Here is a 55,373-nt window from a genome sequence, read left to right as displayed (position 1 = left end):
GACCAGCGCGTCACCCGTGAGGAGTTCGTGGGCGGGGCCGTGAAACGGCTGCGCGACAGCCCCGAGCGCTTCGCGGAGATCGCCCGCCCGTTCCTGCGCGCGGCGATCGCCGTGGCGGACAACGACGACGACGGCGCGGCCTCGGTGCCCGCCGTGGAGCGGGCGCTGAAGGTCCTGGGCGCGAGCGAGGAGTCGGCAGGACTGGCCGCGCGGAGCCTGGACACGGACCACGACGGCAGGATCGCCGAGGACGACGCGGTCGCCGCGTTCGCCGTCTATTTCACGGTGATCGAGCCGGACGCGTAACGACCTGGTGCACGAGAGGGACTGGATCAGGCCGTAGGCGCGCCGCCGACCGGGTGCGGCCTCCTCGCCGGGACCGCACCCCCCTCACAGGTCCGCGACCGCCTCGGCGAGGCGGGCGATGGGATCGCCGTCGACACGTTGCCCGGACCGCCCGGCGGGCCAGGTCGAGAACCCGTCGCCGGGCCAACGGGGCACGACGTGGACGTGCAGATGGGGGACGGACTGCTGCGAGCCCGGCCCGCTCGCGCTCAGGATGTTCACGCCCCCGGCGCCGAGCGCCGACCGCATCACCCCGGCCACCCGCTGTACCTGCGCCATCGTGTCCGCGAGCACATCCGCCGGGATGTCGAAGAGGTCCGTGTGGTGGGCGGTCGGGATGACGAGCGTATGCCCCGGAGCGAGGGCCTCCAGCGGGGCGAACGCGGAGACCACCGGACCGCGGAGGACCCACCGCGCCGAGTCCTCCCGTATCAGGGTGCAGAAAATGCAGTTCATGCGCCCGGACCCTGGCACGCGGTGAGAGACGGCGGCGACCCGTTTTCCGTCAGGAGAACTGCTCCCGCAGCCTGTACTTGAGCACCTTCCGCAACGTCTCGTTGCGTGGCAGCGCGTCCACCACCTCCAGCTGCTCCGGAAGCTTGTGCACCGCGAGCCCTTCCGTGCGCAGATACCCGGCCAGCTCCGCCAGCGTCAGCGCCCCCGCCCCGGCCGGCTGCTCGACGACCGCGCAGACGCGTTCCCCGCGCTCCTCGTCCGGCAGTCCGATCACGGCCGCGTCGGCCACCTCGGGGTGGCGGTGGAGCAGGTCCTCGATCTCCTTGGCGGAGATGTTCTCGCCCTTGCGGATGATGATGTCCTTGAGCCGCCCGGTGAGGACCAGATGGCCGCTCTCCAGGAGATGGCCGACGTCGCCGGTGACGAGGAAGCCGTCCGCGTCGAAGGCGTCCGGGGCCGCGTTCAGATAGCCCTGGCAGACGGCTTCCCCGCGGAGCCGCACCTCGCCGTCCGTCCCGTACGGCAGCGGCTTGCCGTCCTCGTCGGTGATCCGTATCTCCATGCCCTCGGGCGGACGCCCCTCCGTCTCGGCGAGGTGTTCCACCGTGTCGTCGGGGGCGCCCATGGTGATCATGGGGACCTCGGTCATGCCGTAGCCGTGGGTGAGCTGGATGCCCATCTCCCGTACGACCGCGTGGTAGATCTCCGGCGGTTTCGGCGCCCCGCCGCCCGCCAGCAGCCGCAGCGTGGGGACCACCTTGTGCGTCGGGTCCTTGCGTTGTTCGGTCAGGAACATGGAGTAGAACGCGGTCGAGCCGCCCGCGACCGTCACCCCGTGGCGCCGGTAGCCGTCCAGCGCCCCGGGCATCGCGAACTGCTCGAACAGGACCGCGGGGAATCCGTACAGCAGCAGCATCACGGTGTAGTCGGGCCCGGCGATGTGGGCGAACGGGAACGCCATCGAGCCGATGTCGTCGGCCGACAGATGCAGTGCGTGGGCCAGGCACGAGCCGCCCGCGATCAGGCTGCGGTCGGTGTGCAGGACTCCCTTGGGGTCGGAGGTGGTCCCCGACGTCCAGTAGATCCAGCGCACCGCCGTGCCGTCCGCGGGCGGGGGCGGGAGCACGGCGGGGTCGCCGTCCGGCAGCTCCTCGTACGCCTCGAGGACCTGCGGCGGTTCCTCGAGGTCCGCGGCGATCCGGTGCGCCATCGCGGTGTGGTCGAAGCCCCGCCAGGTGCCGGGCACGGCGAAGAAGGCTGCCTTCGACTCGCGCAGCGCGAACCCCACCTCGCGGTCCCGGTAGAACGGGATGACGGGCGACTGCACGGCTCCGAGCCGGGTGAGGGCGAAGGAGAGCAGCGCTGTCTCCAGGCGGGTCGGCAGCTGCCAGGCGACGACGCTGCCGGGGCGCACCCCCAGTCCGTACAGGCCGGCCGCGACCCGCTCGCAGCGGTCGCGCAGCTCGCCGAAGGTGAGGGTGCGGTCGTCCTGGATGAGGACGGGGCGGTCCGGGGTCAGCGCGGCGCGGCGCTCGATGAGTTCCCAGAAGGTGGCCGATGCGCCCAGGGCGTGTGCGGTCTCGTTCACTGCGTTCCCCGCTCCCTTATAACTGACGGGTAGTCAGATGATGCGCAGAGCGTAGAGCGCTGCGCCTTGTCGGTCCAGGGGTGCGGGGCTAGCCTGGGACCGAAGCAAATCTGACGGGGCATCAGATACGTGCCTTGTGCGCCGAAGGGGACATCATGACGGAACTGCCTCGGATCGTCAGCGTCGACGACCATGTGATCGAGCCGCCGCACCTCTTCTCGACCTGGCTGCCCGCCAAGTACCGCGACCGCGGCCCGCAGCCGCTCACCGCCGGGATCGGAGAGCTGGCGTACACGGGTGGCAAGTACGTCATCACCATGGATCCGGACGGGCCGCCGACCGACTGGTGGATCTACGAGGACCTGAAGTTCCCGTACAAGCGGAACATCGCCGCCGTCGGCTTCGACCGCGACGACATGACGCTGGAGGGCATCACCCGGGCCGAGATGCGGCGCGGCTGCTGGGACCCCGTCGAACGCCTCAAGGACATGGACCTCAACCATGTCGAGGCGTCGCTCTGTTTCCCCACCTTCCCGCGGTTCTGCGGCCAGACCTTCGCCGAGGCCGAGGACAAGGAGGTCGCGCTCGCCTGTGTCCGCGCCTACAACGACTGGATGGTGCAGGAGTGGTGCGGCGACAGCGGTGGCCGGCTGATCCCGCTCTGCATCATCCCGCTCTGGGACATCGACCTGGCGGTCGCCGAGATCAGGCGGAACGCCGCCCGCGGGGTGCGGGCCGTGACGTTCTCCGAGATCCCCACCCATCTCGGCCTGCCGTCGATCCACACCGGCTACTGGGATCCGTTCTTCGCCGTCTGCCAGGAGACCGGCACGGTCGTCAACATGCACATCGGGTCCAGCTCGCAGATGCCCGCCGCGTCGCCGGACGCCCCGCCCGCCGTCCAGGCCTCGCTCTCCTTCAACAACGCGATGGCCTCGATGATGGACTTCCTGTTCAGCGGAGTGCTGGTGAGGTTCCCGCAGCTGAAGCTGGCGTACAGCGAGGGCCAGATGGGCTGGATCCCGTACGCCCTGGAGCGCGCCGACGACGTGTGGGAGGAGCACCGGGCCTGGGGCGGGGTGCGCGATCTGATCCCCGAGCCGCCGTCGACGTACTACTACCGGCAGATGTTCTGCTGCTTCTTCCGTGACAAGCACGGGGTCGCGTCGCTCGACGTGGTCGGGCGGGACAACGCCACCTTCGAGACCGACTATCCGCACGTCGACTCGACCTTCCCGCACACGAAGGAGGTCGCGCTCGACCACGTCAAGGGACTGGACGACGAGACCGTCTACAAACTGATGCGCGGAAACGCGATCAGGATGCTGGACCTGGATCTCGACCGGGACCGGGGCCGGTAGTGGATCTCGCGGACACGGACGAGGAGCGGGAGTTCCGGGCGCGGCTGCGGGAGTGGCTCGCCGCTGTGCTGCCCGGGCTGCCCGCGAAGCCCGGTCCCGACGACTGGCCGGGACGGCGGGCCTACGACACCGCCTGGCAGCGCATGCTGTACGACGCCGGGTACGCGGGGCTGCACTGGCCCGTCGACGCGGGCGGGCGGGGGGCCACCCCCACCCAGCACCTGATCTTCCTGGAGGAGACGGAGCGGGCCGGGGCGCCGTACGTCGGCGCGAACTTCGTCGGGCTGCTGCACGCGGGTCCCACGATCGCGGCCGAGGGCACGGCCGGGCAGCGCGCCCGCTGGCTGCCGCCGGTGCTGCGCGGCGACGAGATCTGGTGCCAGGGGTTCAGCGAGCCGGATGCGGGCTCCGACCTGGCCTCGCTGCGGACCCGGGCGGTCCGGGACGGCGACCACTACGTCGTCACCGGCCAGAAGATCTGGACCTCGCACGCGGAGGTCGCCGACTGGTGCGAGCTGCTCGTGCGGACGGATCCGGCGGCGCCGAAGCACCGTGGGATCAGCTGGCTCGCGATGCGGATGGACGCCCCCGGCGTCACCGTCCGCCCGCTGCGCACGCTCGCCGGATCCACCGAGTTCGCCGAGATGTTCCTCGACGAGGTGCGGGTGCCGGTCTCCCACCGGGTCGGCGCCGAGAACGACGGCTGGCGGGTCACTATGGTCACCCTCTCCTTCGAACGCGGTACGGCGTTCGTCGGCGAAGTCGTCGCCTGCCGCCGCACCCTGAGCGCCCTGGCCGCCGAGGCGCGGCGCAGCGGCCGCTGGGACGACCCGGTGCTGCGCAGGACGCTCGGCAGGCTGAACGCGGAATTCCGGGCGCTGTGGCGGCTCACCCAGTGGAACGTCGGCGAGGCCCAGCGCAGCGGCGGCGTCCCCGGCACCGGCGGCTCGGTCTTCAAGCTGCGGTACTCGCAGGCCCGCCAGGAGCTGTACGACGCGGCCGCGGAGGTGCTCGGCGCCGACGGGGCCGATCTGGACCGGGAGTGGGTCCTGGACCGGCTGACCTCGCTCTCGTACACGATCGCCGCGGGCACCTCGCAGATCCAGCAGAACATCGTCGCCGAGCGGATCCTCGGCCTGCCGAAGGGGCGCTGAGCGGACTGTGGACTTCCAGCTTTCGGACGACCAGCGGGCCCTGCGGGCAGGGATACGGGAGCTGCTGACCGGCCGCTTCGGCAGGGACCGGATGCGGGCCGCGCTCGACGCGGGCGTGGCTGTCGACCGGGCGATGTGGGGGGAGCTGGGCGCGGCCGGGTTCTTCGCGCTGCGGCTGCCCGAGGCGGACGGCGGCGTGGGGCTCGGGCTGCCCGAGTCCGTGCTCCTGTTCGAGGAGGCGGGGCGGGTGTTGCTGCCCGGACCGCTGGCGGCCACGCATCTCGCCGCGGGCGCGGTGGGGGCGGTGAAGGGGGCTGCGGACGGCGGGGCGGTGGTCGCGGTGCTGGAAGAGGGGCGGCCGGTGGCCCATCTGGAAGCCGCGGACGCGCTGATCGCCCTGGGCCCTGTCCGGCCGGGAGGGGAGGCGCGGGTCCTGGAGGGGGACGCCTTGCGGGAGCTCGTACGGACGGCGCGTCCCGTACGGTCACTCGACCCGCTCACGCCGCTGCACCGTGTGACGGCGGGCGTCGGGGACGGGGCCCCGCTGCCCGGTGCGACGCCGCTGCGGCTCGAAGGCGCACTGCTGGCCGCCGCCGAACAGCTCGGCAGCGCCGCCCGGACCACCGAGATGGCCGTCCAACACGCCCGTGAGCGTGAGCAGTTCGGATCGCCGATCGGCGCCTTCCAGGCGGTCAAGCACCTGTGTGCCCAGATGCTGGTGCGCGCCGAGGTGGCCCGCGCGGCGGTGTACGCGGCAGCGGTGACCGCGGACCCGGCCGAGATCGCGGGCGCCAAGCTGCTCGCCGACGAGGCGGCCGTCCGCAACGCACGGGACTGCCTCCAGGTGCACGGCGGCATGGGCTTCACCTGGGAGGCGGACGTACATCTGCACCTCAAGCGGGCGTGGCTGCGGGCCGGGGAATGGCTGAGGACGGCAGAGGCCGAGGAGGCCCTTGCGGCAGATCTGTGCCGCGTGCACGCATGTGACGCGGGAGACCCCTGAGGCTCACGCTGCGGAGTTACCCAGTGCAGTCGGTAAGCGCCGATATCGGCTTGTGTCCTTTGCGTGATTCGTCACGGGCCGCAGTTGCCGTCCGCTCGGGTACGCTCCGTGGGATGCGAGTGGTTCTGGAACCGGGCGATCCGGGTGTTGCCCGTGCGGCGACTCCGGTCCGGACGCGGTGCCCGGCTCGCGTTCCACGCAGAGGCGCCGGACCTGCCCGGGGAGCGTTCCCCGCGGCTTCGGCGCGCTGCTGTTCGACTCCCCGCGACGCGCGTCGCACAGTATGCACCACGCGTACTCCTTCGCGCTGGAATATGCCCGAAGCGCTTGTTGCGGTGACTGTATGTCAACCATGCTGCCTCGTAAGGGAATCACGTTCCGTGACCCTGAGGAGGCGCGAGGCGATGTGTCCGCCGGTTCGGATGGTGTGAGCGGTGCAGGTGCTTCAGGTTCAGCTGGAGGTCGGTCCGGATCCCGCGGAGGTCGGGCGGGCCCGTAGGTGGGCGCGGTCGAGACTGGTCGGGTCCGGGATAAGAGACGACGAGCCGCTGGCCGAGACGCTCATCCTGCTGATCTCGGAGCTGGTCACCAACGCGGTCGTCCACACCGGCTGTCCGGCCGTGCTGCGCATGCTGTTCGGCGCGACGGGAGCGGCCGGGGCGGCCGGGACCGTACGGGTCGAGGTGGCCGACACCAGCTGCCGCCCGCCGCAGCAGCGACACGCGCAGGGTGAGGACACCGGCGGTCGCGGCCTGGAGCTGGTCGACGGCCTCGCCGACCGCTGGGGCTGGCAGCCGGAGGGCGCCGGAAAGCGGATCTGGTGCGAGGTGGACCGGGGCGCGCCGATCGTGCAGATGCAGGCCGGCACGCACGGTCCGGGCGTGCCGGGCATCGGCGCCCAGAGCACGGGACCGTACGAACCGTCGCGCGCCGTCACGCATCGCGCGTAGCAGCCGGAACGTCCTGGAACGTTCCTGGCGGTGGCCGGTCAGAGAAGGGCGACCGGGGCGACCGGCGTGCCGGTGGCGCCGACGAACGGTTCCGGCATCGCGGAGAGCAGGAACCCGTAGCGCCTCTCCTCCGCACAGGCTGTGGACAACGTCTCCAGGTTCCAGTTCTGGCCCTGCAGCATGCCCATCTCGACCAGATCGAGCGCGTGCACTCCCAGCCACAGGTCCTCGATCTCCGCGGGGAAGATCTCGAAGGTCAGCGTGTCGTTGGCGACCGCGGCGACATCGCGGGCATGGAACCACTCGGGCGTCCGGATCGACAGGCCGGGTGACGGATAGGCGTACGCGTGCTTGTCGCCGGCCAGATACACCTGGACCTGCCCGGTGCGTACGAGCACGATGTCCCCGGCCCGGACCCGGATCCCGGCGAACTCCTCCGCCGCGTCGAGGTCTTCCGGGGTGACGGCGTGGTCGCCGGGCAGCCGGTCGACACCGTGCGCGCGTGCCACGTCCAGCAGGACGCCGCGCGAGACGAGGTGCAAGGGCTTGTCGATCCCGCTGAACTCGGCGCCGCCGTGCGCGGTGACAGTGGTCGCGGGACGGCCGTTGTAGATCTTCCCCGAGTGCGAGGCGTGCGTGAGCGCGTCCCAGTGGGTGGCCGCCTGCAGGCCGAGTGTCACGACGTCGTCGCTGGTCGCGACCGTACCCGGGCCGAAGAGCTCCTGGTTGATCTGGACCATGGCGTGCAGCGGGTTGACCCGTCCCGGAATCAGTCCGCCCTGCACACCGTCCTGCTGGAGCGGGAGCGCGAGAGGGATCCGCTGCCCCGTGCGGACGGTGGCCGCCGCGTCCCGCACCACCGCGTCGGTGATCAGGTTGAGCGTCCCGATCTCGTCGTCCGCGCCCCAGCGCCCCCAGTTGTTCACGCGCTTCGCCATCTCGTGGAACTCGGCGGGCAGGGTCATGAGGGCCTCCTCGAATCGGTGGGGCGCCGGGTCTTGTGCTGACGGAGCCGACTGCCCATAAAATCTAACGGTCCGTCAGAAACCGCGGGAAGGGGCCGGGCATGGGGAACTTCTTGGCAGGCAAGGTGGTGGCCGTGACCGGTGCCGGCCGTGGCATCGGACGGGCCGTCGCGATGGCCGCGGCGGCGGAGGGGGCCAGGGTCGTCGTCAACGACTACGGCGTCTCCGTCGGGGGCGGTGAGCCGACCAGTGCGATAGCCGAGGCCGTCGTCAAGGAGATCGAGGCGGCGGGCGGCGAGGCGGTCGCGGTCGCCGACGACATCTCCACGATGGAGGGCGGCCGGCGCGTCGTGGACACGGCGCTGGCACGGTTCGGGCGGATCGACGGGGTCGTCTGCGTGGCCGGGATCCTCCGCGAACGGATGCTGTTCAACATGTCCGAGGAGGAGTGGGACCCGGTTGTCGCCACCCACCTCAAGGGCACCTTCACCGTCTTCCGCGCGGCCTCGGCGGTGATGCGGAAGCAGGAGGGGGGCGGCACACTGATCGGCTTCACCAGCGGCAACCACCAGGGCAGCGTCGCCCAGGCGAACTACAGCGCCGCGAAGGGCGGCATCATCTCCCTGGTCCGCAGCGCGGCGCTCGGCCTGCACAAGTACGGCGTCACGGCGAACGCGGTCGCCCCGGTGGCCCGGACCCGGATGTCCGCGAACGTCCCGATGGAACTCAAGGAGATCGGCGAGCCGGAGGACGTTGCCGCACTCGTCGTCTACCTGCTCAGCGAGCGGGCCCGCGAGGAGAAGATCACCGGCCAGGTGTACACGATCGCGGGCCCCAAGATCGCCGTCTGGGCCCAGCCGAGGGAGTTGCGGGCCGGGTACGCGGAGGGGGCGTGGACCCCGGAGAGAATCGCCGACTTCCTGCCGGGGACGGTGGGGGTGGACCCGATGCCGATGCTGGCGCAACTGGAGGCGATGGCGGCCGCCGCGGCGGCGAAGGCGAGGCCCAACGCGTGACCTCCCACCGGGGCTCCGCCCCGGACCCCGCTCCTCGATCGCGGGAGCGGCCGGACTTCCGTCCCCGGGCCGAGGAGCACGCCCGACGCGGGCGCCCCCGGCGTCGCCAAGCCGCTTCGGGGCGGCCGGCACCGGCGTCTCGGTGAGCTCGCCGTGGGCATCGGGGGCGCCGCCGGAGCCGGGTCCGGACGACTGGTCGCCCACCACCCCGTACGAACTCGACGAAGCGCAGCGCCTGTTCCTGTTCACCCGGTCCGACACCACCTACGGCGGCTCGGACGAGATCCAGCGGAACATCATCGCCGAGCGGGTGCTCGGCCTACCGAGGGAGCCGAGATGAGAGGCGTCGTCTTCGACGGCAAGCAGACCGAGGTCGTCGACGACCTGGAGATACGCGACCCGGGCCCGGGCGAGGTGCTGGTCGCGGTGACCGCCGCGGGCCTGTGCCACAGCGATCTGTCGGTCGTCGACGGAACCATTCCGTTCCCGCTGCCGGTGGTCCTCGGGCACGAGGGCGCGGGGGTGGTGGAGGCGGTCGGCGCGGGTGTCGTCCATGTCGTGCCCGGCGATCACGTCGCGCTCTCCACCCTGGCCAGCTGTGGCGCGTGCGCCCAGTGCGACCGGGGCCGGCCGACGATGTGCCGCAAGGCGATCGGGATGCCGGGGCAGCCGTTCTCCCGGGGCGGCAAGCCGCTGTACCAGTTCGCGTCCAACTCCGCGTTCGCCGAACGGACGCTGGTCAAGGCCGTGCAGGCGGTGAGGATTCCGGCGGACATCCCGCCGGCCTCCGCGGCCCTGATGGGCTGCGGCGTGGTGACGGGCGTCGGAGCCGTACTCAACCGGGCGAAGGTCGACCGCGGCGACACGGTCGTCGTGATCGGCACCGGTGGTATCGGGCTCAATGTGATCCAGGGCGCCCGGATCGCGGGCGCGCTGACGATCGTCGCGGTGGACACCAACCCGGCGAAGGAGGCGGTGGCGCGGCAGTTCGGCGCGACGCACTTCCTGACGTCGACGGAGGGCGTACGCGAGATCCTGCCCACCGGCGCCGACCACGCCTTCGAGTGCGTGGGCCGTACGGAACTGATCCGGCAGGCGATCGACCTGCTGGACCGGCGCGGCCAGGCGATCCTGCTGGGCGTCCCGGCGGCGACGGCGGAGGCGTCGTTCCTGGTCTCGTCGATGTACCTGGACAAGTCGATCCTCGGCTGCCGGTACGGTTCCTCGCGCCCGCAGCGCGACATCGCGCTCTACGCGGAGCTGTACCGGACCGGCCGCCTCATGCTCGACGAACTGGTCACGGAGACCTACCCGGTGGAGGACTTCGCGAAGGCGGCGGACGACGCGCACCACGGAAGGGTGGCGCGCGGGGTGCTGGTCTTCTAGTGCTGCGACCGGAAAGGTTTACCGGCCCCCGGCCGTCGCCCGGAACGTCCGCCGGTACGCCGTCGGCGACACCCCCAGCGCCGCCTGGATGTGCTGCCGCAGTGATGTCGCCGTGCCGAACCCCGCCGCGCGCGCCACCTGGTCGATCGACAGGTCCGTGGACTCCAGCAGCCCCCGCGCCCGCTCCACCCGCTGCTGGGTCAGCCACTGCCCGGGGCTGATCCCGACCTCCTCACGGAACCGGCGTGTGAACGTCCGTACGCTCATCGACTCCTGCTGCGCCATGTCGCGCAGCAGGATCGGCCGGTCCAGCCGGCCGAGCGCCCAGGCCCGCGCACCGGTCGTGGTCGCGGACTGTGCCTCGGGGACGGGGCGCCGGATGTACTGCGCCTGCCCGCCGTCGCGATGCGGTGGCACGACCGTGCGGCGGGCGACGTCGTTGGCGACGGCCGTGCCGTGGTCGCGGCGCACGATGTGCAGACACAGGTCGATGCCGGCGGCGACCCCGGCGGATGTGAGGACGTCCCCGTCGTCGATGAACAGGACGTCCGGGTCGACCTGGACCTGCGGGAACAGCCGCTGGAAGTGGTCGGCGGAGGACCAGTGCGTGGTGGCGGGGCGCCCGTCGAGGAACCCGGCGGCGGCGAGGACGTAACTGCCGGTGCAGATCGAGACGAGCCGGGTGCCCGGCCTGATGTACGCGAACGCCGCGGCGAGCTCGTCCGACAGCCTGCCCTCTTCGTAGACGGGGCCGAGTTCGTACGAGGCGGGGATGACGACCGTGTCGGCGGTGGCCAGTGCTTCGGGGCCGTGCTCGACCGTGATCGTGAAGTCCGCGTCGGTGGAGACCGGTCCCGGTGGGCGGACGGAACAGGTAACGACTTCGTAGAGTTTCCGGCCCTTGTCGTGCGGCTCGGAACCGAATGCCAGGCCGAAGATCCTTTGGGGGATGCCGAGTTCGAACGGGAGCAGCCCGTCGAGGGCGAGGACGACGACTCTGTGCTTCACAACAGGGCTCCCTTCACCTCTAGTGGTATAGACCATAAACTGATACATGTCACCGACGTGAAGGAAAAGTCAGCAGACCACGAGCGCATTCCCGGCACGGCCCGCGCGAACGCACCCTCGCAGTTGTCCCCCTTGGAATCGTCGGCCCCGCTGCCTCCCCTGGACGCGCGCCGGGACGGCGAACGACCGGGAAGCGAGCTCTGGAACCGTAACTTCCGGCTCTTCTTCATCGCCCGGACCGTCGCACTCTTCGGCGACGGCATGATCCCGGTGGCGCTCACCGCGGGCCTGCTGGGAGCCGGTCGCCCCCACGCATCCGTCGGCTTCGCGCTGGCCGCCTGGATGGGCCCGCTGGCGCTCTTCGTGCTCTTCGGCGGCGTGCTGGCGGATCGTTTCACCCCGCGTCGAATGATGATCATCGCCGATGTGCTGCGACTGGTCGGGGCGTCGGTGCTCGCCGTCTCCTTCGCGACCGGCAACCCGCCGCTGTGGGCGGTGTACGCACTGAGCGCGGTGGCCGGCGTCGGTGCCGCGCTCTTCCAGCCCGGCGTCGCGTCGACCGTGCCCCGGGTGTCGCTGGACGTGCAGCGCGGCAACGCGGTGCTCCGGGTCTCCGAGGCGCTGATGACGATGGCGGGCCCGGCCTTCGCGGGACTTCTGGTCGGACTGGCGAGCGCCGGAGCGGTGTACGCGGCGAACGCGGCGACGTTCGCGGTCTCCGGCGTCTGTCTCTTCCTGCTGCGGCTCGCCCCGATGCCGTCCGACGCGACGCAGCGCGGCACGTTCGTCGCCGAACTGGTCGACGGGTGGCGGGAGTTCAAGGCCCGCAGCTGGCTGTGGGGGGTGATCGCGATCTGGACCGTGTACGGATTCACGGTGGTCGGCCCGATGCTCCCGCTGACCGCGGTCGAGGTCACCGAGGCGCACGGCTCGGGGACGTACGGCGTGATGATGGCGGTGAACGGCGCGGGCAGCGTGGTCGGCGGACTGCTGGCCCTGCGGCTGAGGCCGCGCCGTCCGCTCGCGGCGGGCGCGATCGCGCTGACCGGGGTGTGCGTGAACCTGGTGGTGCTGGGGCTCGGGCTTCCGGTGTCCGCGCTGGGGGTCGGTCAGTTCGTGGCGGGTGGGGTGTTCGCGTTCTGGCTGGTGATGTGGTCGACGACGGTCCAGACACACGTCCCGCCGGAGGCCCTGAACCGGCTGCACGCGTACGACGTGGCGGGCTCCCTGCTGATGCTGGCCGCGGGCCGGGCACTGGCGGGACCGGTCGCGGACGCGGTGGGCGCTCCCGAGGTGCTGCTGGCCGGAGCGGTGATCAACGCACTGGTGGTGGGTGTGCTGCTGGTGGCCCGCCCGATCCGCCGCCTGGAGCGGATCGGGTGAGCCGGGCGACCGCGCCCCGACCGTCAGCGCTTCTGCCGGTCCCGCTCCTCGGACTTCTGCATCTCGATGACCTGGAAGACGTGCGCACTGGTCTGCCTGCGCACACTGCCACCGACGAGCAATGCGGAACCGAGGACGGACAGCGGCCCGGCGATCGTCAGGACGGTGAGCTGCTTGGGCAGCTCCGACACCACGGTGCACTGCATCGTGACGCGGTAGCAGTACGCGTCCGCCTGATCCACCAGCAGGAACGCCAGCCAGATCCACAGTCCGACGGCTATGAGAAGCAGCCCGGCTCCCCACGCCTGCATCAGTGCGGAACGGTGATGGAACTGCTGGCGCGCGACCCATTGCATGAGATCCCCCGGTTCGATCGGTTCGTCCGTCTCATCCGGCCGGATGCGCGTACGCCCCGGCCGACGGGTGATCGTACGCTTCCCCCTGTGGCCCGATCCCTGCGAACCGTGTCCCTCCGGCCACTCGTGAGAGCGCGCCCCGAGGACGGATGCTCTGTGACGTGACCCAGACAACCGAGAGTGCGGCCGCCCGGAACGAGGACCACCCGGCCGACCGCACACCGTCCCGCGGGCCCTCCCGCCCGCGCATCCACCGTGCCTGGATCGTCGCCGTCGTCACGTTCGTGACGATCATCGGCGGCGCCGCGTTCAACTCCCTGCCCGGCCTCCTCATCGACCCGCTGCACACGGAGTTCGGCTGGTCGCGCGGGGAGATCGGGCTGGCCGTCTCGATCGACATGGCGCTGTACGGACTGACCGCGCCGTTCGCCGCCGCGCTGATGGACCGGTTCGGTATCCGCCGGGTCGTCGTCGTGGCCCTGACCACGGTCGCGGCGGGGGCGTTCGCCAGTGTCTGGATGACGGCCTCCTGGCAGCTGATGATCTATTGGGGGCTGCTCGTCGGCCTCGGCACCGGCTCGATGGCGTTGGCCTTCTCGGCCACGGTCACCAACCGCTGGTTCGTCGCCAGACGCGGCCTGGTCACCGGCATCCTCACCGCGGCCGGCGCCTCCGGCCAGCTGATCTTCCTGCCGCTGTGCGCATGGATCGTCGAGGAGCACGGCTGGCGCCCGGCCTCGGTCACCGTCGCGCTGGCCGCGCTCGTCGTCGTCCCGTTCGTCTGGCTCCTGATGCGTGACCACCCGGCCGACGTGGGCCTGGCCCCCTACGGCGGCGCGTACGTCGAGAAGCCGGCGCCCGCCCGGGGTGCGGCGGCCCGTACCGTACGCGTCCTGGTCGACGCCGCCCGCACCGGACCGTTCTGGCTGCTCGCGGGCACGTTCGCGATCTGCGGCGCCTCGACCAACGGTCTGATCCGTACGCACTTCGTGCCGTCGGCCCACGACCACGGCATGCCCATCACGGCAGCCGCCTCGCTGCTCGCCGTCATCGGGGTCTTCGACATCATCGGCACGGTCTTCTCCGGCTGGCTCACCGACCGCTTCGACGCCCGCCGACTCCTCGCCGTCTACTACGCGTTGCGCGGCATCTCGCTGCTCTTCCTGCCGATGCTGATGGCGCCGACGGTGCACCCGCCGATGGTCTTCTTCATCGTGTTCTACGGCCTGGACTGGGTGGCCACGGTCCCGCCGACGCTGGCGCTCTGCCGCGAGCAGTACGGCGAGGACAGCGCGATCGTCTTCGGCTGGGTCCTCGCCTCCCACCAGGTGGGCGCGGCACTGGTGGCGTTCCTCGGCGGTGTGGCGCGCGATGTGTTCGGCTCGTACGACATGGTCTGGTACGCGTCGGGGGCACTGTGCGCGACGGCGGCGCTGATGGCGCTGGTGATCCGGCGGAAGGCGGAAACCCCGGAACCGGTGGTGCTGACCGGCACCGGCTGAGGCGGCCGCCGACCCGGCCGCGACGATGTGGTCGGGAGGAGCACCAGGAGTACGGCGGCAACGACGCACCGTACCGGTGCACGCTCACCCGCTGAAGCGCCCGAACGCCCCTCGGTGGAACAGCAGTGGACCCTCCCCGTCCGAGGCCCCCAGCGCCTCCACCCGGCCGACCACGATCAGATGGTCGCCGCCCGGGTGGACGGCCTGGATACGGCAGTCGATCCAGGCGGGTACGGAGTCCAGCAGCGGTGACCCTGTCGCGGGAGCGGCCTCGTACGACACTCCCGCGAACTTGTCGGCACCGCTGACCGCGAAGCTCCGGCACAGCGCGCCCTGGTCCGCGCCCAGGATGTTGACGCAGAACGCCCCGGCGCGGGCGATGCGCGGCCAGGTCGTCGACGTACGGGCGACCATGAAGGTGACCAGCGGCGGGTCGAGGGAGAGCGAGGCGAACGACTGGCAGGCGAACCCCGCAGGGCCGTCCGCGTCGCCCGGGTCGTGGGCGGTGACGACGGTGACGCCGCTGGCGAAGTGGCCGAGCACGCGGCGGAATTCGCCCGGATCGACCGGCAGTCGCTCGTCGTCGGCGACGGCCCGCAGATCGGGGCGCGGCAGCGGATCGACCGGCGCCGGGCCGGCGCTCGTGGCGGCGCCGACGGACCTGAGGTACCGGACGGCGGTGGCGGCCATGCCTGCGTGTCCCATCACGTCTCCCATTGAAGTTGACGGTTCGTCAGATGAGAAGGGCTGTGACCGGGTGGTCACATACCCCGGTACTTCGGCTTACGGCGTTCCACGAAGCTCGCCACGCCCTCGCCGGCGTCCTGCGTCGTCATGTTGATCTCCTGGGCCATCGCCTCGGCGGCGAACGCCGTTGCGCGGTCGGCGTCCAGGGACGCGTTGACCAGCTGTTTGGTGAGGGCGAGGGCGCGGGTCGGGCCGTCCGCCAGGCGCTGGGACCACTCCCGGGCCGTCGCCGCCAACTCCTTCGCCGGGACCACCCGGTTGACGAGGCCCAGGCGTTCCGCCTCCGCTGCGGGGAGCGCGTCGCCGAAGAACATCAGCTCCTTGGCGCGCTGCGGGCCGATCAGGCGGGGCAGCAGGTAGGCCCCGCCGCCGTCCGGGACGAGACCGCGGCGTGCGAAGACCTCGATGAACGTCGCCGAGTCGGCGGCCAGGACCAGGTCGCAGGCGAACGCGAGGTGCGCGCCGATGCCGGCCGCGGTGCCGTTGACAGCCGCGATCACCGGCTTCTCGCAATCCAGGACCGCGGCGATCAGGCGCTGCGCGCCGAGTCGGATGGTGCGGGACACGTCGCCGGGGATCCGGTCGCCCGTCGACGGGGTGCCACGCAGGTCGGCGCCCGCGCAGAAGCCGCGACCGGTGGCGGTGAGGACGACGGCCCGGACCGACGGGTCCGCGGACGCGTCGGCGAGGAGCGCGATGATGCGTTCCCGCTGGTCCCAGGTGACGGCGTTCATCGCCTCGGGGCGGTTCAGCGTGATCCATGAGACGCCGTTGTCGGTGGCGTGGAGTACCCATGGATCAACCGGTTCGGCCGGGCCGGTGTGCTCGGCGGTGTCTTCGGGGGAGGACGGCATGAGGGAGCTCCTTGGAGGAGGGTGCGGTCAGCGGCAGACGGCGAGTGCGTCAAGCGCCACCGCGCCCTGCCCGCGACCCAGCACCATCAGCGGGTTGATGTCCAGTTCGGAGAGGTCGTCGCCCAGTTCCAGCGCCATCCGCTGGACACGCAGCACCACCTCGACGAGCGCGTCGACGTCCACCGGCGGTCCGCCGCGTACGCCTTCCAGCAGGGCCCGGCCGCGCAGTTCGCCGAGCATCGCCCGCGCCTGGTCCTCGCCGAACGGCGGCACCCGCACCGCCGCATCGTGCAGCACCTCCACGAGCACGCCGCCGAGTCCGACCGTGACCGTCGGCCCGAACAGGGCGTCGTGCGTGACGCCGACCATCATTTCGACGCCCCGCTCGATCATCTGGCAGACCAGGACGCCGTCCAGCTCGACACCTTCGTAGCGGGCGATGTCGGTCAGTTCGCGGTACGCGTCGCGGACCTGGCTCGCGGAGGTGAGCCCGACCTTGACCAGGCCGAGCTCCGTCTTGTGGGCGAGCCGTGCGCCCGACGCCTTCATCACGACCGGGTAGCCGACCAGACCCGCGGCGCGGACGGACGCGGCCGCACTGGTGACCAGCTGCTCGCGCGGGACACGGATGCCGTACGCCCGCAGCAGCTGCTTCGCCGCGTGCTCGCTCAGCTGGTGGCCCGGGCGCATCAGGGCCTGCGCCTTGCGGAACGAGGGCGACGGCGTGCGCGGCGCCTCGTCGAAGGGCGAGCGGTACGAGGCGGCGAACCGGTGGTGGTCCAGATAGGCCTTCACGGCGGTGATGCAGTTGCCGAAGGTGCGGAAGGTGGCGACGCGCGACGAGCCGAGCAGCGTCGTACGGTACGCGTCCTCCGTGCCGACCGGCGAGCCCCACACCACACACACCAGCTTGTCCGTGGTCTCCGCCGCGTCCACCAGGTCCTGCGCGAGCCGGTCGCTCATCGGGGGGAACGGGCCGGTGATCGGACAGATCAGCACCCCCACGTCCGGGTCGGCGAGGATCGCGTCGATGATCTTCCGGCCGCGCCAGTCGCCGACCGGGTGACCGCCGTTGTCGACGGGGTTCGCCACGTTCAGATAGCCGGGAATCCATGCGTGCAGTTCGCGCTGCTTCTCCTCGGACAGGGTGGGGAGCCTCAGCCCCGCCCCGGTCGCCAGGTCCGAGAAGTGCGCGCCCGTGCCGCCCGAGATCGAATACACGACGACCCCGTCGGCCTGCGGCTTCCGCGCCCGGGCCAGCAGGGCCGCGGTGTCCTGGAGTTCGTCGAGCCCGTCCACCCGGATCACGCCGAACTGCCGCATCGCCGCGTCCACCACCTGGTCGGCGCCGGTCAGCTTGCCGGTGTGCGACGCGGCCGTCCTGGCCCCCGTCTCCGTACGCCCCACCTTGACCGCCACGACCGGCACCCCGGCCCGCGCCGCCCGGTCGGCGGCGAGCAGAAAGGAGCGGCCGTCCTTGAGCCCCTCGACATAGGCGGCGATGGCCCCGACCTCGGGGCGCTCGGCGAAGTACGAGATGAAGTCGGCGGTCTCCAGATCCGCCTCGTTGCCCGTGGGCGCCCAGTGCGACAGCCGTACGCCCAGCTCCTGGAGGGTGTAGACGGGACGGCCCTGGTGACCGGACTGGGTGATCAGGGCGATCGCCGGTCCGTCGAGGTCGTCCCGGAACGCCTCGAAGGCGTTGAGGTTGGTGTTCGGCCCGAGCAGCCGCAGCCCCGACCGCTCCACCGCGGCCGCCAGCCGCGCCTGGGCGGCGGCGCCCTCCTCGCCGGTCTCGGCGAACCCGGAGGCGAAGGCGACCGCGAACTTCACCTTGGCCTGCCCGAGTTCCTCGATCACCGGAAGCGGGTCGCCGACCAGCAGTACCGCCAGATCGACCTGCTCCGGCAGATCCGCGACGGAACGGGAGCAGGTCCGGCCGAAGACGGATTCCCGTGTGGGGTGGACCGGATGCAGTCGCGCCCCGACCCGCTCGGCCCAGGCGACGAGCTGCCGGGTGATGCCGGTGTTGGGCCTGCCCTCGGTGTCGGACGCCCCGATGACGGCCACGGACTCGGGCCGGAAGAACCGGTCCAGGTCGGGCACGGGGGCGTGCAGCGGGCGGCCGCTGACATCGAGATCGCCTTCCGCGGCGGCGACCGCCATGCTGTGGACGGCGGCGTGCGGCTCTTCTCCGCAGGCCACCACCCGGGCGCGGAAGTGTGTGGTGAGGGTGCCGTGCGTCGATCCAAGCATCGTTCCGCCCACTCCTGCCAGAAGTCCGTCGGGGTGCCTGTGCCGGGTCAGCCATGAGCTGACACTCTGTCAGGTTACTGAACTGACGCTCCGTCAGGAATGGGTGTGCAGGCAAAGGCTGGACGGGGCTGCCGGGCCGATGCGCGGTGCGCGCCGAAGTCCGTGAAGTCGACCGCGTACGCCGGGGCGAAGTCAGCCGGTCCGCTTCGCCAGCCGCTTGGCGATCTTCTCCGCGTCCAGGGCCATTTCGCGGAACATGCCGCTGATCGGGTTGGTGAACCCGGTGAAGTGGAGGCCCGGCGCATGCTTCGGCGTGCGGCCGCCGTGCACGACCGGCCTGCCCCGTGCGTCCAGTACGTCGAGGTGTCCGACCAGCCCTTCGAGCGCCCGCCGGTAGCCGGTCGCCGCGATCACGGCGTCCGGCGTGATTCGGGTCCCGTCCGCCAGCACCACGGTGTCCTCGTCGAACGAATCGACGGTTGGCACCGGCAGCACCCGGCCGCCCCGCACCGCGTCGATCAGCCCCACGTCCTGGACCGGAATGGCGCCGTCCTTGACCCGTGAGTAGAGGCCCGTGTCCGGGCGCGGCAGGCCCTGTTCGGAGAGGTCGGGCACGGCGGCCCTGGCCATCAGCCGGCCGGCCCGGTCGACCAGGCGCACCGGCAGTCTGCGGACCAGGATGCCGGTCGCCTGCGCGGGCCAGCCCGCCGTGGAGCGGCGCACGATGTGCGGAACGGTGCGCACCGCGATCCGTACCCGGGAAGCGCCCCCCTCCGCCAGGTCCACGGCGATCTCCGCCCCCGTGTTGCCGATACCGACGACGAGGACGTCCTTGCCCGCGTACGGGGCGGGATTGCGGTAGTCCGAGGCGTGCAGCAGCTCGCCGGTGAACGTGTCGCGGCCCGCCCAGTCGGGGATTTGTGGGGTGTGGTTGTAGCCGGTGGCCACGACGACGGCCCGCCCGGTCAGGACCCGTCCGCCGCTTGCGGTCAGCTGCCAGCCGGTGCCGTCCGACGCCCGGTCGACACGGGTCACCTCGACACCCGTGACCACTTCCAGCTCATGGTGTTCGACGTACTTCTCCAGGTAGCGCACCACGTCGTCGCGGGCCACCCAGCGTCCGAACCGGCGCGGCATCGTGAGCCCCGGCAGTGCGGACCAGCGCCGGGTGGTGTGGAGGTGCAGCCGGTCGTAGTGACGGCGCCAGGAGGCGCCGACGTTCTCGGACTTCTCCAGTACGACGGCCCGCACCCCCTGCGCGCCCAGGGCGGCCGCGGCGGCGAGACCGCCCGGGCCGCCGCCGATGACATAGACGGGCCGGTGCTCCGTGATGTCGGTGGGCGCGGGCGAGGGTCCGCTGTCGGCGGTGGAGGTGCTGTCGGGCATGGCTCGGAGCGTAATCGCCCGATTACTTGATGGGTCTCGGTCAAGATCGGGTTCCATTGCGAATTGGTCACGGGTGGCTTGGGGCGGTCGAGGGGGCAGGGGCTTCGCGGTGGTGTTCCGGGGCTATCGGGATCAACGCATCTGACGTACCGTCAGATCTCTTGAATTCCTCAACCCCGCGGCGGAACGGGAAGGGGTCCCGATGCGGACGATCTGGCTCGGCGGAGCCGAGTGGCTCGCCGTCCTTCGAACAGGGCTCGGCCTGTGGTGGCTGGAGAGCTGGCGACACAAGGACAAGAAGGGCTGGTTCGAACGCGGTACGGGCATCGCCTGGGCGGCGGACGTCGCGGGCAAGCACAAGTGGCCGGCGGTCAGGAGCGGATTCGAGAAGGTCGTCGCGCCCCGCCCGAAGGCAATGGCCTACCTGGTCGTGTACGCGGAACTCGCCCTCGGTCTCGGGCTGATCGTCGGCTTCCTGACCCCGGTCGCGCTCGTCGGCGGGCTGCTCCTCAATCTCCTCTATCTGGTGCTGATGATCCACGACTGGGCCGAGCAGGGGCAGAACGCGATGATGGCGCTGATCTCGCTGGTCGCCCTCTTCGCCATGTCCTGGCAGGTCTGGTCTCTCGACCACGCGATCGGACTCTTCGGATGACCGCCGCCGCCCCCCGCTTCGACCTGCCCGAGCCGGACGACTTCACCCGCCCCTACTGGGACGCCGCCGCCGAGGGGCACTTGTTGGTGCGACGGTGCCGTGCCTGCGACGCCGCCCACCACTATCCGCGAGAGTTCTGCCCCACGTGCTGGAGCGAGGACGTCGACTGGGAGCGGGCGAGCGGCCGCGCCACGCTCTACACCTGGTCCGTCGTCCACCGCAACGACCTGCCGCCGTTCGGTTCCCGCGTCCCGTACACGGCGGCCGTCGTCGACCTCGCCGAGGGGCCGCGCATGATGACGGAGATCGTCGACTGCGAGGAGTCGGCCCTCGCGATCGGCATGGAGCTGCGCGTCGCCTTCCGGCAGGAGGAGGGGTGCGAGGCGGTCCCGGTCTTCCGGCCGGAAGCCGGTGCCTGACGCGGCGGAGTCAGCGCCGCTTGCCGCGGCGCAGCTTCCACCGCTCCCAGATGTTGGGGTGGCGGACGACCACTCCGCCCATGCCGCCCGAACCGGTGAGGCGGAGCAGCGGTGCGCCCGGGAGCCTCTCGCCCCGGGTCCGGTCCTTGAAGCCGCCCATGCCGGGACGGACGTCGTCGGTCTCCGCCGCCCACCCCCTGGGTACGACCACGACAACCCCGCCCATCTGGCCGTTGACCTCCAGCTCGATCTCGCGCAGTCGGGTCTCGGTCTGCGTGAAGTCGAGCTTGGCGCCGCCCATGCCGCCGTCCACGTCGATGCGTGCGGGCACCTTCCATCGTCCGGTCCGTGCCAGGCCGTGGATGCCGCCCTCGAGGACCAGCGGCTCCGTCGCGTTCTGCGGCGCGGGTGCCAGATCGGCAGTGAGGGGTTCCAGCTCGGCGAAGGTCTTGGCGCCGAGCGCCTGACCCAGGCGCACATCCAGCTCGTCGAGATCGATGCGGCCTTCGGCCGCCGCCTCCTGGAGCTGCTCCACCACCGCTTCACGGTCGGCATCGGAGGCGCGAAGTCGACTGACGGAATTCGGGCGCTCAGGAGTCATGAACCTGATGATACGGAACGGGTCACCAGTCCTCCCGTACCAATTGCGCGACCACCACCCCGTGCAGCAGCTCCGCGTCCACGAACTCCCCGTCCTCCGGCGCCCCGCACCGCCAGCTCAGCGGATACGTGTTGCCGTGCGCCGCGGGGATCCCCACGTACAGATCACGCGCCGACGGCCCGAGACAGGCCGCCCCCGGCGGCCAGTCGTACCTCTTGCTCACCCCGGGCGGGATCAGGAAGTACGTCCACCGCCCGCCCGCGACCTCCCGGACCACCGGACCCGGGTCGCCGTCCGTGAGCGTGGCGAGGTGGTGCAGGACGGCCTCGCCGGGTACGCCGCGAACCCGGATGGCGTCGAAGTGAACCCCGGTCAGGTGAAGTTGGAGCCCCGCGGGCGGTACCCATTCGGGGAGCTTCTTGCTCGTCATGGATACGAGGATCCCGCTGACTGCGTAGCGTGACCAGAGAGACACGGTCCACATTTGGCAATGTGGTGAGAACGGTGGTGGCTGTGGGGACGAGTGGTGAGCCGTCGCAGGTGCGGAGGCTTGTGGGAGATCTCATCCGCATCCACCGGGTGCGGGCGGGGCTCACACAGAGAGACGCCTCGGAGAAGCTGATGGTCTCGGAGTCCCTGATGGGGGCGTACGAGCGGGCTGAGCGGATCCCCTCGTTGGACTTCCTGGGGGCTGCGGACCAAGTCTTCGAGGCGTGCGGAGCGTTGAAGGCGTGCGTGGAGCTGATGGACGAGGAGAAGTACCCGCCGAAGTATGTGGACTGGGTTCGGCTCCAGCGGTTGGCGCGGGTCATCAGCGCGTACGAAATGATGGTGATCCCCGGCCTGCTTCAGACGGAGGCGTACGCACGTGCGCTGTACGCGTCCCGTGTACCGGCGTACACGGAAGAGGAAGTCGCCCGGCATGTCGCAGCTCGTCTGGAGCGGCAGGCGGTGTTGACCCGCACGCCTCCACCGCGTATCGGGTTCGTCATGGAGGAGTCGGTCCTGGAGCGCATTCTCGGCGGCCCCGAGGTACTCAAGGATCAGCTCCGGCATCTGCTGGAGTGCATGCGGACGATGAGTCACTTGACGTTTCAGGTGATGCCTACCCGTCGGCACATGCATGCGGGACTCCACGGGCCGATGCAGCTGATGAGCACGGAGAAGGGGCGCAACTTGATCTTCGAAGAGGGGCACGGCGGCGGTACGTTGATCTCCAAGCCGGACCGGGTCAACGACCTGTTCGACCTCTTCGGCATCCTGCGGGCGCAGGCGCTCACGCCCTGGGAGTCTGCGGAACTCATCGAGGAGAAGGCGGCGCAGCTATGAAGTCGACGGAACTGGACTGGTTCAAGTCCAGCTACAGCACCAACGAAGGCGGCGAGTGCATCGAAGTCGCCTACGACTGGCGCAAGTCCAGCTGCAGCACCGGCGAAGGCGGCGCCCGCGTAGAGGTCGCCACCCGCCCCCACACCGTCCACATCCGCGATTCCAAGGTCATCGACGGCCCCACCTTCGCCGTCACCCCGGCCGCCTGGTCCGCCTTCGTGGCAGGTGCGCGCACCGCCTGATCGTCACAGGCCGGGCGCGCCCCAGACCGGGAACCACCGGGAGAGATCCTGTTCGACCCGCAGGTCGTCGCCCAGTGTCGCCCTGACCTGCAGCTCCAGGGGGCTGTCGCGTCTCTCGACGCCGCCCGGCACCGGGGCGAACGGATAGAACGTGCCGCGTTTGTAGAGGTAGACCAGCGCCAGCGAGCGCCCCTCGGCATTCCGGAAGCCGATCAGCGAGCAGAGCAGTTGCGGGCCGAAGCCGCCGTCCTGGAGCAGGGTGTTGACCGCGTGCAGATCGTTGACCAGGGCGGCCACGTCGTCGGGGGAGTGACGTGCGAGCAGCCAGGTGTAGCCGTACGAATCGCGGCTGAACTCCACCGGGATCCCGCCCCGGTCCGTGTCCGCGTCGAGCAGTTCCTGTACGTCCTGCTGGATACGGGCGAAGGTGCCGCCCTCCACCCCGGCGAAGCAGACCGAACCCAGACCGGTGGGGACGAAGCCCGCGCCCGCCTGGAGGGTGAGGGCGGCGGACGGTACGGCGAAGAGCTGGTCGAGGTCGGGGCGTACCGGTTTGCTGCGTCCCAGGATCGTGTCGAGCAGACCCACTGCGGACTCCTTACGGGCGGGCGAGTTCGGCGGAGATGCGCGCCAGCTGGTCGAGGCGCTGTTCGAGGGTCGGGTGGGAGGAGAGCAGCCGGCTGAGGCTCTCCTTCGAGGAGAACGCCGGGACGAAGTAGAAGGCGTTGTACGGCTCCGCCTTCCGCAGGTCCTCCGTCGGGATCCGGGCCATCTGCCCGGTGACCTTGGTGAGCGCCGAGGCGAGCGCGGAGGGGCGGCCGGTGAGGAGGGCGGCGGCGCGGTCGGCGGAGAGTTCGCGGTAGCGCGAGAGCAGCCGGGTGAGCAGGAAGCTCAGGCAGTACACGACGGCGCTGATCAGCGGGACCAGCAGGATCGCGATGCCGACGGGGTCGCTGCTGCGGCCGCGGGAGAAACCGCCCCAGAGGGCGACGCGGGTGACCACGCCGGCCATGACGCCGAGGAACGAGGCGATCGTCATGACGGCGACGTCCCGGTGCGCGACGTGCGACATCTCGTGCGCGATGACGCCCTCCAGTTCTTCGGGTCCCAGTCTGCGCAGGAGTCCGGTGGTGGCGCAGACGAGGGCGGTCCTCTCGCCGCGGCCGGTGGCGAAGGCGTTCGGTACGTCGCTCCGGGCGATGGCCACCCGAGGTTTCGGCATGTCGGCCAGGGCGCAGATCCGGTCGATGGTGCCGTGCAGCTCGGGTGCTTCCTCGGGGGTGACCTCGCGGGCGCCCATGCTGAAGGCGGCGATGCGGTCGCTGAACCAGAACTGCGCGATGAACAGACCACCCACGACGATCAGGATGATCGGCCAGGCGCCCCGCAGTACCGCGAGGAGCACGCCCACGAGGACCACGTACAACAGTCCGATCAGGAACATGGTGGTGACCATGCGCGTGGTCAGACCGTGGTCGGGGGCGTATCGGGAACGAGCTCGTGTCATGGAATGCCTCCAGCGACTCACCTGCTTCCCATAGTGCTCCTTTCCGGTGGAAATCGGTTCACCGGCTCACGGCCAGAGGAGTTCCCGGGTCCAGTTGCCGCCGTCCCGGCGGTAGCGGAGCCGGACGTGCCGTCGCCGCACATCGCCCTGGAAGAACTCGACCTCGTGCGGCTCGACCACGTACCGCGTCCAGCTCGTCACGTCCGCCTCCGGTTCCGCCTGCGCCCGCTCCCATGCGGCGTCCGAGGCGCGGTTCAGCTCCTCGTACGAGTCGAGCACCTCGCTCTGTCGCCCCACCAGTGCCGAGGCCAGCGCACCGGTCGAGCGGACATGCAGATCGGCCCGGCTCTCGGCCGGGGTGCAGGCGGTGACCGGGCCTCGTACCCGTACCTGCCGGCCCTGTGCGGGCCAGTAGAAACCGAGCGCCGCATGCGGATGCGCGGCGAGCTGGCGGCCCTTTGCGCTGGTGGCGTGCGTGGCGAAGTGCCAGCCGCGGTCGTCCGCGTCGTGCAGCATCAGCGTCCGTACGTCGGGGTGGCCCTCGGCGTCGACCGTGGCCAGCGTCATGGTGTGCGGCTCGGTCTGCCCGGCGGCCACCGCCTCGGCGAACCAGGTGTGGAAAAGGGGGAGCGGGGTGCGGGGCGCGGCGGCCGGGTCGAAGGCGGGGAGGTCCACGTCCCAGACGCGCTGGGCGTGAAGGAGGTCCCGGAAGGTGTGCTGCGCAGAGGTCGATGCATCCGTCATGCGGCCATTGGACATCAGGGCATGGAGTTGCCCCGTTGCCCCACCCCCTCGGGCCCGTTCACGCCCGCCCCAGCACCACCGTCCCCGACGAGCAGAACCAGCCGCCCGTCCCCGAGGCCACCGCCAGTTCCGGCAGCCGTCCGTCCGCCTTCCGGACCTGACGGTCTCCCGCCTCCCCGCGCAGTTGCCGTACCGCTTCCACCAGCAGGAACAGCCCGCGCATGCCGGGGTGACAGGCGGAGAGGCCGCCGCCGTCGGTATTGACCGGGAGTTCGCCGGTCAGGCCCGTGCGGCCCTTCTCGACGAAGGCGCCGCCCTCGCCCTTCGCGCAGAAGCCGAGGTCCTCCAGCGTCACCAGCGTCATATAGGTGAACGCGTCATATATCTCGGCCAGGTCGATGTCCGCCGGTCGTACCCCGGCCCGCTCGAACGCCAGGCGGCCCGAGACGGCCGCCGGGGAGACCGTGAAGTCGTCCCACTCCGACATCGTGGAGTGCGAGACGTGCTCACCCGTGCCGAGGATCCACACCGGAGCCTTCGTCGTGTCCGGCACGTACTCCTCCGCGGCCAGCAGCACCGCGCACCCGCCGTCGCTGCGGATGCAGCAGTGCAGCTTGGTGAACGGGTCCGCGATCATCGGTCCCGACAACACGTCGTCCACCGTGATGGGATCCCGGAACATCGCGTCCGGGTTGGCCGCCGCGTTCGCCCGCGCCTGGACCGCCACCTCGGCGAGCTGCTCCAGCGTTGTCCCGTACGCGTGCATATGGCGGCGGGCGGCCATGGCGTACTTGGCGATCAGCGAGTGCCCGTACGCCACCTCGAACTGGAGCGGGCCGCGCGAACCGAACGACAGGTTCGACGTGCGGCGCCCCGCCCTGATGTCGGCGCGGGCGGTCGATCCGTACACCAGGAGTACGGCGTTCGCTCGGCCTGCCGCGATCGCGTCGGCGGCGTGGGCGGCCATCACCTCCCAGGTCGCACCACCGACCGCCGTGGAGTCGACCCAGGTGGGCTTCAGCCCCAGATACTCGGCGACCTCGACGGGGGCGAGCGTGCCGAGTCCGGCGGAGGCGAAACCGTCGACGACGGAGCGGTCCAGGCCCGAGTCGGCGAGTGCCCGGCGGGCGGCCTGGGCGTGGAGGGCGTACGGAGTGGGGCCGTCGACGCGTCCGCAGTCCGCGAGGGATATGCCGACGACAGCGACCTTGCGCGAGGGGGAGGAGGGTGAGGAAGGCATGGATCTGACGGTACATCAGATATGGCGCAGCGGACCGGTGTGCGGGCGGGATCGGGTCCGGGCGGGGGTGTGCGCGAGTCTGGGTTTCTGGCGCCATCACCCCTAACATGACGGCCCGTCAGATAAGGGGGCGACGGCCCCTGAGGGGAAGGAGCCCGACGATGGACGCCGCCTTCACCGCGGAACAGGACGAGATCCGCCGCACCCTGCGCGAACTGCTGGCCAAACGCTGCGGACCCGACGAGGTCAGGAGCGCCGTACGGACCGCGCACGGATACGACGAGACCCTGTGGCGGCAGCTCGCCCAGGACCTCGGACTGCCGGGCCTCGCGCTCGCGGAGGAGTACGGAGGAGCCGGCCGCGGCCCCGCCGAACTCGCCGTCGCCTGCGAGGAGGCCGGTCGCGCCCTGCTGCCGTCCCCGCTGCTCGCCACCGCTGCACTTGCCGCACCGCTGATCGCCGCTGTCGGCACCGACGCCCAGCGCACAGCCCTGCTGCCCCGCATCGCCGCGGGCGAACTGACCGCGACCCTCGCCCTCCCCGGCGGCTCACCGGCCACCGCCCTCGGCCTCGTCGACGACACCAGTGCCGGCGCCTGGGCGGGCGGCGGCCGGTCCGGCGGCGTACAGGCCAGGCCCGGCCCGGACGGGTGGCGGCTGTACGGGGAAGCCGCCCAGGTCCTCGACGGGCACAGCGCCGGCCTTCTGCTGGTCGCCGCCCACGCGGGTGGCTTCCCGCGCAGCCGGACTCTCCTCTTCCTCGTCCGCTCCGACACGGCGACCGGGCTCGCCCGCACCCGGCAGACCTCGCTCGACGAGACCCGGCCGGTGGCCCGCGTCGAACTCCGTGAGACCACCGCCGAACTGCTCGGTGCGGACGACACGGTGGATGTGTCGGGACCGGCCGGAGCGCTCGCCGCCGTCGGGCGCACGACCGCCGCCGTACTGGCGGCGGAGGCGGTCGGAGCCGCCGCGAGCGCGCTCGACCGAACCATCGAATACGTCAAGGCGCGCGAGCAGTTCGGCCGCGCCATCGGCTCCTTCCAGGCGGTGAAGCACCGGCTCGCCGACCTGTATGTACGCGTGCAGGCGGCCAGGTCCGCGGCCTACTACGCGGCGTGGGACCCGGCGGCCGGAGGGCTCGCGCTCGCGCAGGCGCTGGAAGCGCTGCGGATCACCACCGCCGAGGCCGTGCAGCTGCACGGCGGCATCGGCTTCACCTGGGAACACGAGGCCCATCTCTACGTCAGACGGGCCGCCGCCGACGAGCTGCTCTTCGGACCGGTCCACCGGCTGCGCGACCACGCAGCCGAGCAGGCCGGTCTGTTCACGCCCGACGTCCGGAAACCGCGCGTGGAGGTGGCGGTCTGATGGCGCCCGGAGTCCGGCTGATCCAGAAGGTGTCCTCGACCCGCACCTTCGCCAGGATCGCCCCGCATGTCGTGCCCGCCATGGACCGTACCGTCCACCGGCTCACCCGCGGCAAGGTGCTGCTCAGCGCCCGGATGCTGCCGGGGGTGATTTTGACGGTGCGGGGGGCGAAGAGCGGCCGGCCACGCACCACTCCACTGGCCTGCATGCCGGAGCACGGCTCCGCGGGCGGTGGCAGCACCGGCTGGATTCTGATCGGCAGCAACTTCGGCCGTCCGGGTCATCCTGCCTGGACCGCCAATCTGTTGGCCCATGCGGACGACGCCGTCATCAACTGGAAGGGGCGCGAGATCGCCGTGCGTGCCCGGCTGCTGGAGGGCGCGGAGCGGGCGGAGGTGTGGCAGGCGGCGCTGACGTTCTGGCCGCCGTACGCCACCTACCAGGCGCGGGTGGAGCGGGAGATCCGGCTCTTCCGGCTGGAGCGGCGCGACACCCCGTGACGCGGAAGCTGCCCGGATACGCCGATGGCGGACCACATCGGGTGGTCCGCCAGCGGTGAGACAGGACGTGGGCAGCCCGGGATTGCCGTGCGGGGCCCAGCGCAGGAAGAAGCGAGGCAAGAAGCCGGAAAGATGGGTGCGCCCGGCGCTATTTCGTCGGTTTCTTGCCGGTGATGCCCAGATGCACCAACAGCGCCAGGTTCGGCTTGAGTTCGGCCTGCTTGACGCCCCAGGTCTGGAAACCCTTCTGGTGCGAGGCGACCGCCGCCAGCATCGCGACGAGCGAGCCCGCCATCGCCGCCGGGCTGACGTCCTTGTCGACCTTGCCCTTGGCCTGGAGCTCCTTCACCGAATCGGTGAGGGAGTTGGTGACCGAGTTCAGGATCTTCATGCGGATCTTGTAGAATCGCTTGTCGCCCTCGGCCGCCCCCAGGTCGACCACGCGCAGGATCGCGTCATGGTGTCGCCAGAAGTCGAGGAACCCCTCGACGAGTTCTTCGGAGGTCTGCCAGCCCGCCTTGCCGACCCAGGAGCGGCCGGCGACCAATTCGGTCAACGCGGCACCCTCCTTGGCCATTTCTTCGGCGATCTCGAGGACGGCTCCCTCGACGTCGGGGAAGTACTGATAGAAGGTTGCGGGTGAAGTCCCCGCCTTGCGGGCGACGTCGATGACTTTGACGTCCCGGTAGGGCGAGGAGCTGAGCATTTCGCTGAGGCAGTCGAGCAGCTTCTGCCGCGTCGCCTGTCCGCGTCGACCGGCCACGCGGCCGTCGACGGTGCGCACTTGTCCTGTCATGCCGTCAGCTTACCGAGGGGTGATCGGAGCGCGATTCGGCCGACTGCAAATGGGGAGTTCCGCAGGTGCGGTGGGGTGGTGTGGGGGAAGTGGCCGGATTTCGGTGGATGCGATCCACAGCCTGAATAGTGTTATCAACAGCCTGTGGACAACTTCGGTGGATAACTTTCCGTGACGCGATGGCTAACGAACTCCGATGTCGAATCTTCGTTCGACAGGAGTCATTCGTTGCGCGGCACACGCGGTGCGCGGCTACTTTGAGTGTGACGAGCGTCACTGCTATGGAAGGATTCGGGCCCATGGCCGCATTCCCGCGCTCCGCGCCGTGTTGGGTGGACGCCCAGCTCCCCGATCTCGAAGCGGGCAAGCGTTTCTACGGCGGGCTCTTCGGGTGGACCTTCCGGGCCGGGGACGCCGCAGGGGGCGCGTGCGCCGACGCCCTCAGCGACGGCAAGCTCGTTGCCGCACTCGCCGCCAAGCAGGACGGCCGGATGCCGACCGCCTGGGGCGTCTACTTCTCCACCGACGACATCGCCGCGACCGTCGCCCTGATCCGGCAGGAGGGCGGCCAGGTCATCACTGAGCCTGTCCGGGTCGGGCGCGCGGGCGTGCTCGCGCAGGCCGCCGACCCGGGCGGTGCGGTCTTCGGGCTCTGGCAGGCCGGTGACCGCAGCGGGTTCGAGAAGCAGAAGGAGCCCGGATCCTTCTGCTGGACCGAGGTCTACACCCGGCGGAAGGACCGCGTCGACGCCTTCTACGAGCAGGTCTTCGGCTTCCTCGGAACCGACCTCGGCGAGTCCGGCACCGATCACGGTGAGCCGGGCGCCGATCGCGACGAGCCGGACACCGGCGAGGGGGACGCCTCGGACTCCGGATCGGTCGATTCCGGTTCTGCCGAGTCCGGCTCCGGCGGTGCGGGCGCCTCCGAGTCCGGCGTCGACTTCCGCATGTGGTCCCCCGAAGGCACCGAACCCGGGCCCGACACCGCGATCGGCGGACGCAGCGTGATCACCGACGCGTTCCCGGCCGAGATGCCCAGCTATTTCCTCAGCTATTTCGCCGTCGCGGACTGCGACGCCACCGCCGAGACGGCGGTCGAGCTCGGCGGCCGGGTCTCCGCGCCGCCCTTCGACATCCCGTACGGGCGGATGGCGGTCCTGCACGACGATCAGGGTGCCGAGTTCGCCGTACTTCAGCCCCCGGTGTCCTGATAGAGGGCAGAGTGACATGTGACACCCCGATCCGCCCCCGGGTTCGCAACCATCGCATCGGCCAGGAACAATCAGGGAGCGCACCGCCGGGTGGTGCCCAGTGGTGAGACGCTGCACAGGGCGGGTTTTCGCGGACTTCTGTTCCTGAGGTCCGTACGGGGAGGTGGCAGGCAAGTGGTGGAGCAGCTGACGCAGCACGACCCGAGGCGGATCGGCCCGTTCGAGGTGCTGGGACGGCTCGGGGCCGGCGGCATGGGGCTGGTCTATCTCGCCCGCTCGGCGTCCGGCCGACGGGTGGCGATCAAGACCGTACGCACGGAGCTCGCCGAGGATCAGCTCTTCCGGGTCCGCTTCACGCGTGAGGTGGAGGCCGCCCGCGCGGTCAGCGGCTTCTACACGGCCGCCGTGGTGGACGCCGACCCGCGCGCGGCCGTGCCCTGGCTCGCCACCGCGTACGTGCCCGCTCCCTCGCTCGAGGAAATAGTGAATGAGTGCGGCCCGATGCCGACCCAGGCGGTGCGCTGGCTGGCCGCAGGGATCGCCGAGGCGCTCCAGTCCATCCATGGCGCGGGGCTGGTCCACCGCGACCTGAAGCCGTCGAACGTGCTGGTGGTCGAGGACGGTCCGCGGGTGATCGACTTCGGGATCGCGTCCGGAGTCTCCAACACCCGGCTGACCATGACCAACGTGGCGGTCGGCACCCCCGCGTACATGTCGCCGGAGCAGGCCAGGGACTCGCGCAGTGTCACGGGCGCGAGCGATGTGTTCTCGCTCGGCTCGACGCTCGTCTTCGCCGCCACCGGGCATGCGCCGTTCCACGGGGCGAACCCGGTCGAGACGGTTTTCATGCTGCTGCGGGAGGGCCCCGATGTGGAGGGGCTGCCCGACGACCTGCGGCCGCTGATCGAGTCCTGCATGCAGATGGACGCCGGGCTGCGGCCCAGCCCGGCCGATCTGCAGGCCCAGCTCGCCCCGCACCTCTTCGCCTCCGGCAGCGACGACAGCGGTACGGCGTCGGCCTGGCTGCCGACGTCGGCCACGGCGATGATGGAGCAGCGCCGGGGCGGGGGGCGCACGGCGGCACCCGCCGCGGCCCCTGCGCCCACCCCTGCGCCCGCCCCGGCTCCCGCCCCTGCTCCCGCTCCGGCGCCGCCCCAGCAGCCGCCGCGGGGCGCGGACTGGGAGCCGGCGTGGCGCAGCGGGGCGGACCTGAGAGGGCCGTCCCCCGCTCCTGCCCCTGTTCGGGCGGCGGAGCCGGACGGGGGCGGTCCGGTGCGGCTGCCCGGGGCGAAGGTGCCGATCGGACCCGGGCCGCGTGCCGTGGACGTGCGCGCGACGGCCGGCGCGGAGGCGGGCCCCGCGACCGGGTGGGTGCGCCCGCCCGCCGGGCTGAACGGCGCGGCCCCGGCCGCCGCCCCGCTGCCCGCTCCGACGCACGCCCCCGATACGCCGCCCGCGGAGCCGGACCGCTGGCGGCCCTGGCGGTTCCGGATGTCGAACGACGTGTGGGGCACGCCGGTCGTCGCCGGGGACCTGCTGTACGTGACGTCCTTCGAGGTGCACGCGCTGGACGTCGGCAACGGGCGGCGCCAGTTCAAGACCCGTGACGTCGCGTGGTCGATGACGCTCGACGGCGGCCGCATCCACGGCTCCGACGGCCCTTCGCTGTACGCCCTGGACGCGCTGACCGGCGCCGAACGGTGGCGGCTGCAGACCGACGCCTGGGTGTACTCGCTCAAGGCCGACCGGGGCACTGTGGTCACCGGCACGCGCGGTGGCGGCGTGCAGGCGTGGGAGGCGTCCACCGGCGACAAGCTGTGGGAGACCGGAGGCGTACAGACCGACTTCGAGACGGCCGAGGCCGGGCCCGCGATCCACGACGGCATGGTGTACCTGTGGCAGGACGCCCGGCTGCGCGCGGTGGACGCCCGTACGGGCATCGAGCGGTGGTCGTACCCGATCGGTGACGCGGCGTCCTGCGGGGGAGTACCGGTACGGGTGACGGCCGCCGCTGACGGCTACGTGTACGTCGCCGCGGGCACCCGGGTCCTCGCGGTGGACATCGCGTCGGGACTGGTGCGGTGGCACTTCGAGTCGCCCGCGGTCTTCCTCTCCCCGCCCGCGTTCGCGCCGGGGCCCGCGGTCACCGGCGGCGGGGTGTACCTGGCCGACTACCTCGGCACGGTGTACGCACTCGACGCGACGACCGGCAAGGACCGGTGGCGCATCGCCACGGAGGCGCGCCAGTCGATCGAACCGGTCCTGGTCACGGCGGGCAATGTCCACGTCGGCAGCGGCAGCGCGCTGTACACGCTGGACGCGGTGACGGGTACCCCGAAATGGCGGTTCGCCGCGGGCGGCGAGGTCGTCGGCGCGCCGGTCGTCGCGGACGGCCGCGTCCACTTCGGTTCCGCGGACCACGTGCTGTACACGCTTGACGCGGCGGGTGGTCAGCTGCGCTGGAAGCTTGCGACGGGCGGCGAGATCACGGGGTCGCCGGTGGCGAAGGGGGGCGTGGTGTACGCGTGCAGCAAGGACCGCTGCGTGTACGCGCTGGACGCGGTGAAGGGGACGGGCACGGGCACGGGGAACCGGGCTCGGGCGTAGGCGTTCACCGGGCTCGCCCGGCAGCCGCTTCGTCCTCAGTCGCCGGACGGGCTCGACCGGCCCGGCGGGCAGCGCGGGTCCTGGGCCCCGGGGCCCGTGTACGGGTCCGCCTCGGGCTCCGGCAGGGGACTCGTCTGCACCGATGGCCCCGGCTCCTGCGTCGGCGGCCACGTGTCCGGATCGTCCGACCCCGGCGCCGGGTAGGGCTGGGGCCGGTCCACGCGCCCCGGATGCCCGTGCCCGCTCCGCCGCCCCGACATCACCGCGGCCCCCACCAGCATCAGTGCCCCGCCGACCGCGGCGGTCGCCACCCCCACCTGCAGCCCGGACCCGTCCGCCGCCACCGTCAGGCTTCCCGTCGCCTGCCCCTGCCGCACCATCCACAGCACGGTGAAGCCGAGGACGACGACCCCCGCGCACGCGACCAGCAGCCGGGACCGGAGCACCACGCCCACCACCGTCACGGCCGCGGCGAAGAGGAGCGGCAGCCAGACCGACCCCCACAGTCCCGGCCGCGCACCGCTGATGCCGTTGAAGAGGTCCGCGATCCGGTACTGCCGCCCGAGGCGGCCGTCGTACCAGTCACGGAAGGGGCTCAGCACGGCGGCCGCCGCTCCTGCGAGAGCGACGATCGAGCCGAGGATGTTGCGGATCATCATCGGCCTCCTGCGGTCGTGCGGACCGGCATCACGCATCAGCGCCGCTCTCGGCGTCGACGCTACGCCGGGCCCCCGACCCCCGCCACCAGGGGCGCACCGGCCGGACGGCCCTTCCCCGCGCGCCATGCGTTACGGTGTCGCGCGGTCGTTCGACAGCAACATGACAACAACACAAGGGGGGCTGCATCGATGATGCGGCAGCATCTGAAACTCTCGGCGGTCCTGGTGGTGGTGGTACTCGCACTCACCGGCTTCTCGACCTCGAGCCACGGTGGCAAGAGTCGGGGCAGCAAGAGCCGCGGTTCGAGCAGCAGCAGCGGCGGCGGCTGCTCCAACTCCAAGAAGAGCAACGGCAGCTACCACCACAACGACTACGACGACAACGACTACGACGACTCGTCGAGCAGCTCGTCCGGCGGCTCCACCTACGAGACCGCGACCCCCGCCGCCACGGCGACCGACGCGCCCCAGGTGACCGTGATCCGTTGCGCCCAGCCCCGCAAGGGCAAGCGGCGGGCCGTGACGTCCTCCACCGTCCGGGTCAGCTCGAGCGAACTCGGCACGCACGTGTACAAGGTCGACGTCACCTTTCTCGACGCGCTCGGCAAGACCGTCGACAGCGGCGAGGCGAGCGTGGAGCTGACGGACGCCGACAGCGCGACCGTCTCCGTGCGGATGGACAGCCCGAGCAAGGTGTCCCGGGTGAAGAAGTGCCGGGCCGAGGCCGAACTCAGCCACTGACCGCTGCTGACGGGGGCTCCGGCTCACCGCAGCCGGAACTCCCCGCTGCCCCGCCCCCGCCCCTGGAACAGCTCCCCCTGCCGCTCCACCGGCAGGTTTCCGAGCGCGACCAGGTGCGGGGCGTGGGCCAGCGCCTGCGTGCGCGCCGCTTCCTTGGCGGACCACACCGCCCGCACCGTTCCCTGCACCGCCCCGGTCGGGTACGACGCGATGACGGCTGCCGCCCGCACCGCCGCCTCCACCGCGCCGCCGGGCGCCGTCACCTCGCTGACCAGCCCGGTCTCGTACGCACGACGGGCCGTCACCCGCTCGGCCGTACCCATCAGGGACATCCGGGCGACCTCCCCGAACGGCATCCGCTGCGCCATGTGAATCGCCTCGTACGCGCTGACCATGCCGTACGTCGTATGCGGGTCGAAGAACGTCGCCTCCTCCGACGCGATGACGAACTCCGCCTCGCCCAACAGATAGAACGCCCCGCCGCACGCCATCCCCTCCACGGCGGCGATCACCGGCTTCCACAGGTCGTTCGCCTTCGGTCCGATCGCGAGCAGCGGATCGTCGATCGTGTACGGGGACGAGGGCTGCGGCACCTCCACACCGCGGTCGATCCCCGTACAGAAGGCGCGCCCGCCCGCGCCCGTGACGACGACGGCCCGCACCCCGTCGTCGAAACGGAACGCCCGCCATGCGGCGGCGAGTTCGTCCGCCGTTGCCAGGTCGATCGCGTTCAGCTTCTCCGGCCGGTCGAGGGTGACGACCGCGACCCCGGTCTCCTTGTCGGTCTCCGTCCGCAGCGTCATCGGCGTCCGCTCACCGTTCCAGCAGCCAGCGGACCACGGTCAGCTCCGGGCTCACCGGCGCGAAGACCGCCCTCACCTGTGCCCCGATCCGCAGCCGCGCCGGATCGACCGAGTCGAGCGGCGCTTCGGGGCCGCTGACCACATTGCCGACCAGCCGGATGTGCGGAGCTTCGGCGAGTTCGACGACGACCGCGTTGTACGGGGCCTGCGCGGCGTACGCGGGCAGCAGCGGCGGATGCGGCAGCACGTACGACCAGATCCGGCCGCGCCCGCTCATGGCCCGCCACTCGCTCTCGAAGGACTGGCAGTGCGGGCAACAGGGCCGCGGCGGGAAACGGAGCGCGCCGCACGCGGGGGCGGCGCACGCCTGGACGCGGAGTTCGCCCCGGGCGGCGTACTCCCAGAAGGGGGCACCGTCCTCGTCGGCGACGGGCAGCAGCAGCGAATCCATGGTGCTCTCAGCTCCTCAGCAGTACGGCGGAGGTGGGCACGCCCTCGCCGGCGGTGACCAGGCAGGTGGCGGCGTCCGGAACCTGCGCGGTGGAGATCCCGCGCAGCTGCTTCACCCCTTCATTGATGAGGTTGAAGCCGTGCACATACGCCTCGCTCAGCCCGCCGCCCCCGGTGTTGATCGGGAGCCGGCCGCCGCTCTCCAGTGCCCCGCCCTCCGTGAACGCGGCGCCTTCGCCCCGCCCGCAGAAGCCGTACCCCTCCAGGGAGAGCGGAATGAGCGGGGTGAACGCGTCATAGATCTGCGCGACATCGACATCGTCCGGACCGAAGTCGGCCTGTTTCCACAGCTGACGGGCGGCTGTCCAGGCGGGTCCGGTGAGCGGGTCGTCGTTCCAGTAGTTGACCATGCCGTGGTGCTGGGCGGGGAGCCCCTGGGCGACGGAGTGGATGTAGACCGGTTTCTGCCGGCAGTCCCGGGCCCGCTCGGCGGAGACGATGACGCAGGCCAGTGCGCCGTCCGTCTCCAGACAGTTGTCGAAGAGGCAGAGCGGCTCGCTGATCCAGCGCGAGGTCATATACATGTCGCGGGTCAGCGGCCGTTCGTACATCACCGCGTCCGGGTTCTGGTTGGCGCGGTTGCGGCAGGCGAGCGCGACATTGAAGAGATGGTCGCGGGTGGCCCCGTACTCGTGCATGTACCGCCGCGCGAGCATCCCGATCTCGTCGGCGGGCCGCAGCAGCCCGTACGGGCGGGTCCACTGGGCGGGGGTGGGCAGTTGAATGGTGGTGTTCTTCCAGGGCCTCGGCCCCGAGCCGCGCTTCCGCGAGCGCCAGGCGACACCGACACTCGCCTGTCCGGTGGCGACGGCGGCGGCCAGATGCGCGATCGTCGCGCACGAACCACCGCCCCCGTAACCCACCTTGGAGAAGAAGGTGACGTCACCGGCCCCGATCGCCTTGGCGACCTCGACCTCGTCGGTCTCCTCCATCGTGTACGAGGCGAACGCGTCGACCTCCGACGCGGCGATGCCCGCGTCGTCGAGCGCCGCCACGATGGCCTGGCAGGCCAAGGTCTTCTCGGATTCCGGGAGTTGTTTCGCGAAGGCCGTCTGTCCGATCCCGGCTATCGCCGTCACGTCTTTGAGCGTCGCCACCCGCCACCTCCGCGATCGTCATGACTGCTGACAGCGGCAGAGGCTACAGCTAATCTGACGGATAGTCAGCTATTGCGGTTCGGTGGGAGGGCATGCGATGCGCGGCGACGAGGAATGGGGCAGCATCCCGAGGCTGGTGCGGGCGGCAGCGCAGCGGCACGGGGAGCGGGAGGCGGTCGTCGAGGGCCGCACCCGCATCTCGTACGCCGAACTCGGCGACCGTGTCGAACGCGCCGCCGCGGCGTGCATGGCCGCGGGGGTGGAGCCGGGGGACCGGGTCGCGGTCTGGGCGCCGAACACCCTGGACTGGATCGTCTCCGCCCTCGGGGCGGTCACGGCGGGCGCGGTCCTGGTCCCCCTCAACACGCGCTTCAAGGGCGTGGAGGCGGCGTACATCCTGGAACGCAGCCGGGCGAAAATTCTCTTCATCACCGGCACGTTCCTGGGCACGTCGTACGTGGCGTCACTGCGCCGCGCGGCGGCGGAACTCCCGTACCTGGAGCGGGTGGTGGTGCTTGCGGACACGGCACCCGAGTCATACGTCACCTGGAAGGACTTCCTGGCGGCGGGGGAGCGGATTTCACCTGCCGCGGTACGGGAACGGGCCGACGCGGTCGCCTCCTCATCCCCGTCCGACATCATCTACACCTCCGGCACCACGGGCCGTCCCAAGGGCGCCGTCATCACCCACGCCCAGACCCTGCGCTGCTACGCGATCTGGAGCGAACTGGCCGGCCTGCGCGAGGGCGACCGCTATCTGATCGTCAACCCGTTCTTCCACACCTTCGGCTACAAGGCGGGCATCATCGCGTGCCTGATGCGGGGCGCGACGATGATCCCGCAGCCGGTGTTCAACGTGGACACCGTCCTCGCGAACATCGCCGCCGAACGCATCTCGGTCCTCCCCGGCCCGCCCACCCTCCACCAGTCGCTGCTGGACCATCCGGCGCGGGCGACGCACGACCTCTCCGCTCTGCGCCTGGTCGTCACGGGCGCTGCGGTGGTCCCCCTGCGGCTGGTGGAACGCCTGCGCACGGAGCTGGGCATCGCGACGGTCCTCACGGCATACGGCCTCTCCGAGGCGAGCGGCATCGTCACGATGTGCCGAAGGGGCGACCCGCCCGAGACGATCTCCTCCACCTCGGGCCGCGCGATCCCCGGTACGGAGCTCCGCGTCCTGGCGGACCCCGGCACCCCCGGCGAGGTCCTGGTCCGCGGCTTCCACGTGATGCAGGGCTACTTCGAGGACCCGGACACCACGGCCGCCACGATCACCGAGGACGGCTGGCTCCGCACCGGCGACATCGGCGTCCTCGACGAGGCGGGCAACCTGCGTATCACGGACCGGATCAAGGACATGTTCATCGTCGGCGGCTTCAACGCGTACCCGGCCGAGATCGAACAGCTTCTGGGCCTGCACCCGGACGTGGCGGACGTGGCGGTGATCGGCATCCCGGACCCGAGACTCGGCGAGGTCGGCAAGGCGTACGCGGTCCGCAGGGAGGGCGCGACGCTGACGGCCGACGACCTGATCGCCTGGTCCCGGCGCGAGATGGCGAACTACAAGGTGCCGAGGGCGGTGGAATTCGTGGGGGAGCTGCCGCGGAACGCGAGCGGGAAGGTGGTGAAGGGGGAGCTGCGGGGGCGGGGGTAGGGCTGCTCAGGACGCGTGGAGGTTTGCGGATCGCGTCCACAGAGAAGGCCCGAGCGGTTGGCTCGGGCCGTCTTGCGTGCGGGTTCGGCTCAGCCGGCGTGGCTGCCCTGCGGGGTCACCACGGTGGCGTGCTGGTCCTGCGGGGTCACCACGGTGGCGTGCTGGTCCTGTGTGGTGACCGGGGTGTCGCCGGTGGCGTGCTGGTCAGCCGGCGCCGGAGTGGCCGAGCCGAGGCCCAGGGCCACGGCGAACGCGGCGGCGACGAGCGTCTTCTTCGTGCGGGTCATTCCAACTCCTGTGGGAGGAGAGAGCTTCCGGACGTGAAGTGACGCCAGTGACAGGGGGGCGATGGCGGAACCCAGTTGGCGCGAAGCGGTTGAACGTTGACGCGATTACGTCAACCGGCCCGCGGACGTGCAACGGCCGCGACGGCTCCCCCTCCGCGCCGCCGCGGCCGTCCCCCGTGCCCCCGCCGAAAAGAAGAACTAGTTCGTGGGCTCCGACGTCGCGTGCATGTCGTCGGTCGTGGCCGTGCCGCCCGTGGCGTGCATGTCCTGCGGCTTGATCGTTCCGCCGGTCGCGTGCATGTCCAGAGTGGTGATCTGGTCGGCGTCACCACCGGTGGCGTGCATGTCCTGCGGCTTGATCTCCGGGTTCTTCTTCGTCGCGTCAGCCATGATGATCTGCTCCCCTTGGCATTTCTTCGTGATGGGTGGGCAAGGCCCGCCCGGCTGTTCCCCCGTGGACCGCCGGACGGGCCTTTCAGGGCCGTTCACACTAGTGCCACGGCCGTCTGTCGCCCCGTCTGCCCCCCGACGCGACGGATCGACTAAAAGAAGAATGCCGGGTCGCGATAAACGAACGATGAACGCCCCGGCAGGCGCCCTACGCAGTCGTCACGGTGGCAACGGAGGACAGCAGGGCGCGCACATCGGCCGCCTCGTGCGAACCCAGTTCCTCGTAGATAGCCAGAGCCTCGCGCCAGCAGACCTGAGCGCGCCCGAACTGCCCGATCTCCCCAAGGGCGCGCCCGAGCACGGTGAGCACGTTGCCCCTCCGCCATTCGCCACCGATGCCTCGTAGCGCGGTCAGGGCCTGTTCGGCCTTGGTCGCGGCATCGGCCGAGCATCGGGCAGCGAGGTCGACCTCGGCGAGCCTGAAGAGTGTCATCCCTTCCCACAGGCGTTGGCGGCTGTCCCGGAAGACGGCCAGTGCTTCCAGAAGTCTCTCCGTCGCATCGGTGAACTGGCCGCTCTGTGTGAGGGCCATGCCGAGCGCATAGCGGCCGTTGGCACTCCGAAGGGCGTGACCCAGGCTGTCGTATATGTCTATGCCCTGTTCGGCCAGAGACACCGCACTGCCGGTGCGGCCCGTGGCCAGGTGAATGCGCGACAAGTTGCACAGCGCGCTCGCCTCGCCCGGCCGGTCCTGGATCCGACGGAAGCTGTCGATGGCCTGGGTCAGATATCTCTCGCCGTCGTCGTGCCGACTCTGGTAGAGCGCCATGATGCCGCGGGCGTTCGGAGCCCAGCATCCGGGCAACGGGTCGAGGTCGGCTTCGACGAGCCGCATGATCTCCTCCGCCTCCTGCTCGGCCTGGTCGAAGCGCCCCGATGTGTGATGCACATCGGCCAGTGTGACCAGAGCACGCACCTCGGTGCGTTGGTCGTCGCAGGCGCGGGCAGCGTCCCGTACGGCAAAGGCGATGGTCTCGTACTGTTTCGAGTTGGCGCCGGACTCGCCCAGATCCAGTGATGCCCAGAGAAGGTCCACGGCCCGGCGCAAGGTGCCGGGGCCGGACGATTGGCGTACGCAGGCGAGAAGCGTGCCAGCCTCCGCGTAGAGCCAGTCCAGTGCCGAGTGCCGGTCCGCGAACGACAGACCCTCGTACTGCGTCCGTTCCAGGTGGTCCACCAGCCGATCCCCCGGCCGCTCCAGCGCATACACCCCCGCCGCTGTGGCCAGATAGAAGTCCAGCAGCCGCGACAGCGCCAACTCCCGCTCCTCCGGCGGCTGCTCGTCCCGTTCCGCGCACGCTCGCGCGTAGAGCCGCACCAGGTCGTGGTAGCGGTACCTGCCCGGCGCCGCCGACTCCAGCAGGGACGTGTCGACCAGGGACTCCAGCACGTCCTCCGCCGCATGCGCCTCCAGGTTCAGCAGCGCCGCCGCTGCCGCCAGGGAGATGTCCGGGCCGTCCGCCAGGCCCAGCAGACGGAACGCGCGGGCCTGGGCCGGTTCCAGCTGGCCGTAGCCGAGTTCGAAGGTGGCCTTCACCGCCAGGTCGCCCGCCTGGAGCTCGTCCAGGCGGCGTCGCTCGTCGGCGAGTTTGGCCGCCAGGACCGAGACCGTCCAGGTGCGGCGGGCGGCCAGGCGGGAGGCGGCGATGCGGATCGCCAGGGGGAGGAAGCCGCACGCGGCCACCACGTCCAGGGCCGCCTCGCGCTCCGAGCCGACCCGTTCCTCGCCGACGATCCGGGTGAAGAGCTGGAGTGCCTCCTCGGGGGACATCACGTCCAGGTCCACCAGGTGCGCGCCCGCCAGGTCGACCATGCGGACGCGGCTGGTCACCAGGGCCGCGCAGCCGGCCGTGCCGGGCAGCAGGGGGCGGATCTGCGCCGCGTCGTGCGCGTTGTCCAGGAGGACCAGGATGCGGCGGCCGTCGAGCGTGGAGCGGTACAGCGCCGCCCGTTCGTCCAAGGAATCGGGGATCGCCGAGTCGGCGGTGCCCAGGGCGCGCAGGAACGCGCCGAGCACCGTCTCCGGCTCCGCCGCCCGTGCGCCGGCGCCCTGCAGGTCGACGTAGAGCTGGCCGTCCGGGAAGTGCGGGCGCGCCTGGTGGGCGACGTGCACGGCGAGCGTCGTCTTGCCGACGCCGCCGATGCCCGCGAGCGCCGACACGGCCATGACCGAACCCTCCGCCGTCGCCAGCCGGTTGCCCAGTTCACGGACGAAGGAGGCGCGGCCGGTGAAGTCCGGTACGGTCGCCGGGAGCTGGGCCGGGCGGACGGCTGCAGGCGCGGGTGCGGCCTCGTCCGCCGGGTGGGCCAGTTCCTCGTCGGCCTGCAGGATCTGCTGCTGGAGCTGCGAGAGCTCGGGGCGCGGGTCGACGCCCAGTTCGTCGGCGAGCAGTCGGCGCGTGTCGGCGTACACCGCGAGCGCTTCCGCCTGACGGCCGCTGCGGTACAGGGCGATCATCAGCAGTTCGCGCAGCCGCTCCCGCAGCGGGTGCGCCGCGGTGAGTGCGGTGAGTTCGGAGACCGCCTCCGCGTGGCTGCCGACCTCCAGATCCAGATCGAGCCGGGTCTCGGTGAGCTGGAGCCGCCACTCGGCGAGCCTGGTGCGCTGGTTCTCGGCGTAGGGGCCCGGGACTGAGGCCAGCGTTTCGCCGTCCCACAGCGCCAGCGCCTCGTTGAGCAGGGTGCGGGCCCGGCGCCGGTCCCCGCCCGCCCGCGCCTTCTCCGCGTCGGCTGCCAACTCCTGGGCCGTCGTGAGGTCGAGCGCGTCGGGCCGGGTTCGTATGGCGTATCCGCCGGCGTTGCTGATCAGCGTGGACGGGTCGAGGATCTTGCGCAGCCGGGACGCGTACGTCCGTACGGCGGCGAGCGCCTGTGACGGGGGTTCGTCGCCCCAGATGGCATCGATGAGTTCGGCGGCGGTGGCCGTGCGTCCGTCGCGCAGCAGCAGCGCGACCAGCAGGGCCCGCTGCTGCGGCGAGCCGGACGCCAGCGGTTCGTCGTCGCGCCAGGCGCGTACGGGGCCGAGCACGGCAAACCGCAGGCCGGTCCCGGCCGTCTGCTGCTGAGCAGCGCGCTGCTCCGGAACGCGCACACGTGGCCCGTGGTCACGGTCCATTGATGCCCCCTGTCCTGCTCGCCCCGCCAGTCCTGCCGGTCGCGCTGATCCCGCTGGCGCTGCTGATCCTGATGGTCCTGCTGGTGTCTCTGCCCGGAATGACCGCCGCTGCACCGATGTGGTCCGGGTGAATCCGGATTACGACCTACCGCTGGTATCGCGGTCAACAGTCTGCCTTGTTATGGGCGGACACGTCAGCAGTGGGTGACGCTCTGCACAAGCCCTCGACAACGATTTGGAACCGGGGCCCGGTCAAGGTAGCTGACGATGCGTCAGATCGGCGCTACCGTGGTGCACATGGAGACCTTCCCGAAGATCATCTCGGTGGACGACCACACGGTGGAGCCCGCTCATGTCTGGCGGGACCGGCTCCCGTCCAAGTACCTCGACCGGGGCCCGCGCATCGTCCGCGCCCCCCTGAAGGAAATGACCTTCATGGGCGGCAGGTTCGCACCGGTGATGGGCGCAAAGGGTGACGAGGGGCCGATCGGCGACTGGTGGGTGTACGAGGATCTGCACCGGCCGCTCACCCGGCTCGACACCTCCGTCGGCTACAACCGGGACGAGATCAAGCTCGAAGTCATCACCTACGAGCAGATGCGCCCCGGTTCGTACGCGGTCCCGGACCGGCTCGCCGACATGGACATCAACCACGTCCAGTCCGCGCTCTGTTTCCCGACCTTCCCCCGGTTCTGCGGCCAGACGTTCACGGAGGCGAAGGATCGTGAACTCGGGCTGCTCGGTGTGCGCGCGTACAACGACTGGATGGTGGAGGAGTGGTGCGGCCCCGACGCGCAGGGCCGGCTGATCCCGCTGACTCTCGTCCCGCTCTGGGACGCAGAGCTCGCGGCCGACGAGGTCCGGCGGAACGCCGCGCGCGGGGTGCGTGCCGTCGCGTTCTCCGAGATCCCCCCACATCTCGGACTGCCATCGATACATACGGACGAGTGGGATCCGTTCCTGCGGGCCTGTGACGAGACGGGCACCGTGATCGCGATGCACATCGGCTCGTCCTCGAAGATGCCGTCCACCTCGGCCGACGCCCCGCCCGCGGTCGGCTCCACCATCACCTTCGCCAACTGCTGCTTCTCGATGGTCGACTGGCTGATGAGCGGCAAGTTCGAACGGTTCCCGAACCTCCGGATCATGTACGCGGAGGGTCAGATCGGCTGGATCCCCTACATTCTGGAACGGGCCGACGTGGTCTGGGAGGAGAACCGGGCCTGGGGCGGTGTCGCCGACAAGGTGCACCGGCCGCCGTCGGAGCTCTTCGCCGAGCATGTGTACGGGTGCTTCTTCGACGACGCGTTCGGGCTGAAGAACCTGGACGCGATCGGCGTCGGAAACGTCCTGTACGAGACCGACTACCCGCATTCTGACTCGACCTGGCCCAAGTCGCGCGAGGTCGGCGAGGCGCAGATGGGGCACCTGGACCCGGACGTGGTGGACCGGATCGTGCGCCGCAACGCCATCGATCTGCTGGGGCTCACGGACGAGGGGCTGTGGGCGGGGCCGGGGGCATGAGTGCATGGGCGTCCCGGCGGGTGGTGCGGCGCGGGGCCCGCCGGCGGCGGGCCCCGCGGGACGTGGTCAGGCCCTGGTCACCGGCTCCTGGAGCTCCGTCACCCACTTGTCCTTGTCCTCCGGGCACTCCAGGTTGATCTCCCGGGTGTACCCCAGTGACCGGTACCCGTTGGTGTCCAGCCAGCGGGCCAGCGTCTGCTCGGTGGTGAGGACCCCGTCCATCGAACCGCGGTGAACGATGGTCGCCGCCTCGAACGCGGGCAGGTCGACCACCGTGACGCCGGTGTCACCGACCGGGCCGACCGGGGCGGAGACCGTCACCCCCGCGTGCACGGTGATCGCGCCGTCGCCCGCAGGGGCGTCCTCGTAGCGCGCGATGCCCGGGCCGCTGGGACTGATTCCGGCCGCCTCCAGCAGCGGGAACAGCCGGTCGTACAGCGGTCCGATCACCGGAGTGATGGCCTGCGGCTCGTAGCCGGCCGCGGTTCCCGTCAGCTCCGCCACCCGTACCGCGGGAACGTTCTTGATCACAACGTCGTCCGTGGGCATGTGCCCCTCGCTCTCGATCGACCGGAGTCTCGCCTCGACCTGCGCCAGCCGCGCCGCCGCTGCGGCCATGGCCGCCTCCAGCTCCGCCTGCCGCAGGCGGAGCATTCCGCGGAGCTCCTCGGGTCCGACCTGTTCGTCGAGGACGGCCTGCACCTGCTGGAGCGTGAAGCCGAGATCCTTGAGAGCGATGATGCGGTTGAGGCGGGCGAGCTGAGCGGCACCGTAGAAGCGGTAGCCGGTCGCGGGGTCGGTGCGGTCGGGAGGCAGCAGTCCGATGGCGTCGTAGTGACGCAGCATCCGGGCCGACACCCGTCCGTACCTGGCGAAATCTCCGATGGTGAACATGATGTCTCCCAGTGCACGCCCTCACACGGTGTCAAGGTCAAGCTCCCGTCCGTGGCGGCACCGGGGCCGGGCGGGCCACCACAAGGCAGGAGCCCCGCTCCTCCGCCGAGGCGGGGGAGCGGGGCTCCTTGGGTACTGCATGCCGGCCGCGATCGGCCGACCCGGGCAACTAGGCCGGGCTGACGTTCTCAGCCTGCGGGCCCTTCGGCCCCTGAGTGACGTCGAAGTTCACGACCTGGTTCTCCTCGAGGGAGCGGAACCCGGACGCGTTGATCGCGGAGTAGTGAACGAAGACATCCGGGCCGCCGCCGTCCTGGGCGATGAAGCCGAAGCCCTTTTCAGCGTTGAACCACTTGACGGTTCCGGTAGCCATAAGCCCTCCTTGGGCCAAAGGGTTGCCCTGCTCCAGAACCTGCAAAGAAGTCTGAAAACTACAAAAGCCTGCGGGTTACATGCTCCGCAGGCTCTGTACTGCAAGGGAAACCAAACTGCAACTTGCGTCGAGCCTAGCACGCAGCGTGTGCGGAACGGTAGAGGGAAAGATCACTTCACCCGGATGTTTGATTGCCCTGCCGAGAGGCTGACCGGGATAGCGGTCGGAAGGCGGCTCGGGGGTGTCGTTCGGGTGGCGCGGAGGCGGCCGCACAGGAACGCCGGCGCGCGGGACCGGTAGGCACGCACGAGTGGGACCGGGCGCGCCCTTAAGGGCTGTCCCGTAATCCCTGGCGGGCGCACGACGCCGGCTACGGCACCTCGCTGCGTTGTCGGAACGCCCGAATACGCCCAGTATGAGGACGGTCCTCCGCCTTGCGATGCACCGCATCCGACGCCGCGCGCTGATCCACCAGGGGTTACGGGACAGCCCTTAGCCCCGGTGGCGGCGGGATGCCCGCACGGGTCTAGCCTCGCGATGTGGACAATTCAACCGTCTCTCCCGCAGCAGGCGACGACCGTCGCAGCAGGCCGCGCGTCGGCCACATCCAGTTCCTGAACTGCCTTCCTCTCTACTGGGGCCTGGCACGGACCGGAACCCTGCTCGACCTGGAGCTGTCGAAGGACACCCCGGAGAAGCTCAGTGAGCAGCTGGTGCACGGTGACCTCGACATCGGCCCCATCACCCTCGTCGAGTACCTGCGCAACGCCGATCAGCTCGTCGCCTTCCCCGATATCGCGGTCGGTTGCGACGGGCCCGTCATGTCGTGCGTGATCGTGTCGCAGCTGCCCCTGGAGCAGCTCGACGGGGCCCGGGTGGCACTCGGTTCGACCTCGCGCACCTCCGTACGCCTCGCTCAGCTGCTGCTCGCCGAGCGGTACGAGGTGTCGCCCGACTACTACACCTGCCCGCCCGACCTCGGCCTGATGATGCAGGAGGCGGACGCCGCCGTGCTGATCGGCGACGCCGCGCTGCGCGCCTCGCTGCACGATGCGCCGCGTCTCGGTCTGCAGGTCCATGACCTGGGGCAGATGTGGAAGGAGTGGACGGGGCTGCCGTTCGTCTTCGCGGTCTGGGCGGCGCGCAAGGACTATCTGGCGGCGCACCCGGCCGTGGTGGAGGAGGTCCACCGGGCGTTCCTCGCCTCGCGGGACCTGTCGCTGGAAGAGGTCACCAAGGTCGCCGAGACGGCGGCGCGGTGGGAGGTCTTCGACGCGGAGCTGCTGGAGCGGTACTTCACGACGCTGGACTTCCGCTTCGGTCCGGACCAGCTGTCGGGTGTACGTGAGTTCGCCCGCCGGACCGGGGCGACGACCGGTTTCCCGGTGGACGTGAACGTCGAGCTGCTCGACCACTGATCCGGCACCGGCCGTTGCGCGGAGGGAATGGGCCCGGGCAATAGGTGAATGCTGCACCTTCTCCTGGCTTCCCCGTTCCCTCCCGGGCTGTTTATCGCACTGCCCCGCGGATTCCTTTCCGGCGAATGCCGCGAATGCGGCCGGACGGACGGCGCGTGCGTCCTATCCCGAATAGAGGACTGCGTGCGGGGTGAGTCCGGGTCGCGTCCCGGATTCGATCGGGTGAACGACTCATTCGCGCCTTTTACCGTGTCGAAAACCGTGGTTCGTTCCCATAGGGGCGAAATCGGCCGATGGTTTCTCTGTGATCGCACGACCTCCGACCCCTAGGCTTCGGTCGGAGGTCCGGCCGGTCCACAGGGGGAGTCCATATGCAGCCGCTGGAAGCCGGCGAACCGCTCACCATCGGTGCCTACCGGTTGCTCGGCAGACTCGGTGCGGGCGGCATGGGCCGGGTGTATCTGGGACGCAGCGCGGGCGGACGCACCGTCGCGGTCAAGGTCGTTCATCCGCACTTCGCGCTCGACGAACAGTTCCGTGCCCGGTTCCGGCGCGAGGTCGACGCGGCGCGGCGGATCGGCGCCCAGTGGACGGCACCCGTTTTGGACGCCGACCCGGACGCACCCGTGCCGTGGGTCGCCACCGGCTATGTCGCCGGACCCCCGCTGTCGGCCGCGGTCACCGAGCACGGGCCACTGCCCGAGCAGGCTGTACGAACCCTGGGCGCCGGACTCGCGGAGGCCCTGGCCGCCGTGCACGGGCAGGGGCTCATCCACCGCGACGTGAAGCCGTCCAACGTGCTGCTCGCCCTCGACGGCCCCCGCCTCATCGACTTCGGCATCGCCCGTGCGATCGACGCCACCGCCTCGCTCACCTCCACCGGGGTCTCGGTCGGCTCGCCCGGCTACATGGCGCCGGAGCAGATCCGGGGTCTGGAGATCTCGGGCGCCGCCGATGTCTTCTCGCTCGGCGCGGTGCTCGCGTACGCGGCGACGGGCGACGCCCCCTTCCTCGGCGACTCCTCGGCGGTGCTCCTCTACAAGGTGGTGCACGAGGAGCCGGAGCTGGGTGAGATCGAGGGCGAGCTGCGGGACGTGATCGCCACGTGCCTGGCGAAGGACCCGGCGCGTCGGCCCACCCCGACGGAGCTCGCCCGGCAGCTGGCACCCGGCGGGGCGGCGGCGGCGGGCTGGCTGCCCGGACCGCTGGTGCGCGAGGTCAGCCGCTCGGCAGTGGCACTGCTTGACCTGGAGCCGACGGACGGACCCGTGCAGTCGGGACCGGTGCCGTTCAGCAACGCCTCCCTCACCGCCCACGGCCTGGCCGACGGCAACGGCGCGCTGGGAGTGTTCGGGCCGCCGGTCGAGCCGCCCCGCCCGCCCTTGACGTTCCCGTCGGCCGAGGCCGGGGGCCACAACTCGGGCGGGCTCCCCGGCCCCCGTACCCCCGACTCCCGGTTCTCCGTCACCGTCAGCGCCGACTCCGAACCCGGTCTCCCCGACCGGAGCCGAGGCCGCAGGCTCAGCTGCACCGTCGCCCTCGCCGTGGCGGGCGCGCTCGCCGCCGTGACCGTCGGCAGCGCCCTCCTGTTCGACCTGATGCCCGGCAGGGGTGGCGGCGGCGCCGAGCACGGCGGGGTCGCCCAACCCCCCGCCGCGTCCTCCAGCGCGTCGCCGGACCCGGCGGACGGCTACCCCGGTGCGGGCCAGGTCACCGCGCTGCCCAAGACGTTCGTCGGCACGTGGAAGGGGCCGCTGACCGAGAAGACGACCGGACAGCCGCACGGCACCCTCACCGCGGTGTTCACCGAGGGGAAGAAGGGCACGGACGTCGTCCGTATGAACACCACCTTCTCCACCCTCGGAGTGACCGTCAGCTGCAACAGCGTCGCGAGGCTCTCCTCCGGCACCGCCGAGGAACTGACGCTCCGGGAGCGCGCCGACCCGGACCGGCCCGGCACCGCCGGGCTCTGCACGGACACCACGACGGACGTCACCTTCACCCTCGCCGAGGACGGCACACTCCGCTTCCGGTCCGAGGAGCGCGGCGCGGGACTTCCGTACGGCACACTCGCCCGGTCCGGCAGCTGACCCCGGGAGGGGCTGGCGTAGGCTGAACCGGTCCGTAGATCCGTTGAAAAACCGCCGAAAGGTGACAGCCCGGTGACCGAGAAGGCCGACCTCCAGCCCATCCTCGACCGAGCCGCCGAAGGCGGCCGGATCACTCCGGAGGAGGCCCTCGACCTCTACCGGTCGGCTCCCCTGCACGCGCTCGGCGCGGCCGCCGACGCCGTGCGCCGACGCCGCTACGCCGGTACGGAGCACATCGCGACGTACATCATCGAGCGCAACATCAACTACACCAACGTGTGTGTCACGGCCTGCAAGTTCTGCGCCTTCTACGCCGCACCGAAGGACACCGCCAAGGGCTGGTCCCGCGACCTCGACGACATCCTGCGCCGCTGCGCGGAGACCGTCGAACTCGGCGGCACGCAGATCATGTTCCAGGGCGGACACCACCCGGACTACGGCGTCGAGTACTACGAGGAGCACTTCTCCGCCATCAAGAAGGCGTTCCCCCAGCTGGTCATCCACTCGCTGGGCGCCTCCGAGATCGAGCACATGGCCCGGATCTCCAAGGTCTCCGTGGAGGAGGCCATCCAGCGGATCCACGCCGCCGGTCTCGACTCCTTCGCGGGAGCCGGCGCCGAGCTGCTGCCGGCCCGGCCGCGCAAGGCGATCGCCCCGCTCAAGGAGTCCGGCGAGCGCTGGCTGGAGATCATGGAGGCGGCGCACCGGCTCGGTGTCGAGTCCACCTCCACGATGCTGATGGGCACCGGCGAGACCAACGCCGAGCGCATCGAGCACCTGCGGATGATCCGCGACGTACAGGACCGGACCGGTGGCTTCCGCGCCTTCATCCCGTACACGTACCAGCCGGAGAACAACCACCTGAAGGGCCGGACGCAGGCCACGCTCTTCGAGTACCTGCGGATGATCGCCATCGCCCGGCTCTTCCTCGACAACGTCGCCCACATCCAGGGCTCCTGGCTGACCACCGGCAAGGAGGTCGGCCAGCTGTCGCTGCACTACGGCGCCGACGACCTCGGCTCGATCATGCTGGAGGAGAACGTCGTCTCCTCCGCCGGTGCCAAGCACCGCTCCAACCGCCTGGAGATCATCGATCTGATCCGCAAGGCGGGCCGTGTCCCGGCGCAGCGCGCCACGACGTACGAGCACCTCGTCGTCCACGACGACCCGGCGAACGACCCGGTCGACGAGCGCGTCGTCTCGCACATCTCGTCCACCGCGATCGAGGGCGGCACCGCACACCCGGAGCTCAAGCTCCTGAGCGCCAACTGAGGCTGCTTTGCTGACCGTTCATGCCGCGCCGCTGGTTCTTCCGGTCGGCGCGGCGGCCGTCGCGCAGGGCGCGGTCGCCGTGGACGGCGACCGGATCGTCGCCGTCGGACCGTACGACGAGGTCGTCGCCGCCCACCCGGCGGCCCGGGTCCGCCAGTGGCCGGGCGTCCTGACGCCCGGCCTGCGGCAGTGGCATGCCGTCTGGCTGCTGACCCGCTGTTACCACCCCGACCCGCGCGAGGCGGACCAACTCGGCGACCGGCCGCTGTGGGGCGAGGCGTTCGAACGGCTGGCCGGGGAGATGGACGCGGCGCGGCGGGCGGGCAGCGTACGGCGCGGGCTGCAGCAGATGCTGCGGCACGGCACCACACACCTCGCGGGCCGGTTCCACGACCCGGTCGTCCGCACCGCCGTCCACCGAGCGGGGCTGACCGAGGTCTCGGCTGTCGGCGCCCCCGGCATCCTGGTCGGCGAACCGAGCCTGGACCCGTTCGCGGAGGGCCACGACCTGCCCGGCTCCGTGCACGGACCGCTCGCCGTCGGCGGCCGAGCCGACCTCGCCGTCTTCGACGTACCGGACGAGGACGCGCTCTGCGCGGCCGGCGCCGGGGCCTGCATCGCCACGGTGCTCGGCGGGCGGCTGGTGTACCGGCGGCGGTAGGCGCACCGGAGCCCGTCATTCCCGGTGGTCTCCCACCAGTACCGACTGGCGTCGCACCCAAGAGGTCGAAGCCGGCTTCCGAGCGGCTCCGGGCGCCGACACACGACCGGCGCGAGGGCTTCGAGGCCGGGCTGCTTGAATGGGTGGGTGACCCGAGCATCCCTGGACAAGCAGCCGCACGAAGTCGCCTCGATGTTCGACGACGTGGCGGCGAACTACGACCTCACCAACGATGTGCTGTCGCTCGGCCAGGCGCGGCTGTGGCGCAAGGAGGTCGCGAAGGCGGTGCACGCCCGCCCCGCGGAGAAGGTCCTCGACCTGGCCGCGGGCACGGCGACGTCCTCGCTGCCGTTCGCCGCGACCGGCGCGTACGTCGTGCCCTGCGACTTCTCCGTCGGCATGCTGCAGGTCGGCAAGAAGCGTCATCCCTGGCTGCCGTTCACCGCGGGGGACGCCACGAAACTGCCGTTCCGCGACGAGACGTTCGACGCGGTGACCATCTCCTTCGGGCTGCGCAACGTCCAGGACACGGATGGGGCACTGCGCGAGCTGTACCGGGTGACCAAGCCGGGCGGCCGCGTGGTCATCTGCGAGTTCTCGCAGCCGACCTGGACGCCGTTCCGCACGGTCTACACCGAGTACCTGATGCGGGCACTGCCGCCGGTCGCGCGCGCGGTGTCGTCCAACCCCGACGCGTACGTCTATCTCGCCGAGTCCATCCGTGCCTGGCCCGATCAGGCCGGGCTCGCGCAACTGCTGCAGAAGGCGGGATGGTCGAAGGTGGCCTGGCGCAATCTGACCGGTGGTGTGGTCGCGCTGCACCGGGGTGTGCGTCCCTGACGCAGACCGCCGCCCGGCAGCGATGAGCCCTGCGCCGGACGGCAGTTGCCGGGATTCCGGTGAACGCGGGAACCGGTGGGCGGGAAGACGTGTCCGTTGATACGGCACGCGTTTTCTCCGTTCCCGTGTGTCACCGTCCCCGTTGCCGCGCCGGAGTCTCCCATGCGTCGACTGACCGACCGCCGCCTCACGCCCCCAGCCCCAGCCGGAAACAGCGGACCTCCTGCCCCGGGTGCGGGGTCGTGAAGCTCTCCGCGCGCTGCATCCCCAGCCGCCGGGCGACGGCGATCGACCGTTCGTTGCGCGCGTCGATCGTCGCCACCACCCGGTCCACCCCCGCCGCGCGCACCCGCTCCAGGGTGAGGCGCGCGGCGGCGGTGGCATAACCCCGGCCCCAGGCGGCCCGGCCGAGCCGCCAGCCGATCTCGATCTCGCCGACCGGGCCGTACGCCGTCTGCGGCCACGGCTGCGCACCGGTGAAGCCGAGGACCTCGCCGTCCTCGCCGAGCACGGTCCACAGGCAGAAGCCGAGCTCCGCGTCGTATCTGCGCTGGCGCGCGGTCCACTCCTCGTACAGCGAGAGTTCCGCCGATGTGCCGCCGAAGAACTCCATCACCTCCGGGTCGTCGAACGCCCGGTGCCAGGCAACGGCGTCCTCGTCGGTCGGGACACGCAGCTGTACGGAGGGGGCGGGGGACTGCACGGTCGACATCGGGGAGCCCTTCGGAAGGTCGGTCAGCAGGCACCCATAGACTGCACGGGACATGTGCCGCGCGGCACGCGATTTCGAGTCTTCGGGAGATCCGACCGTGACCGAGCCCCTGTCCGAACACAGCGCGGATGTGATCGTCGTCGGGGCAGGCCCAGCCGGCTCCACGACCGCGTACTACCTTGCCAAGGCCGGACTCGATGTTCTCCTGCTGGAGAAGACCGCCTTCCCGCGCGAGAAGGTCTGCGGCGACGGTCTCACCCCGCGCGCCACCAAGCAGCTCGTCGCCATGGGCATCGACATCTCCGAAGAGGCCGGCTGGCTGCGCAACAAGGGTCTGCGCATCATCGGCGGCGGCGTCCGGCTCCAGCTGGACTGGCCGGAACTCGCCTCGTACCCGGACTACGGACTGGTCCGCAAGCGCGACGACTTCGACGAGCAGCTGGCCCGTCAGGCTCAGAAGGCGGGCGCCCGGCTGTACGAGCGGTGCAATGTCGGCGCCCCGATCACCGACGAGCGCACCGGCCGCATCACCGGTGTGAACGCGAAGCTCGGCGAGGAGAAGACCCCGGTCACCTTCCACGCCCCGCTCGTCGTCGCCGCCGACGGCAACTCCACCCGGCTGTCGCTCGCCATGGGCCTGCACCGCCGAGAGGACCGCCCGATGGGCGTCGCGGTGCGTACGTACTTCACCTCCCCGCGCCACGACGACGACTACCTGGAGTCCTGGCTGGAGCTGTGGGACCGGCGCGGCCCCCAGGACCGACTGCTGCCCGGCTACGGCTGGATCTTCGGCATGGGCGACGGCACGTCCAACGTCGGCCTCGGCATCCTCAACTCGTCGTCCGCCTTCAAGGAGCTGGACTGGCGCGAGATCCTCAAGGCGTGGTGCGCGTCCATGCCGGAGGACTGGGGCTTCACCCCGGAGAACATGACGATGCCGATCCGCGGCGCCGCGCTCCCCATGGCGTTCAACCGCCAGCCGCACTACACCAAGGGGCTGCTGCTCGTCGGTGACGCGGGGGGCATGGTCAACCCGTTCAACGGCGAAGGCATCGCGTACGCCATGGAGTCGGGGCAGATCGCCGCGGACGTCATCGTCCAGGCGCACGCCCGCGCGACCCCCGCCCAGCGCGAACTGGCGCTGCACAACTACCCGAAGATCCTCAAGGAGACCTACGGCGGCTACTACACGATGGGCCGCGCCTTCGTGAAGCTGATCGGCAACCCGAAGGTCATGAAGATCGCCACCCAGCGCGGTCTGACGCACCCGCTGCTGATGAAGTTCACGCTGAAGATGCTCGCCAACCTCACCGACCCGACGGGCGGCGACGCGATGGACCGCATCATCAACGGCCTTTCCAAGGTGGCCCCGAAGGCCTGACCGTCATTCCCGTCCGCGTCCTCGCTCGGTCCACGGGCGAGGCGCCGGCGATCTCCGTGATGCGTGTCGGGCGGTGAGCCCGCTGTCCCGCTGCACGGATTCGGGGGCGGGCGGCGCCCCCGGCCGGGTCAGTAGTAGCCCTTCTCGCCGTCGATGATCTCCCGCACGGCATCGAGATGACCGGCGTGCCGGGCCGTCTCCTCGATCATGTGGAACAGCATCCACCGCAGACTCGCGGAGGCGAGCTCGAAGTCGGGATGGCGGCCCACGTCCTCCAGGGCGTGGGCCGCGACGATCTCGTCGGTGACGGCGCACTGCTGCTCGTACTCCTTGAGGAGCTGTGCGAGCGGAATGCCGTCGACCCGCATGTCGGCATCCTCGGTGTCCGGGTCGAACCGCGGCCCCACGGCGGGCCGGCCGAGGAACATCACCTCGAACCAGCAATTCTCGACCCAGCGCAGATGCGAGACGATCCCTGCGGCCGACAGATGCGGCGAGGCGGGGAGCACGGCCCGGTGCGCATCGCTCTCGGACAGCCCCTCGCACTTCCAGTGGACGACCGCCCGCTGCATGTCGAACCAGCCGAGCAACTGGGTCCGCTCGTCGGCTTCGTACGGAGGGCGTATACGCGGGCGGGTCATGGGAGTCGAAGCTACCCCGACCGGGACCGTGGGCGCAGGCGGATCCGGGAACGGACAAGGCACCGGGGCGGCAGCGACGGCACCGGGCCCACCGCTCCACGACGAACGGCCGTCGCTCCCGAGCGGGGGAGCGACGGCCCTTCGCCGTGTTCGCGCGCTTGTGAATCAGAGAACGCGGACCGCGCCCGACGGCGGGTCGTAGCTCAGCGGGCGCTGCACCACACCGGTGCTGGAGTTCTGCGCACCGACGAACTGGCCGCCGCCCACGTAGACGCCGACGTGGTACGCGGAGCCCGCGCCGCCCCAGTAGAGGATGTCGCCGGGCTGGAGGTTGCTCAGCGAGACCTGGGTGCCGGCGGTCGACTGGGCCTGCGAGACGCGCGGGAGGTCGACGCCCACCGTGCGGAACGCGGCCTGGACCAGGCCGGAGCAGTCCCAGGAGTTGGGGCCGGTGCCGCCGGACACGTATGCGTCGCCGACCTGTGCCTTGACGAACGCGATGACGGACGCGGCGGAGCCGGTGGCGCTCGACGAGGAGGAGGCCACGGCGGTGGAGCCGGACGCGCTGAGCGTCGTGCGGGCCTCGGAGCGGGAGGCGCGCAGGGCGGCCTCCGCCTTGGCCTTGGCGGCCGCCTCTGCCTTCTTCTTGGCCTCAGCCTTGCGGACCGCCTCGGCCTTGGCCTTCGTGGCGGCCTTGGCCGCGCTGGTGGCTGCTGCGTCCTCGTGGGCCTGCGTCTCCAGGTCCAGGGCGATCTGCTGCGTGGCCTCGGCGGACGCGGCGACGGAGGTGGAGAGCCCGGAGGTGAGGGTGGGCATCTCGATGGTCTGGGTCACCGGCTCGGCCTGGGCCGGACCGGCAGCGGCCGCGACCGCGATGGTGCTGAGGACGCCACCGGCAACTCCGGCCCTCAGCGCCGTTTTCGGGACGCTTCGACGGGGCTTCCGGTGGCTGGGTATGTGAGCGGTGTGGGACATGAGTACTAGCGCTATCAGGGCCCCCGGGTTCCCTTCAAGAAACGTGTGTTGCGACACAGTTACGTTCGGAATCTGTGAATCCGCTTTCTGGCGGCCTTTATTGACGCCGTAACGGGCAAACCGGGCATGCATGATCACCGCTGTGATCACGGGCTTTCAGTAATTCGCCCGAATTGCCCGCCGCTTACCATCCGTTCACACCGATGGCCAAGCCCGCTTTTGTTGAAGGCCTTGCGGGGTGATGCAGGTCACAGCGTGACTGTTGCGTGGTGGGCATGCGAGCCGTCGGCGCGCGCGACGGCGTCGACGGCGGGCTGCTCGGCGCGGTGGGCCGCGCGG

Annotated in this window: 55 protein-coding genes and 1 pseudogene (1 of these 56 only partly in view); 28 read left to right on the top strand and 28 right to left on the bottom strand. The window is 70.9% G+C overall.

Annotated features, from left to right (window positions below; translation table 11 throughout):
• Positions 1-306, top strand: the 3' portion of a protein-coding gene (locus ACFU6I_RS00855) for an EF-hand domain-containing protein (protein WP_327244950.1). 216 nt of this gene lie to the left of the window's left edge; only the last 306 of its 522 coding nucleotides appear in the window; its start codon lies beyond the left edge, outside the window; it ends in the stop codon at positions 304-306.
• A gap of 84 nt (positions 307-390) precedes the next feature.
• Here the strand turns inward: ACFU6I_RS00855 and ACFU6I_RS00850 are convergent, their stop codons facing one another.
• Together ACFU6I_RS00850 and ACFU6I_RS00845 are read right to left on the bottom strand one after the other, a co-directional pair.
• Complete coding sequence (locus ACFU6I_RS00850; RefSeq protein ID WP_384359965.1) at positions 391-801, bottom strand: HIT family protein; 411 nt, start codon at positions 799-801, stop codon at positions 391-393.
• Between the two features lie 49 nt (positions 802-850).
• On the bottom strand, positions 851-2,389 hold the full coding sequence (locus tag ACFU6I_RS00845) for an AMP-binding protein (protein WP_384359963.1): 1,539 nt from the start codon (positions 2,387-2,389) through the stop codon (positions 851-853).
• Positions 2,390-2,544: 155 nt separating this feature from the next.
• Here ACFU6I_RS00845 and ACFU6I_RS00840 point away from each other — a divergent pair, with 155 nt between their 5' ends.
• The 4 genes from ACFU6I_RS00840 (at position 2,545) to ACFU6I_RS00825 (ending at position 6,857) form a co-directional block, all read left to right on the top strand.
• Positions 2,545-3,750: an amidohydrolase family protein gene (locus ACFU6I_RS00840; RefSeq protein WP_384359961.1), complete on the top strand. Its 1,206-nt coding sequence runs from the start codon at positions 2,545-2,547 to the stop codon at positions 3,748-3,750.
• On the top strand, positions 3,750-4,904 hold the full coding sequence (locus ACFU6I_RS00835) for an acyl-CoA dehydrogenase (RefSeq protein WP_384041477.1): 1,155 nt from the start codon (positions 3,750-3,752) through the stop codon (positions 4,902-4,904). The genes ACFU6I_RS00840 and ACFU6I_RS00835 overlap by 1 nt, the downstream gene beginning before the upstream one ends.
• 7 nt (positions 4,905-4,911) lie before the next feature.
• Positions 4,912-5,907 (top strand): acyl-CoA dehydrogenase family protein, encoded by a 996-nt coding sequence (locus ACFU6I_RS00830; RefSeq protein WP_384359959.1) that lies wholly within the window; start codon positions 4,912-4,914, stop codon positions 5,905-5,907.
• Between the two features lie 434 nt (positions 5,908-6,341).
• Positions 6,342-6,857, top strand: coding sequence for an ATP-binding protein (locus tag ACFU6I_RS00825; protein ID WP_384359957.1), 516 nt, complete (start codon positions 6,342-6,344; stop codon positions 6,855-6,857).
• A 38-nt stretch (positions 6,858-6,895) separates the two neighbouring features.
• Here the strand turns inward: ACFU6I_RS00825 and ACFU6I_RS00820 are convergent, their stop codons facing one another.
• Positions 6,896-7,822 (bottom strand): cyclase family protein, encoded by a 927-nt coding sequence (locus tag ACFU6I_RS00820; protein WP_384359955.1) that lies wholly within the window; start codon positions 7,820-7,822, stop codon positions 6,896-6,898.
• Between the two features lie 101 nt (positions 7,823-7,923).
• On the opposite strand from ACFU6I_RS00820, the gene ACFU6I_RS00815 reads away from it, so the two are divergent.
• From ACFU6I_RS00815 to ACFU6I_RS00805, 3 genes and pseudogenes are all read left to right on the top strand, one after another.
• Positions 7,924-8,838, top strand: coding sequence for an SDR family oxidoreductase (locus tag ACFU6I_RS00815; RefSeq protein WP_384359953.1), 915 nt, complete (start codon positions 7,924-7,926; stop codon positions 8,836-8,838).
• A gap of 84 nt (positions 8,839-8,922) precedes the next feature.
• Positions 8,923-9,178: pseudogene (locus ACFU6I_RS00810) on the top strand (acyl-CoA dehydrogenase family protein); the annotation flags it as partial.
• Positions 9,175-10,224: a Zn-dependent alcohol dehydrogenase gene (locus ACFU6I_RS00805; protein ID WP_384359951.1), complete on the top strand. Its 1,050-nt coding sequence runs from the start codon at positions 9,175-9,177 to the stop codon at positions 10,222-10,224. The pseudogene ACFU6I_RS00810 and the gene ACFU6I_RS00805, both read left to right, overlap by 4 nt.
• An 18-nt stretch (positions 10,225-10,242) precedes the next feature.
• On the opposite strand, the gene ACFU6I_RS00800 is transcribed toward ACFU6I_RS00805, so the two are convergent.
• Positions 10,243-11,232, bottom strand: a complete 990-nt coding sequence (locus ACFU6I_RS00800; RefSeq protein WP_384359949.1) for a GlxA family transcriptional regulator — start codon at positions 11,230-11,232, stop codon at positions 10,243-10,245.
• A gap of 150 nt (positions 11,233-11,382) precedes the next feature.
• Here ACFU6I_RS00800 and ACFU6I_RS00795 point away from each other — a divergent pair, with 150 nt between their 5' ends.
• Positions 11,383-12,615, top strand: a complete 1,233-nt coding sequence (locus ACFU6I_RS00795; RefSeq protein ID WP_384360213.1) for an MFS transporter — start codon at positions 11,383-11,385, stop codon at positions 12,613-12,615.
• A 23-nt stretch (positions 12,616-12,638) separates the two neighbouring features.
• Here ACFU6I_RS00795 and ACFU6I_RS00790 read toward each other — a convergent pair whose 3' ends face one another.
• On the bottom strand, positions 12,639-12,971 hold the full coding sequence (locus tag ACFU6I_RS00790; RefSeq protein WP_384359947.1) for a hypothetical protein: 333 nt from the start codon (positions 12,969-12,971) through the stop codon (positions 12,639-12,641).
• A gap of 161 nt (positions 12,972-13,132) precedes the next feature.
• On the opposite strand from ACFU6I_RS00790, the gene ACFU6I_RS00785 reads away from it, so the two are divergent.
• Positions 13,133-14,473, top strand: coding sequence for an MFS transporter (locus ACFU6I_RS00785; RefSeq protein WP_384359945.1), 1,341 nt, complete (start codon positions 13,133-13,135; stop codon positions 14,471-14,473).
• Between the two features lie 84 nt (positions 14,474-14,557).
• Here the strand turns inward: ACFU6I_RS00785 and ACFU6I_RS00780 are convergent, their stop codons facing one another.
• The 4 genes from ACFU6I_RS00780 to ACFU6I_RS00765 form a co-directional block, all read right to left on the bottom strand.
• Positions 14,558-15,163: a flavin reductase family protein gene (locus ACFU6I_RS00780; protein ID WP_384360211.1), complete on the bottom strand. Its 606-nt coding sequence runs from the start codon at positions 15,161-15,163 to the stop codon at positions 14,558-14,560.
• Positions 15,164-15,234: 71 nt separating this feature from the next.
• Positions 15,235-16,074 carry an enoyl-CoA hydratase/isomerase family protein gene (locus tag ACFU6I_RS00775; protein ID WP_384359943.1) on the bottom strand — a complete coding sequence of 280 codons (840 nt, stop codon included), beginning with the start codon at positions 16,072-16,074 and terminating at the stop codon, positions 15,235-15,237.
• A gap of 27 nt (positions 16,075-16,101) precedes the next feature.
• Positions 16,102-18,330 (bottom strand): acetate--CoA ligase family protein, encoded by a 2,229-nt coding sequence (locus ACFU6I_RS00770; protein WP_384359941.1) that lies wholly within the window; start codon positions 18,328-18,330, stop codon positions 16,102-16,104.
• Positions 18,331-18,522: 192 nt separating this feature from the next.
• Entirely contained in the window at positions 18,523-19,716 is a 1,194-nt protein-coding gene (locus ACFU6I_RS00765) for a flavin-containing monooxygenase (RefSeq protein ID WP_384359939.1), read from the bottom strand.
• Positions 19,717-19,918: 202 nt separating this feature from the next.
• Between ACFU6I_RS00765 and ACFU6I_RS00760 the strand changes: the two genes are divergently transcribed.
• Positions 19,919-20,371 carry a DoxX family membrane protein gene (locus tag ACFU6I_RS00760; protein ID WP_384041430.1) on the top strand — a complete coding sequence of 151 codons (453 nt, stop codon included), beginning with the start codon at positions 19,919-19,921 and terminating at the stop codon, positions 20,369-20,371.
• Entirely contained in the window at positions 20,368-20,790 is a 423-nt protein-coding gene (locus ACFU6I_RS00755) for a Zn-ribbon domain-containing OB-fold protein (RefSeq protein ID WP_384359937.1), read from the top strand. The genes ACFU6I_RS00760 and ACFU6I_RS00755 overlap by 4 nt, the downstream gene beginning before the upstream one ends.
• Before the next feature lie 10 nt (positions 20,791-20,800).
• On the opposite strand, the gene ACFU6I_RS00750 is transcribed toward ACFU6I_RS00755, so the two are convergent.
• Complete coding sequence (locus ACFU6I_RS00750; protein ID WP_384359935.1) at positions 20,801-21,391, bottom strand: DUF1707 domain-containing protein; 591 nt, start codon at positions 21,389-21,391, stop codon at positions 20,801-20,803.
• Positions 21,392-21,413: 22 nt separating this feature from the next.
• Positions 21,414-21,821, bottom strand: a complete 408-nt coding sequence (locus tag ACFU6I_RS00745) for a hypothetical protein (protein ID WP_384359933.1) — start codon at positions 21,819-21,821, stop codon at positions 21,414-21,416.
• Positions 21,822-21,943: 122 nt separating this feature from the next.
• Here ACFU6I_RS00745 and ACFU6I_RS00740 point away from each other — a divergent pair, with 122 nt between their 5' ends.
• The gene (locus tag ACFU6I_RS00740) at positions 21,944-22,720 is read left to right on the top strand and encodes a Scr1 family TA system antitoxin-like transcriptional regulator (RefSeq protein WP_384359931.1); all 777 of its coding nucleotides are present in this window, start codon (positions 21,944-21,946) and stop codon (positions 22,718-22,720) included.
• Positions 22,717-22,962 (top strand): DUF397 domain-containing protein, encoded by a 246-nt coding sequence (locus tag ACFU6I_RS00735; RefSeq protein ID WP_384359929.1) that lies wholly within the window; start codon positions 22,717-22,719, stop codon positions 22,960-22,962. Before ACFU6I_RS00740 ends, ACFU6I_RS00735 begins: the two co-directional genes overlap by 4 nt.
• 3 nt (positions 22,963-22,965) lie before the next feature.
• On the opposite strand, the gene ACFU6I_RS00730 is transcribed toward ACFU6I_RS00735, so the two are convergent.
• The 4 genes from ACFU6I_RS00730 to ACFU6I_RS00715 all read right to left on the bottom strand — a co-directional run bounded on the left by ACFU6I_RS00730 (position 22,966) and on the right by ACFU6I_RS00715 (position 26,453).
• The gene (locus tag ACFU6I_RS00730; protein ID WP_384359927.1) at positions 22,966-23,550 is read right to left on the bottom strand and encodes a hypothetical protein; all 585 of its coding nucleotides are present in this window, start codon (positions 23,548-23,550) and stop codon (positions 22,966-22,968) included.
• Between the two features lie 10 nt (positions 23,551-23,560).
• Positions 23,561-24,469: a zinc metalloprotease HtpX gene (htpX, locus tag ACFU6I_RS00725; protein ID WP_384359925.1), complete on the bottom strand. Its 909-nt coding sequence runs from the start codon at positions 24,467-24,469 to the stop codon at positions 23,561-23,563.
• 66 nt (positions 24,470-24,535) lie between these two features.
• The gene (locus tag ACFU6I_RS00720; RefSeq protein WP_384359923.1) at positions 24,536-25,213 is read right to left on the bottom strand and encodes a pyridoxal 5'-phosphate synthase; all 678 of its coding nucleotides are present in this window, start codon (positions 25,211-25,213) and stop codon (positions 24,536-24,538) included.
• A 58-nt stretch (positions 25,214-25,271) separates the two neighbouring features.
• On the bottom strand, positions 25,272-26,453 hold the full coding sequence (locus ACFU6I_RS00715; RefSeq protein ID WP_384359921.1) for an acetyl-CoA acetyltransferase: 1,182 nt from the start codon (positions 26,451-26,453) through the stop codon (positions 25,272-25,274).
• 161 nt (positions 26,454-26,614) lie between these two features.
• Between ACFU6I_RS00715 and ACFU6I_RS00710 the strand changes: the two genes are divergently transcribed.
• Positions 26,615-27,823 (top strand): acyl-CoA dehydrogenase family protein, encoded by a 1,209-nt coding sequence (locus ACFU6I_RS00710; RefSeq protein ID WP_384359919.1) that lies wholly within the window; start codon positions 26,615-26,617, stop codon positions 27,821-27,823.
• Positions 27,823-28,323 (top strand): nitroreductase family deazaflavin-dependent oxidoreductase, encoded by a 501-nt coding sequence (locus ACFU6I_RS00705; protein WP_384359917.1) that lies wholly within the window; start codon positions 27,823-27,825, stop codon positions 28,321-28,323. The genes ACFU6I_RS00710 and ACFU6I_RS00705 overlap by 1 nt, the downstream gene beginning before the upstream one ends.
• A gap of 148 nt (positions 28,324-28,471) precedes the next feature.
• On the opposite strand, the gene ACFU6I_RS00700 is transcribed toward ACFU6I_RS00705, so the two are convergent.
• Positions 28,472-29,119, bottom strand: a complete 648-nt coding sequence (locus ACFU6I_RS00700) for a TetR family transcriptional regulator (protein WP_345514861.1) — start codon at positions 29,117-29,119, stop codon at positions 28,472-28,474.
• 299 nt (positions 29,120-29,418) lie between these two features.
• Here ACFU6I_RS00700 and ACFU6I_RS00695 point away from each other — a divergent pair, with 299 nt between their 5' ends.
• Both ACFU6I_RS00695 and ACFU6I_RS00690 read left to right on the top strand, forming a co-directional pair.
• Positions 29,419-30,330 (top strand): VOC family protein, encoded by a 912-nt coding sequence (locus ACFU6I_RS00695; protein ID WP_384359915.1) that lies wholly within the window; start codon positions 29,419-29,421, stop codon positions 30,328-30,330.
• 174 nt (positions 30,331-30,504) lie between these two features.
• Positions 30,505-32,937 carry a PQQ-binding-like beta-propeller repeat protein gene (locus ACFU6I_RS00690; protein WP_384359913.1) on the top strand — a complete coding sequence of 811 codons (2,433 nt, stop codon included), beginning with the start codon at positions 30,505-30,507 and terminating at the stop codon, positions 32,935-32,937.
• Positions 32,938-32,972: 35 nt separating this feature from the next.
• On the opposite strand, the gene ACFU6I_RS00685 is transcribed toward ACFU6I_RS00690, so the two are convergent.
• A complete protein-coding gene (locus ACFU6I_RS00685; protein ID WP_384360209.1) occupies positions 32,973-33,593 on the bottom strand; it encodes a hypothetical protein in 621 nt (206 codons plus the stop codon).
• A gap of 192 nt (positions 33,594-33,785) precedes the next feature.
• On the opposite strand from ACFU6I_RS00685, the gene ACFU6I_RS00680 reads away from it, so the two are divergent.
• Positions 33,786-34,337, top strand: a complete 552-nt coding sequence (locus tag ACFU6I_RS00680) for a hypothetical protein (RefSeq protein ID WP_384359911.1) — start codon at positions 33,786-33,788, stop codon at positions 34,335-34,337.
• Positions 34,338-34,360: 23 nt separating this feature from the next.
• Here ACFU6I_RS00680 and ACFU6I_RS00675 read toward each other — a convergent pair whose 3' ends face one another.
• From ACFU6I_RS00675 to ACFU6I_RS00665, 3 genes are read right to left on the bottom strand one after another with little or no spacing between them, the layout of a single operon-like run.
• A complete protein-coding gene (locus tag ACFU6I_RS00675) occupies positions 34,361-35,140 on the bottom strand; it encodes an enoyl-CoA hydratase/isomerase family protein (protein ID WP_384359909.1) in 780 nt (259 codons plus the stop codon).
• Between the two features lie 10 nt (positions 35,141-35,150).
• Complete coding sequence (locus ACFU6I_RS00670) at positions 35,151-35,591, bottom strand: Zn-ribbon domain-containing OB-fold protein (RefSeq protein WP_384359907.1); 441 nt, start codon at positions 35,589-35,591, stop codon at positions 35,151-35,153.
• A gap of 7 nt (positions 35,592-35,598) precedes the next feature.
• Positions 35,599-36,747, bottom strand: a complete 1,149-nt coding sequence (locus tag ACFU6I_RS00665) for a lipid-transfer protein (protein ID WP_384359905.1) — start codon at positions 36,745-36,747, stop codon at positions 35,599-35,601.
• Between the two features lie 97 nt (positions 36,748-36,844).
• Here ACFU6I_RS00665 and ACFU6I_RS00660 point away from each other — a divergent pair, with 97 nt between their 5' ends.
• The gene (locus ACFU6I_RS00660) at positions 36,845-38,401 is read left to right on the top strand and encodes a FadD3 family acyl-CoA ligase (RefSeq protein ID WP_384359903.1); all 1,557 of its coding nucleotides are present in this window, start codon (positions 36,845-36,847) and stop codon (positions 38,399-38,401) included.
• Between the two features lie 89 nt (positions 38,402-38,490).
• Here the strand turns inward: ACFU6I_RS00660 and ACFU6I_RS00655 are convergent, their stop codons facing one another.
• The 3 genes from ACFU6I_RS00655 to ACFU6I_RS00645 all read right to left on the bottom strand — a co-directional run bounded on the left by ACFU6I_RS00655 (position 38,491) and on the right by ACFU6I_RS00645 (position 42,253).
• Complete coding sequence (locus tag ACFU6I_RS00655) at positions 38,491-38,688, bottom strand: hypothetical protein (protein ID WP_384359901.1); 198 nt, start codon at positions 38,686-38,688, stop codon at positions 38,491-38,493.
• Positions 38,689-38,886: 198 nt separating this feature from the next.
• Complete coding sequence (locus ACFU6I_RS00650) at positions 38,887-39,078, bottom strand: hypothetical protein (protein ID WP_384359899.1); 192 nt, start codon at positions 39,076-39,078, stop codon at positions 38,887-38,889.
• A gap of 208 nt (positions 39,079-39,286) precedes the next feature.
• Positions 39,287-42,253: a BTAD domain-containing putative transcriptional regulator gene (locus ACFU6I_RS00645; protein ID WP_384359897.1), complete on the bottom strand. Its 2,967-nt coding sequence runs from the start codon at positions 42,251-42,253 to the stop codon at positions 39,287-39,289.
• Positions 42,254-42,255: 2 nt separating this feature from the next.
• Between ACFU6I_RS00645 and ACFU6I_RS00640 the strand changes: the two genes are divergently transcribed.
• Complete coding sequence (locus ACFU6I_RS00640) at positions 42,256-42,384, top strand: hypothetical protein (RefSeq protein ID WP_345514870.1); 129 nt, start codon at positions 42,256-42,258, stop codon at positions 42,382-42,384.
• Positions 42,385-42,550: 166 nt separating this feature from the next.
• A complete protein-coding gene (locus tag ACFU6I_RS00635; protein WP_384360207.1) occupies positions 42,551-43,777 on the top strand; it encodes an amidohydrolase family protein in 1,227 nt (408 codons plus the stop codon).
• A 66-nt stretch (positions 43,778-43,843) separates the two neighbouring features.
• On the opposite strand, the gene ACFU6I_RS00630 is transcribed toward ACFU6I_RS00635, so the two are convergent.
• Both ACFU6I_RS00630 and ACFU6I_RS00625 read right to left on the bottom strand, forming a co-directional pair.
• On the bottom strand, positions 43,844-44,671 hold the full coding sequence (locus ACFU6I_RS00630; RefSeq protein WP_384359895.1) for a MerR family transcriptional regulator: 828 nt from the start codon (positions 44,669-44,671) through the stop codon (positions 43,844-43,846).
• 169 nt (positions 44,672-44,840) lie between these two features.
• Positions 44,841-45,044 carry a cold-shock protein gene (locus tag ACFU6I_RS00625; protein ID WP_037693088.1) on the bottom strand — a complete coding sequence of 68 codons (204 nt, stop codon included), beginning with the start codon at positions 45,042-45,044 and terminating at the stop codon, positions 44,841-44,843.
• Positions 45,045-45,583: 539 nt separating this feature from the next.
• Here ACFU6I_RS00625 and ACFU6I_RS00620 point away from each other — a divergent pair.
• The 5 genes from ACFU6I_RS00620 to ACFU6I_RS00600 all read left to right on the top strand — a co-directional run bounded on the left by ACFU6I_RS00620 (position 45,584) and on the right by ACFU6I_RS00600 (position 51,325).
• Positions 45,584-46,462, top strand: coding sequence for a menaquinone biosynthesis protein (locus ACFU6I_RS00620; RefSeq protein WP_345514873.1), 879 nt, complete (start codon positions 45,584-45,586; stop codon positions 46,460-46,462).
• 371 nt (positions 46,463-46,833) lie between these two features.
• Positions 46,834-48,552: a serine/threonine-protein kinase gene (locus tag ACFU6I_RS00615; RefSeq protein WP_384359893.1), complete on the top strand. Its 1,719-nt coding sequence runs from the start codon at positions 46,834-46,836 to the stop codon at positions 48,550-48,552.
• Positions 48,553-48,624: 72 nt separating this feature from the next.
• Entirely contained in the window at positions 48,625-49,824 is a 1,200-nt protein-coding gene (mqnC, locus tag ACFU6I_RS00610; protein ID WP_266982739.1) for a cyclic dehypoxanthinyl futalosine synthase, read from the top strand.
• 7 nt (positions 49,825-49,831) lie between these two features.
• A complete protein-coding gene (locus ACFU6I_RS00605) occupies positions 49,832-50,485 on the top strand; it encodes a hypothetical protein (RefSeq protein ID WP_384359891.1) in 654 nt (217 codons plus the stop codon).
• Positions 50,486-50,632: 147 nt separating this feature from the next.
• Positions 50,633-51,325 carry a demethylmenaquinone methyltransferase gene (locus ACFU6I_RS00600; RefSeq protein WP_384359889.1) on the top strand — a complete coding sequence of 231 codons (693 nt, stop codon included), beginning with the start codon at positions 50,633-50,635 and terminating at the stop codon, positions 51,323-51,325.
• Between the two features lie 187 nt (positions 51,326-51,512).
• Here the strand turns inward: ACFU6I_RS00600 and ACFU6I_RS00595 are convergent, their stop codons facing one another.
• Positions 51,513-52,037, bottom strand: coding sequence for a GNAT family N-acetyltransferase (locus ACFU6I_RS00595; RefSeq protein ID WP_384359887.1), 525 nt, complete (start codon positions 52,035-52,037; stop codon positions 51,513-51,515).
• A gap of 97 nt (positions 52,038-52,134) precedes the next feature.
• On the opposite strand from ACFU6I_RS00595, the gene ACFU6I_RS00590 reads away from it, so the two are divergent.
• A complete protein-coding gene (locus ACFU6I_RS00590; RefSeq protein ID WP_384359885.1) occupies positions 52,135-53,418 on the top strand; it encodes a geranylgeranyl reductase family protein in 1,284 nt (427 codons plus the stop codon).
• 128 nt (positions 53,419-53,546) lie between these two features.
• On the opposite strand, the gene ACFU6I_RS00585 is transcribed toward ACFU6I_RS00590, so the two are convergent.
• Both ACFU6I_RS00585 and ACFU6I_RS00580 read right to left on the bottom strand, forming a co-directional pair.
• On the bottom strand, positions 53,547-54,059 hold the full coding sequence (locus tag ACFU6I_RS00585; RefSeq protein ID WP_384359883.1) for a DinB family protein: 513 nt from the start codon (positions 54,057-54,059) through the stop codon (positions 53,547-53,549).
• 165 nt (positions 54,060-54,224) lie between these two features.
• Positions 54,225-55,034, bottom strand: a complete 810-nt coding sequence (locus tag ACFU6I_RS00580) for a C40 family peptidase (protein ID WP_384359881.1) — start codon at positions 55,032-55,034, stop codon at positions 54,225-54,227.
• Positions 55,035-55,373 lie beyond the last annotated feature (339 nt).

Origin of the sequence: Streptomyces sp. NPDC057486 (genome assembly GCF_042802415.1) — a bacterium.
GTDB lineage: Bacteria > Actinomycetota > Actinomycetes > Streptomycetales > Streptomycetaceae > Streptomyces > Streptomyces yanii.
This window is presented reverse-complemented; position numbering and strand designations above follow the sequence as displayed.

Bases quoted from the DNA above. Each gene is read 5' to 3' on its own strand.
- ACFU6I_RS00850 (WP_384359965.1), bottom strand. From the start codon at position 801: ATGAACTGCATTTTCTGCACCCTGATACGGGAGGACTCGGCGCGGTGG.
- ACFU6I_RS00840 (WP_384359961.1), top strand. From the start codon at position 2,545: ATGACGGAACTGCCTCGGATCGTCAGCGTCGACGACCATGTGATCGAG.
- ACFU6I_RS00820 (WP_384359955.1), bottom strand. From the start codon at position 7,822: ATGACCCTGCCCGCCGAGTTCCACGAGATGGCGAAGCGCGTGAACAAC.
- ACFU6I_RS00815 (WP_384359953.1), top strand. From the start codon at position 7,924: ATGGGGAACTTCTTGGCAGGCAAGGTGGTGGCCGTGACCGGTGCCGGC.
- ACFU6I_RS00805 (WP_384359951.1), top strand. From the start codon at position 9,175: ATGAGAGGCGTCGTCTTCGACGGCAAGCAGACCGAGGTCGTCGACGAC.
- ACFU6I_RS00790 (WP_384359947.1), bottom strand. From the start codon at position 12,971: ATGCAATGGGTCGCGCGCCAGCAGTTCCATCACCGTTCCGCACTGATG.
- ACFU6I_RS00780 (WP_384360211.1), bottom strand. From the start codon at position 15,163: ATGGCCGCCACCGCCGTCCGGTACCTCAGGTCCGTCGGCGCCGCCACG.
- ACFU6I_RS00775 (WP_384359943.1), bottom strand. From the start codon at position 16,074: ATGCCGTCCTCCCCCGAAGACACCGCCGAGCACACCGGCCCGGCCGAA.
- ACFU6I_RS00770 (WP_384359941.1), bottom strand. From the start codon at position 18,330: ATGCTTGGATCGACGCACGGCACCCTCACCACACACTTCCGCGCCCGG.
- ACFU6I_RS00765 (WP_384359939.1), bottom strand. From the start codon at position 19,716: ATGCCCGACAGCACCTCCACCGCCGACAGCGGACCCTCGCCCGCGCCC.
- ACFU6I_RS00760 (WP_384041430.1), top strand. From the start codon at position 19,919: ATGCGGACGATCTGGCTCGGCGGAGCCGAGTGGCTCGCCGTCCTTCGA.
- ACFU6I_RS00755 (WP_384359937.1), top strand. From the start codon at position 20,368: ATGACCGCCGCCGCCCCCCGCTTCGACCTGCCCGAGCCGGACGACTTC.
- ACFU6I_RS00750 (WP_384359935.1), bottom strand. From the start codon at position 21,391: ATGACTCCTGAGCGCCCGAATTCCGTCAGTCGACTTCGCGCCTCCGAT.
- ACFU6I_RS00745 (WP_384359933.1), bottom strand. From the start codon at position 21,821: ATGACGAGCAAGAAGCTCCCCGAATGGGTACCGCCCGCGGGGCTCCAA.
- ACFU6I_RS00735 (WP_384359929.1), top strand. From the start codon at position 22,717: ATGAAGTCGACGGAACTGGACTGGTTCAAGTCCAGCTACAGCACCAAC.
- htpX (WP_384359925.1), bottom strand. From the start codon at position 24,469: ATGACACGAGCTCGTTCCCGATACGCCCCCGACCACGGTCTGACCACG.
- ACFU6I_RS00720 (WP_384359923.1), bottom strand. From the start codon at position 25,213: ATGACGGATGCATCGACCTCTGCGCAGCACACCTTCCGGGACCTCCTT.
- ACFU6I_RS00715 (WP_384359921.1), bottom strand. From the start codon at position 26,453: ATGCCTTCCTCACCCTCCTCCCCCTCGCGCAAGGTCGCTGTCGTCGGC.
- ACFU6I_RS00710 (WP_384359919.1), top strand. From the start codon at position 26,615: ATGGACGCCGCCTTCACCGCGGAACAGGACGAGATCCGCCGCACCCTG.
- ACFU6I_RS00705 (WP_384359917.1), top strand. From the start codon at position 27,823: ATGGCGCCCGGAGTCCGGCTGATCCAGAAGGTGTCCTCGACCCGCACC.
- ACFU6I_RS00700 (WP_345514861.1), bottom strand. From the start codon at position 29,119: ATGACAGGACAAGTGCGCACCGTCGACGGCCGCGTGGCCGGTCGACGC.
- ACFU6I_RS00695 (WP_384359915.1), top strand. From the start codon at position 29,419: ATGGCCGCATTCCCGCGCTCCGCGCCGTGTTGGGTGGACGCCCAGCTC.
- ACFU6I_RS00685 (WP_384360209.1), bottom strand. From the start codon at position 33,593: ATGATCCGCAACATCCTCGGCTCGATCGTCGCTCTCGCAGGAGCGGCG.
- ACFU6I_RS00680 (WP_384359911.1), top strand. From the start codon at position 33,786: ATGATGCGGCAGCATCTGAAACTCTCGGCGGTCCTGGTGGTGGTGGTA.
- ACFU6I_RS00675 (WP_384359909.1), bottom strand. From the start codon at position 35,140: ATGACGCTGCGGACGGAGACCGACAAGGAGACCGGGGTCGCGGTCGTC.
- ACFU6I_RS00670 (WP_384359907.1), bottom strand. From the start codon at position 35,591: ATGGATTCGCTGCTGCTGCCCGTCGCCGACGAGGACGGTGCCCCCTTC.
- ACFU6I_RS00660 (WP_384359903.1), top strand. From the start codon at position 36,845: ATGCGCGGCGACGAGGAATGGGGCAGCATCCCGAGGCTGGTGCGGGCG.
- ACFU6I_RS00655 (WP_384359901.1), bottom strand. From the start codon at position 38,688: ATGACCCGCACGAAGAAGACGCTCGTCGCCGCCGCGTTCGCCGTGGCC.
- ACFU6I_RS00650 (WP_384359899.1), bottom strand. From the start codon at position 39,078: ATGGCTGACGCGACGAAGAAGAACCCGGAGATCAAGCCGCAGGACATG.
- ACFU6I_RS00645 (WP_384359897.1), bottom strand. From the start codon at position 42,253: ATGGACCGTGACCACGGGCCACGTGTGCGCGTTCCGGAGCAGCGCGCT.
- ACFU6I_RS00640 (WP_345514870.1), top strand. From the start codon at position 42,256: ATGCCCCCTGTCCTGCTCGCCCCGCCAGTCCTGCCGGTCGCGCTGATC.
- ACFU6I_RS00635 (WP_384360207.1), top strand. From the start codon at position 42,551: ATGGAGACCTTCCCGAAGATCATCTCGGTGGACGACCACACGGTGGAG.
- ACFU6I_RS00630 (WP_384359895.1), bottom strand. From the start codon at position 44,671: ATGTTCACCATCGGAGATTTCGCCAGGTACGGACGGGTGTCGGCCCGG.
- ACFU6I_RS00625 (WP_037693088.1), bottom strand. From the start codon at position 45,044: ATGGCTACCGGAACCGTCAAGTGGTTCAACGCTGAAAAGGGCTTCGGC.
- ACFU6I_RS00615 (WP_384359893.1), top strand. From the start codon at position 46,834: ATGCAGCCGCTGGAAGCCGGCGAACCGCTCACCATCGGTGCCTACCGG.
- ACFU6I_RS00595 (WP_384359887.1), bottom strand. From the start codon at position 52,037: ATGTCGACCGTGCAGTCCCCCGCCCCCTCCGTACAGCTGCGTGTCCCG.
- ACFU6I_RS00585 (WP_384359883.1), bottom strand. From the start codon at position 54,059: ATGACCCGCCCGCGTATACGCCCTCCGTACGAAGCCGACGAGCGGACC.
- ACFU6I_RS00580 (WP_384359881.1), bottom strand. From the start codon at position 55,034: ATGTCCCACACCGCTCACATACCCAGCCACCGGAAGCCCCGTCGAAGC.